This window comes from Flavobacterium hercynium (assembly GCF_002217285.1).
Lineage (GTDB): Bacteria > Bacteroidota > Bacteroidia > Flavobacteriales > Flavobacteriaceae > Flavobacterium > Flavobacterium hercynium.
In genome coordinates this window covers 230,687-288,357 of sequence record NZ_MUGW01000002.1, presented here as the reverse complement: position 1 = coordinate 288,357, position 57,671 = coordinate 230,687, and the positions used below count along the sequence as shown (strand labels likewise).

Genomic DNA, 57,671 nt, shown 5'->3' with positions numbered 1-57,671 from the left:
GCAGGCCAAGCCAAAAAAGTAAAGCGATTAATAAAGAAGCCATAGCGTAAACTTCCGCTTCAACAGCATTGAACCAAAAACTGTCTGAGAAAGTATAAGCAAGAGCTCCAACAAAAGAACTTCCTAAAATAACAATAGAGTTATTTTGATTAATTTCAGAAAAACGGGCAATCATCTTTTTCAAAATCATAGACGATGACCAGAACATAAATAAAATTGTAAATGCACTTGAAAACACAGACATCATATTTACCATTAAAGCGATATGCTCCTTGTCTATAGCGAACATTGCAAAGAAAGCACCCATCATTTGGTAAAGTGGTGCTCCAGGAGGGTGTCCAACTTCTAATTTAGCTGCTGTAGCGATGTATTCACCACAATCCCAAAAGCTCATTGTAGGTTCAACAGTTAGTGTATAAGTAGTTAAAGCGATTGCAAATGCAAACCAACCAATAATTGTATTCCATTTATTGAAATTGAATTGTGCCATATTTAGGTGTTAAAATTTTGTATGTTTTCTATTCTACAAAGAAAATGTTTTTTTGTGTAAAGAAACGACCATTAACAAAAAATTCTACAAAACTATTTGTATGGAGTAATGTATTGTTCTTGAATTGTTTGGAGTTTGATTGGTGGTTTTTAGGAAAAGAAATCAAAGAAAAATGAATTTTTTTTATCAAAAAGTTTGTGCGAACTAAAAAAAGTTTTAAATTTGCACTCGCTTAACAGCACTGCTGGTCTATGGTGTAATGGTAACACAACTGTTTTTGGTGCAGTCTTTCAAGGTTCGAGTCCTTGTAGACCAACATAAAGCCTCTCATTCGAGAGGCTTTTTTTATGCGGTAAAGTTAAAGAAGTTCTGGTCTATAAATTTAAGAAAATGAGATTTTTACAGGATCTTTTTTTTAGATGTAACCATCAAACTTTTTAATTGAAACCGCTTTTTCGTTGCGCTTTCAAAAAATTGACACTTATTATGGAACAAAAAATACATCAGGGAAGAAACGTAAAACGTTTTAGAGAAATGCTTGGCATCAAACAAGAGACATTGGCTTTTGATCTGGGAGAAGAATGGGATCAAAAGAAAATTTCTATGCTGGAGCAAAAAGATGTAATTGAGGATAATCTGCTTAAACAAATCTCAGATGTTTTAAAAATTCCTGTTCAAGCGTTTCAGAATTTTAATGAGGAACCAGTAGTGAATTTAATTTCTTGTAATTTCTCTGATAATGCAATGTTTAATAACAGAATTGAAGTTTTTAATAACAATCCGATTGAGGATATCAAAAAACTTCACGAAGAGAAAATTGCTTTATTCGAGCGCATGCTAAAAGAGAAAGATGAAATGATGGCAAGGCTTGAGAAATTAATTAATAAATAGATTCCGAGGTAATTTTTATTCATATCTAAGGCTCAACTGTTTGGTTGAGCTTTTTTTTTGAAATTCAAAGACTTTGTGTAGTTTCTATTCGTCAATTATTTTTATCGAAAATGGGGCAAAGTCAGAGAGATTTGCGCAGCGTAGGAAAGAACACATCGTTGAGCGGGGTATGGATTAGCGCAATCTGTAAAATAAATAATGATTTTTTTATTGTAAGGTTCAATCTGTTTTTAGATGTGTAAAAGGTTGACTCATTGAATTAAGTTAGGAACTAAAAGTCAGATATTGGGATTGAAACTTGAGCTAATTTTAGATGTAAAATATTTTTAAATGCATTTTAGAAATAAAAAATTTGCGTAAACTAAAAAAAGCTTTAAATTTGCACTCGCTTAACAGCACTGCTGGTCTATGGTGTAATGGTAACACAACTGTTTTTGGTGCAGTCTTTCAAGGTTCGAGTCCTTGTAGACCAACATAAAAGCCTCTCATTTGAGAGGCTTTTTTTATGCAATAAATTTAAGTTTTAGATCTGCTTAAATTTTGAAAGTAAGTACAGGTTTGATGGCGTGGTTTACTAAGCCTTCACTTATGCTTCCGTTGAAGAAGTGAGAGAAGCCTGTTCTTCCGTGTGTGCACATTCCAATGATGTCGCTATCGATACTATTTGAAAAGTTTGTAATTCCTTTTTCAATATTAATGTCGTTATAAATATGTGTTGCGTAATTTGTCAGGTTAAAATGAGAGACAAATTCCTTCATTGTTTTTTCAATAGCATGCGTAGGTTTGAAGCTATTTGGTGTGCAAATTGTTACTAAATGTATTTTTGAATTGTAAAGTTTGCTGAATTTTAAAAGCTGTTCGAATGGTTTTTTAGTTTCATCTGAAAAATCGGATGCAAAAACGATATTGGCGGCGCTAAAATCTCCAACGTCATTTTTGATTACTAAAACGGGAATGTCAGAATAACGAACTACTTTTTCGGTATTAGATCCAATTAGTAATTCTTCCATTCCTGAAGAACCATGAGAACCCATTACAATTAAATCTACATCGTAATCTTTACTTACTTGTACGATGCCGTGAATTGGTTTGTCTATTTTTGCTACTAATGTTATCTCGATACCGTCTAAAAATGGTTTTGATGAAACGGCGTCAAGTGTTTCGTTTGCTTTTTTCATAAAAAGCATGGTTTCCGGAATACTTGTTCCTCCTGTAACCGCATCGTTTGATTGATGTGGTAAATCAAGCATGTGTAAGATAATAATTTCGCAATTGTTCTTCTTCGCAATTTGTGCAGCCACTTTTAATGCGTCTTCTGCGTGGTCTGAGAAGTCGGTAGGTACTAAGATTCTTTTCATGTTTTTGGGATTTAATAATATAAATTTCTGTTGTTTTATAGTATTGATAAAGATAGAAAATATTTTTAGAGCAATGTATTTATTTTGATTTATAAAAAAAACACTATATTTGCACCGTTATTTATTAAAATCTAAATAATGAGGGGACTAAGTGTCCCCTCTTTTTATAAAATTATGACATTTAAAGAAAAAGTAAACGAATTAATTACGGAAGCTCTTTTAGAAAAGCCATCAATTTTCTTGATTGATCTGGCTATTTCTGATTCTTTCAAAATTAGTGTAGGTTTAGACGGAGATAATGGAGTAGCCTTGCAGGATTGTATCGATATTAGTCGTGCAATTGAGAATAATCTGGATCGTGAAGAGCAGGATTTTTCTCTTGAAGTGGCATCGGTTGGAGTAGGATCTCCTTTGAAAATGACAAGACAATACGTTAAAAATGTAGGTAGAACATTGATTGTTACTACAAAAACTGAAAAAATTGAAGCAGAATTAGTGGAAGCTAACGATGTTTTTATAATTTTGTCTTGGAAAGCACGAGAACCGAAAAAAGTAGGAAAAGGAAAAGAAACAGTTCAAAAAGAGCAACAAATACCTTATACAGAAATTAAAGAGGCAATTGTTACAGTAACATTTTAATTAAAGAATTCGCATGGAAAATTTAGCATTAATCGATTCATTCTCAGAGTTTAAAGATAATAAACTTATTGATCGTGTAACGCTTATGGCAATTTTAGAGGACGTTTTTAGAAATGCATTGAAGAAAAAATACGGTTCTGATGATAACTTTGACATTATTATAAATCCTGATAAAGGAGATATGGAGATATGGAGAAGAAGAGTAATCGTTGCTGATGAAGATCTGGATTTTGAAAACGAGGAAATTACCTTGACTGAAGCGAGAATGATTGAAGCGGATTTTGAAATTGGTGAAGAAGTTTCTGAAGAGGTAAAATTAATTGATTTAGGAAGAAGAGCTATTTTGGCTTTACGCCAAAACTTAATATCTAAAATTCACGAACACGATAATACAAATCTTTACAAGCAATTTAAAGATATTATTGGTGATATTTATACTGCAGAAGTGCATCACGTTCGTCCTAGAGTAGTTATCCTTGTGGATGATGAAGGAAATGAAATTGTACTTCCAAAAGAAAAACAAATTCCATCTGACTTTTTCCGTAAAGGAGATAACGTTCGTGGAATCATTGAAAGTGTTGAATTAAAAGGAAATAAACCTCAAATTATTATGTCTAGAACTTCTGAAAAGTTCTTAGAGAAATTGTTTGAGCAAGAAATTCCGGAAGTTTTTGACGGTTTAATTATGGTTAAAAACGTAGTACGTATTCCTGGTGAAAAAGCAAAAGTAGCTGTAGATTCATACGATGACAGAATTGATCCTGTTGGAGCATGTGTTGGTATGAAAGGATCTCGTATCCACGGAATCGTTCGTGAGTTAGGAAACGAGAATATTGATGTAATCAATTATACAAACAATATCCAATTGTTTATTACGAGAGCTTTAAGTCCTGCTAAAGTTTCTTCTATCAAAATTGATGAAGAAAACAAAAGAGCTGAAGTTTTCTTGAAATTAGAAGAAGTTTCTAAAGCAATTGGTAGAGGTGGGCATAATATAAAATTAGCGGGTCAGTTAACAGGTTACGAGTTAGATGTCATCAGAGAAGGTGATGTTGCTAGTGGTGAAGATGACGACGTTGAATTAACTGAGTTTTCAGATGAAATTGAAGGCTGGGTAATAGAAGAATTTGCAAAAATTGGTTTAGATACAGCTAGAAGTATCTTAAAGCAAGAAGTAGAAGATTTAGTAAGAAGAACAGATTTAGAAGAGGAAACTATTCTTGATGTTATGAAAATACTAAAAGAAGAGTTTGATAGCTAGTTATCTGCTCTAACAACACAACGAAAAAGGTAATAATAAAAAGGTTATATGTCTGAAGAGAGAGTAATAAGAATAAACAAGGTTTTAAGGGAATTAAATATTTCGTTAGAAAGAGCTGTTGATTATCTAAAAGATAAGGGAATTGCTATTGATGCAAATCCAAATGCGAAAATTTCTGATAGCGAATTTAATATCCTACAAAGCCAATTTGCGGGCGATAAGGGGAATAAGGAAGCTTCTAAAGAGGTAGGAGAAGAGAAAAGAAAAGAAAAAGAGGCATTACGTGTTGAACGTGAGAAAGAAATTGAAGACAAACGCAGACAAGAAGAGGAGCGCCAAAAACAACAAGAAATTATAAAAGCGAAAGCTGTTGTAACAGGTCCTGTTCAAGTAGGTAAAATTGATTTGAATCCTAAAAAGCCTGCAGTCGTTGCGCCTCCAGTTGAGGAGCCGGTTAAAGCGGAAGAACCTAAAGTTGTTGTTACTCCATCTCAAGAAGAAAAACCTGTCCAAAAAGAAGCAGTACAGCCTGAGCAAACAGCTCCTGTAGTTTCTGAGGAAAAAAAGGTTGAAAAACCTGTTGTTGCTGAGAAAAAAGAAGTAAAAGAAGTGAAAGTAGAAGCGCCTAAAACAGCACAGGAGCCAATTGTGTCAACTGATCCTACAACTGCTGAGGAAACGATCACTACACAATATCAAAAATTATCAGGAACTACACTTACTGGGCAAACAATTGATTTATCTCAATTTAATAAGCCTAAGAAAAAGAAAGAAGATCCTAAGATAACGCCAAATAAACCTGGAACTCCGGGTGCGGCAAATAACGCTAATAAAAATAAGCGTAAAAGAATTATTCCTAAACCAGGAACTCCGGGTGCACAAAAACCTGCTACAGGAAATGCTCCGGGAACTCCAAATCCTAATAAGATTACGCCAAATACTGGTGGTGGAGGTTTTAATGCTAATAGAAGTGCAAGACCTGGTTTTGTAAAAGGTAATCGTCCTGCGATTGTGGCTAAAGTTGAGCCTACAGAAGAGGAAGTAAAAAACCAAATTAGAGAAACTCTTGAAAAACTTCAAGGTAAAGGTGGTAAATCAAAAGCTGCTAAATACAGAAGAGATAAAAGAGATACGCACCGTCAGAAATCTGATGAAGAGCAAAGAGCACTTGACGAAGGAAGTAAAACAATTAAAGTTACTGAATTTGTTACTGTAGGTGAAATTGCAATTATGATGGATGTGCCGATTACTAAAGTAATTGGAACTTGTATGTCTCTTGGTATCATGGTTACCATGAACCAACGTTTAGATGCTGAAACATTAACTATTGTAGCTGATGAGTTTGGTTACGAAGTTGAGTTTATTACAGTAGATATCGAAGAGGCTATTGAAGTAGTAGAAGATAAAGAAGAAGATTTAGTTGTTAGAGCGCCGATTGTTACTGTAATGGGTCACGTCGATCACGGTAAAACATCTTTACTGGATTATATCCGTAAAGAAAATGTTATCGCTGGTGAGTCAGGAGGTATTACACAGCACATTGGAGCTTATGGAGTAACTTTAGATAATGGTCAAAAGATTGCTTTCTTAGATACACCGGGTCACGAGGCGTTTACCGCTATGCGTGCGCGTGGAGCTCAGGTAACCGATATTGCTATTATTGTTGTTGCTGCGGATGATGATATCATGCCACAAACAAAAGAGGCAATTTCACACGCACAAGCTGCGGGTGTGCCAATTATATTTGCTATCAATAAAATTGATAAACCAAATGCTAATGTTGAAAAAATCAAAGAGCGTTTGGCAAGTATGAATTTATTAGTTGAAGATTGGGGTGGAAAAATCCAATCACACGATATCTCTGCTAAAGTTGGTACAGGTGTAAAAGAATTATTAGAAAAAGTATTGTTAGAGGCTGAAATCTTAGATTTGAAATCTAATCCTAATAAAGCTGCTCAAGGAACTGTTGTTGAGGCATTTTTAGATAAAGGAAAAGGATACGTTTCTACAATATTAGTTCAACACGGAACTTTAAAAGTAGGAGATTATATGTTGGCTGGTAAGCATCATGGTAAAATTAAAGCTATGCATGATGAACGTGGACATATTGTAAAAGAAGCTGGACCTTCTACTCCGGTATCAGTTCTTGGTTTAGATGGAGCTGCAACTGCGGGTGATAAGTTCAATGTATTTGAAGACGAAAAAGAAGCGAAACAAATTGCATCTAAACGTTCTCAATTAATGCGTGAACAATCAGTACGTACACAAAGACACATTACACTTGATGAAATTGGTCGTCGTATTGCTCTTGGTCAGTTTAAAGAATTGAACGTGATCCTTAAAGGAGACGTTGATGGATCTGTTGAAGCATTATCAGATTCGTTCTCTAAACTTTCTACTGAAGAAATTCAAATTAATATTATCCATAAAGGTGTTGGAGCGATTACTGAAACTGACGTTATGTTGGCTTCTGCTTCTGATGCAATCATTATTGGATTTAACGTTCGTCCTGCTGGAAATGCGAGACAGCTTGCAGATAAAGAAGAAATCGATATCCGTTACTATTCTATTATCTACGCTGCTATCGATGACTTGAAAGATGCAATGGAAGGAATGTTAGCTCCTGAAATGAAAGAAGAAATTTTAGGAACTGCTGAAATTCGTGAGATATTCAAAATTTCTAAAGTGGGTTCAATCGCTGGTTGTATGGTGATGGATGGTAAAATTATGAGAACTTCTAAAATACGAGTTATCAGAGAAGGAGTAGTGGTGCATACAGGTGAGCTTGTGGCATTGAAACGTTTCAAAGATGATGTTAGAGAAGTTTCTAAAGGTTACGATTGTGGTATCCAGATTAAAGGATATAATGACATCGAAGAAAGAGATGTTATTGAAGCGTACCATGAAGTTGCTATTAAAAAGAAATTGAAATAAAATTTCGATATAAATTAAAAAAGTCCCAATGAAAATTGGGACTTTTTTGTTTGTACAATTTAGTTAATGTTTTATGGGGGATTGGTGTTGTTTTAAGCGATTATTTCTTATTTGTATGACTAATGCTAGATTTAGTTTTTTTGACGTTAAGGCATAAAAAAAGCCGCTAATAAAGCGGCTTATGTTTTTATTTACTTGGTTTGATCAAAAACACGCTAGTGTATCTTTTCTTGATGTCTGCTAAATTACGTTCGGCCTCTATTCTTGTTCTGAAATTTCCAACCCATACTTTGTAATTAGGAGTGTTGAAAATGATAGTGCCATCGATGTCAGTATATTCTCTTTTAAAGTCATTCAGCGTCTTTTTTGCTTCTTCGCTCTTTCCGCTGAATATTTGAATTTTATAAGTATCGTTTGTGCTTATCGACGTGTTAATTTTGCGTTTAGTGTTTAAAAGCTGTTCGAATTTAGGGTCTTGATTAACTGTTAAATTTTGATCTTGAGCATTAATGGTATTTGCTAAAGTGACAATGAATAAAGTTAATAAAACGCTCTTGGACGGGGTTAAAATTCTCATAATGTGATGGTTTTTATGCAAAAATAGTATTTAAAATTTATATCAAAAAATTCAATATTATTTAGAATTGATATAAATTGATATTTAAGAGTATTTTAAGGTTTTGAGAATAGTTCATAAGTCGTATTTTTGTGCAAGTTTTAAAAAAAGGTGTTAGGTTTTGCTGTGTTTATTACAGAAAAAATCATACCAAAAATTAGTAGATAATTTTATACTATATGAAAAAGGTGGGTAACCATAATTCGATCTCAAGAAAATTATTCCTTAGCTTATCGCTAACGATGATTTTCTCCCTAAGCTCATTTGCTCAAGAAGCTGCTGCTCCTGCAGCACCTGATGCTGCTGCTCCGGCTGCAACTGCAGGTGGTGATCCAGTAAAAGGGAAAGAACTTTTTAATGCAAATTGCGCTGCATGTCACAAACTAGATGCTAAATCAACAGGTCCTGCTTTAAGAGGAGTTGCTGCAAAGCACGAAATGGCTTGGCTTTACAAGTGGATTCACAATAGTTCTGAGATGATTAAAGCAGGAGATCCTGCTGCAGTTAAATTGTTTGAAGAAAATAATAAGTCAGTAATGACTTCATTTCCTCAATTATCAGAAGGTGATATTGATAATATTATCGCTTATACTTCTGAGCCAAAAGCAGAACCTGCTGCTGGTGCTCCTGGAGCATTGCCAACGGGTGGTGTTCAAGAGGGAAGCGGTATTTCTAATAACATTATATTAGGTGCTCTTGCTCTTGTTATGGCAATTTTAGTTGTTATGTTGTTTATGGTAAACAAAGTATTGACTAAAGTAGCAAGTAATAATGGTATTGTAGTTGCTCCTAAAGAAGCTAGAATTCCAATCTGGAAAGCTTTTGCAAGAAATCAATTCTTAGTACTGGTTACAGCTATATTTTTACTTTTAGCAAGTGGTTACTTTGTGTACGGATTCTTGATGCAAGTTGGTGTAGATCAGAACTATGAGCCAATTCAGCCAATTCACTACTCTCATAAAATACACGCTGGAGACAACGAGATCAATTGTAAATATTGTCACTCTGCTGCTCGTGTAAGTAAAAATGCTGGTATTCCGTCATTAAATGTTTGTATGAACTGTCATAAAAATATTTCTGAAGTTGCTGAAACTACAGCTACTCCAGAGTACAGCAAAGCATTTTACGATGCTCAAATCCAAAAGTTATATGATGCTGTTGGATGGGATAAAGCTAAGCAAGCTTATACAGGAAAAACACAACCTGTAAAATGGGTTCGTATTCATAATTTGCCTGACTTTGTTTATTTCAATCACTCACAACACGTTTCTGTTGCAGGTGTTGAATGTCAAACTTGTCACGGTCCAGTGCAGGAATTTGAAATCATGAAGCAATACTCTCAATTAACAATGGGATGGTGTATTGATTGCCATAGAAAAACTGATGTTAAGATGGAAGGAAATGCATACTATGATAAAATTCATGCTGAACTTTCTAAAAAATACGGTGTAGAAAAATTGACTGCAGCGCAAATGGGAGGTTTAGAATGCGGTAAATGCCACTATTAATCGAATTATTAAGATTTTAATATTTATATACACATGTCATCAAACAAAAAATACTGGAAAAGTGTTGAGGAACTAGAAAATAGTTCTATTGTTGAGGCGCTTAGAAATAACGAATTTGTTGAAGAAATTCCTACTGATGAATTCTTAGGAAATGCAGATGCATTAGCTTCATCTGGAACTTCACGTCGTGACTTTTTAAAGTACGTAGGGTTTAGTACTGCAGCGGTAACGCTTGCAGCATGCGAAGGCCCTGTTCACAAGTCTATACCTTATGTGTTACAACCAGAACAAATCATTCCTGGTGTTGCAGATTATTATGCAACAACTGTTTTTGATGGTTTTGATTTTGCTAACTTATTAGTAAAAACTCGTGAGGGTCGTCCAATTAAAATTGAAAACAATACCATTTCTGGTGCTAAGTTTTCAGCCAATGCTAGAATTCACGCTTCTATTTTATCATTATATGATAGTATGCGTTTGAAAGAACCTAAATTGGAAGGAAAAGATAGCAGCTGGTCAGCTGTTGATTTAAAAATTAAATCAAGTCTTGCTGATGCAAAAGCAAAAGGAGGACAAGTTGTATTATTAACTAATACATTAGCGAGTCCATCTACAGAAAAATTAATTGGCGAATTTATCGCTAAAAACCCAAATGCAAAACATGTTGTTTATGATGCAGTTTCTTCATCTGACGCATTAGATGCATTCCAAACAGTTTATGGTGAAAGAGCTTTAGTTGATTACGATTTTTCAAAAGCATCTTTAATTGTATCTGTTGGAGCTGATTTCTTAGGAGACTGGCAAGGTGGTGGATATGATGCTGGATATGCACAAGGACGTATTCCTCAAAACGGAAAAATGTCTCGTCATTTTCAGTTCGAATCAAATATGACATTATCAGGAGCTGCTGCTGACAGACGTGTCCCAATGACCGTTGATAATCAAAAGCAAGCACTGGTTCAAATATATAACATTGTTGTTGGAGCTTCTATTCCTGTTGTTTTAACAGGAGCTTACAAAGCTGAAGTAGTGAAAGCTGCTCAACAATTAAAAGCTGCAGGTTCTAAAGGAGTTTTAGTTTCTGGAATCGAAGATGTAAATGCTCAATTGTTAGTATTAGCTATCAACCAGGCACTAGCAAGTGAAGCTTTTAGTACTGCAGGAACAAGACAAATTAGAAAAGGTTCTAATACTGTTGTTGCTCAGTTAGTAAAAGATATGAATGCTGGAAGTGTTCATACTTTAATTATGAGTGGAGTTAATCCAGTTTATACTTTAGCAAATTCAGCTTCTTTTGTTGATGGATTGAAAAAAGTAAAAACTTCAGTTGCTTTCTCTTTAAAAGAAGATGAAACTGCTTCTATTACTACAATTGCTGCACCTGCACCTCACTATTTAGAATCATGGGGTGATGTAGAAATTACTAAAGGAACATACAGCTTAACACAGCCAACTATTCGTCCGATATTCAATACAAAACAATTTCAAGATGTTTTATTGTCATTAAACGGAGTTGCAGGAACTTTTTACGATTATTTAAAAGTTAATTCAGCTGCTGTTGCTGTTGGATCTTCTTGGAATAAAGTTTTACATGATGGTGTTTTAGTTGTTGGATCTACAGCATTAACTGCTGGAGCTTTTGATTCTGCTTCTGCTGCAAAAGCGGTTGCTAAATCTGCACCGACAGATAATTTAGAGTTAATCCTTTACACTAAAACAGGTATGGGAGATGGACAACAAGCAAACAACCCTTGGTTGCAAGAGTTTCCAGATCCAATTACTAGAGTTTCATGGGATAACTACGTTACAGTTTCTAACGAAGATGCTAAAAAATTCGGTTTAGTAAACGAAATTGTTGCAAACGGAGGTTTAAACGGAAGTTATGCTACAATTACTACTGCTGACGGTTTAAAATTAGAGAAAGTTCCAGTAATTGTTCAGCCAGGACAAGCTGTTGGAACAGTTGGTTTAGCTGTTGGTTATGGTCGTAAAGCGGCTTTAAAAGAAGAAATGCAAGTAGGTTTAAATGCTTACGCTTTATATAAAAACTTCAATAGTGTTCAATCTGTTACCATTGCAAAAGCAAGTGGAGAGCATGAGTTTGCTTGTGTTCAAGGACAGAAAACATTAATGGGTAGAGGAGATATCATTAAAGAAACTACTTTAGAGATCTTTAATACTCAAGATGCTAAACATTGGAACGAACAACCAATGGTATCATTAGATCACCAGGAAGTAGAAGCTACTACTGTAGATTTATGGGAATCATTTGATCGTTCTACTGGGCACCACTTTAACCTTTCAATTGACTTAAATGCTTGTACAGGATGTGGAGCATGTGTTATTGCTTGTCATGCTGAAAACAACGTTCCAGTTGTTGGTAAAGCTGAAGTTAGAAGAAGCCGTGATATGCACTGGTTGCGTATTGACAGATACTATTCTTCTGAAAGTACTTTTGAAGGAGATAACGAAAGAAAAGAAAATATTGCAGGTTTATCTAGTTCATTATCTACATTTAATGAAATGGAAAAACCAGGAGACAATCCTCAGGTTGCTTTCCAACCAGTAATGTGTCAACACTGTAACCACGCACCGTGTGAAACAGTTTGTCCTGTTGCTGCAACATCTCACGGTCGCCAAGGTCAAAACCACATGGCATACAACAGATGTGTTGGAACTCGTTATTGTGCAAACAACTGTCCGTATAAAGTTCGTCGTTTCAACTGGTTCTTGTACAACAAAAACAGTGAATTCGATTATCACATGAATGATGATTTAGGTCGTATGGTGTTAAACCCAGATGTAAACGTTCGTTCACGTGGAGTGATGGAAAAATGTTCATTCTGTATTCAAAGCACGCAAGCTGTTATTCTTGAGGCAAAACGTCAAGGTAGAGAGGTTGCAAAAGATGAATTCAATAATGCTTGTGCATGTTCAGCTGCTTGTTCTTCTGGAGCAATGGTATTTGGAGATGTTAATGATAAAGAAAGCCAGGTTGCTAAATTAGCAGAAAGCGAAAGAATGTATCATTTATTAGAGCATGTTGGTACTAAACCGAATGTTTTCTATCATGTAAAAGTTAGAAATACTTAGTATAATTATTAATAAGAAACAATATAAAGGATTATGTCGTCTCACTACGAAGCACCCATTAGAAAACCTTTAGTTATAGGTGATAAATCATATCACGATGTAACTGTAGATGTGGCAGCACCTGTTGAAGGTCCTGCAAATAAACATTGGTGGATTGTATTTTCAATCGCATTAATAGCCTTCCTTTGGGGGTTAGGTTGTATAATTTACACCGTATCTACCGGTATCGGAACATGGGGATTAAATAAAACAGTTGGTTGGGCTTGGGATATCACGAACTTCGTTTGGTGGGTTGGTATTGGTCACGCTGGAACATTAATTTCTGCGGTATTATTACTTTTCCGTCAACGTTGGAGAATGGCTATTAACCGTTCTGCAGAAGCAATGACTATCTTCTCAGTAGTTCAAGCAGGTTTATTTCCAATTATTCACATGGGACGTCCATGGTTAGCATATTGGGTTTTACCTATACCAAATCAATTTGGATCATTATGGGTAAACTTTAACTCGCCATTACTTTGGGACGTATTTGCAATTTCAACTTATCTTTCCGTTTCATTAGTTTTCTGGTGGACTGGTTTATTACCTGACTTTGCAATGCTACGTGATAGAGCAATTACACCTTTCAACAAGAGAGTTTACTCTATCTTGAGTTTTGGATGGAGTGGTAGAGCTAAAGATTGGCAACGTTTTGAAGAAGTATCTTTGGTATTAGCTGGTTTAGCTACTCCTCTTGTACTTTCTGTACACACAATTGTATCGATGGACTTTGCTACTTCTGTAATTCCAGGATGGCATACAACAATTTTCCCTCCATACTTCGTTGCTGGAGCGGTTTTCTCAGGATTTGCAATGGTAAATACATTGTTGATTGTTATGAGAAAAGTTTCTAACCTAGAAGCATACATCACATTACAACATATCGAATTAATGAACATCGTAATTATGATTACAGGTTCGATTGTAGGTGTAGCTTACATTACTGAGTTATTTGTAGCTTGGTATTCAGGTGTAGAATATGAGCAATATGCATTCTTAAACAGAGCTACTGGACCTTACTGGTGGGCATATTGGTCAATGATGACTTGTAACGTTTTCTCTCCACAATTTATGTGGTTCAAAAAATTAAGAACAAGTATCATGTTTTCATTTATTATTTCGATCGTTGTAAACATCGGAATGTGGTTTGAAAGATTCGTAATTATTGTTACTTCTTTACATAGAGATTACCTTCCATCTTCTTGGACAATGTTTTCACCAACATTTGTTGATATTGGAATTTTCATTGGAACAATTGGTTTCTTCTTCGTATTGTTTTTATTATACTCTAGAACATTCCCTGTAATTGCTCAGGCGGAGGTTAAGACAATTTTGAAAGGAACAGGAGATAATTACATTAGAGAAAGAGCAAATAAAGATTCACATCATGAGTAATAAAGTAATATACGCCATTTATAATGACGATGATATTTTGATGGATGCAGTAAAGAAAACCAGAGCTGCTCATCATCATATTGAAGAAGTTTTTACTCCATTCCCAGTTCACGGGTTGGATAAAGCTATGGGTTTAGCACCAACAAGATTAGCAATTTGTTCTTTCTTATACGGATGCGTTGGTATTTCTTTTGCGACATTCATGATGAGTTATATCATGATTCACGATTGGCCGCAAGATATTGGAGGTAAACCAAGTTTTAGTTTCATTCAGAATATGCCTTCATTTGTGCCTATTATGTTTGAGATGACAGTATTTTTTGCTGCGCACTTAATGGTTATTACTTTTTATATGAGAAGTAGATTATGGCCATTTAAGCAAGCTGAGAATCCTGATGTAAGAACGACAGATGACCACTTCTTAATGGAAGTTGCTGTAAATGATAATGAGGCAGAACTAGTTTCTTTTTTCGAAGGTACTGGAGCTGTTGAAGTTAAAGTAATTGAAAAGAATTAATTGTAGCTATGAAAAGGATATATAAAATAACACTTTTAGTTGGTATAACTATTTTAGTTTCATCTTGCCACAATAATTCGGCGCCAAACTATCAGTATTTTCCAAATATGTATGAGTCTGTAGGTTATGAAACTTATTCAGAAGCAAAAGTATTTAAAGGAGGAAAAGAAGGACAGCTTCCTGTAGATGGAACTATTAATAGAGGTTTTGAACCTTATGAATATGAAAATTCAACTGCTGGTTATGAATTAGCAAAAGCTAATTTAAAATCACCTTTGGATTCTGTAGAAAAGAATTCCGGAAAAGGAAAAGAACTTTTCGAAATTTACTGTATGAGCTGCCATGGTGCAACTGGAAACGGTAAAGGTAAATTGGTTGAAAGAGAAAAATTTCTTGGAGTACCTAGCTACAAAGACAGAGAAATCACTGAAGGAAGTATCTTTCATGTTGAGACTTATGGTTTAAATGCAATGGGTTCACATGCAAATCAATTAAGTGCCCACGAACGTTGGTTAGTTGCTGACTATGTTCTAAAACTAAAAAGCCAATTATAATTGTTGAACAAACTGATCGTAATAGATATGTATACATTTTCAAGTAAATTAAAAACTTTTTCTATCATCTTAATGGCCGTTGGTATATTAGGAATTGGATATGGTTTTTTAACTGCTCCTAAAGATATTCAAGAAGTTGAAAAAATTCTAGCTGCAGATGCACATGGCTCTCACGGAGCTGCTCATGAAGCAACAGCAGAGGCTTCTCATAAAGAAGCTGGACATCATGAAGCTGCAGAAGCTTCACATGATTCTCATAAAGGTGAGGGGCATGCAGAAGTTAGCGCTGCTGATGAGCATAAAGAACATTTAACACACGTATTGCACCAATTGCAAAATAAGCCTTGGTCTGCTTTATATGTAGCTTGTATTTTCTTTTTACTACTTTCTATGGGAGTTTTAGCATTTTATGCTATTCAACAAGTTGCTCAGGCAGGTTGGTCTCCGGTATTGTTTAGAGTTATGCAGGGAATTACTGGATATTTACCAGTAGGTTCTGTTGTTTTCTTTATCATTCTGGTTCTTTGCGGATTACATTTCAATCACATATTTGTATGGTTAGGAGAAGGTGTTACTGATCCTAATAGTGCTAATTATGATAAAATTATTGCAGGTAAAGCAGGTTATTTAAACTTTCCTTTTTGGATTATTAGAGCTACTATCTTTTTAATTGGTTGGAATTTATACCGTCATTTTTCAAGAAAAAACTGTTTAGCTCAAGATGAAGCTAATGATGATTTGTTCTACAAAAAGAACTTCAAATTATCTGCTGGATTCTTAGTGTTTTTTATAGTTTCTGAGTCTATTATGTCTTGGGATTGGATTATGTCATTTGATCCACACTGGTTTAGTACTTTATTTGGATGGTATGTTTTTGCATCTTTCTTCGTAAGTGGTATTACTACAATCGCATTAGTAACATTATATTTAAAATCTAAAGGATATTTAGAATATGTAAATACAAGCCATATTCATGATTTAGCTAAATTTATGTTCGGTATCAGTATTTTCTGGACATACTTATGGTTCTCTCAATTTATGTTGATTTGGTATGCAAATATCCCTGAAGAGGTTACTTACTTTATAACTAGAATACAGTTATATAATTTACCATTCTTTGGTGCTGTAGTTATGAACTTTGTTTTTCCATTATTAATATTAATTAATACTGATTTTAAACGTCTTAGCTGGGTTATCGTAATGGCAGGTACAATTATCTTATTAGGTCACTATCTTGATTTCTTTAATATGATTATGCCAGGTACAGTTGGAGATAAATGGTTTATTGGAGTTTCTGAAATTGCATCTATTCTTTTCTTCTTAGGGTTGTTTATCTTTGCAGTGTTTACTGCATTAACAAAAGCACCTCTGTTAGCAAAAAGAAATCCTTTCATTGAAGAAAGTAAACATTTTCATTATTAATATTTAAAGAAGTAAACAGATGACAAGTTTGTTGGTAATTGTAGTTTTAGTTTTATTAGCAGTTGCATTATGGCAATTGACCAGAATATTTGATCTTACTCAGGTAGGAGCATCTTCTGACGATTCTCAGGTTGCATCTGATAATGATAATAATGTTCAAGGATATGTTATGTTTGGCTTTTTAGCTTTCATTTACATATTTACGATTTACGGTTTACTAAAATGGGGTAATTTAGCACTTCATACTCCTGCTTCAGAGCACGGACTTTTAGTAGATAATTTGATGAATATTACTTGGGTATTAATCTTTGTTGTTCAATTTATTACTCAGGGATTATTATACTGGTTTTCTTTTAAAAACAGAGGAAACAAAGATAAAAAAGCATTGTTCTTTGCAGATAGTAACAAATTAGAAGCGCTTTGGAGTATTATTCCATCTGTAGTTTTAGCTTGTTTAATCCTTTACGGATTGTATGCTTGGAATAACATCATGTTCGTTGATAAAGACGAAGATGTAATTGAAATAGAATTATACGCACAGCAGTTTAAATGGACTGCAAGATATGCAGGTGAAGATAATGTATTAGGAAAAGCTAACGTACGTTTAATCGAAGGTATTAATACTTTAGGTGTTGATATGTCTGATAAAAATTCAGCTGATGATATCGTAGTTTCTGAATTGCATATTCCAAAAGGAAAAAAAGTGCATTTCAAAATGCGTTCACAAGACGTATTACACTCTGCTTACTTTCCTCACTTTAGAGCACAAATGAACTGTGTTCCTGGTATGGTTACTGAATTTGCTTTTGTACCAACTTATACAACTGCTGAATACAGAGAGTTACCATTTATGATTGAGAAAGTAGCTAACATCAACAAACTTAGAGCTGAAAACAGTGTTAAGTTGGTTGCTGAAGGTGGAACTGCTTTAGATCCTTACACATTTGATTATTTATTATTATGTAATAAAATCTGTGGAGCTTCTCACTACAACATGCAAATGAAAGTAGTTGTTGATACTCCTGAAGATTATAAAAAATGGTTAAGTGAAAAAACTACTTTAGCTCAGGATATAAAAGCAGCGAAAGCTTCTGAAAAACCTGCAGAAGCAGTTAAAGGAACTTCAGATAGCACAATTAAAGATACGGTTAATGCAGTAGTTGATACTGTAGCAGCAGCTATCGCTAAAGTTGCTATGAAATAATATTTATTAAGAAAATTTAAAGTATACATATATGTCAGCAGAAGCGCACGGTCACGATCACGGACACGATCACGAGCACGAACATCATCATAAAGACACGTTCATTACTAAATATATCTTTAGTATTGATCATAAAATGATTGCAAAGCAATACTTAGTTACCGGTATTTTCATGGGTATCATTGGTATTGCAATGTCCTTGCTTTTTAGAATGCAATTAGCATGGCCAGAGGAGTCTTTTAAAATCTTTAATGTTTTATTAGGAGACAAATTTGCACCAGATGGTGTAATGGCTAATGATATTTATTTAGCTTTAGTTACAATTCACGGTACCATCATGGTATTCTTTGTACTGACAGCCGGTTTGAGTGGAACTTTTAGTAACTTACTTATTCCGCTTCAAATTGGAGCAAGAGATATGGCTTCTGGATTTATGAATATGATTTCATACTGGTTGTTTTTTATATCTGCTGTGATCATGTTATGTTCTTTGTTTGTTGAAGCTGGACCAGCTTCTGCAGGTTGGACAATCTATCCTCCATTAAGTGCTTTACCACAAGCTATTCCAGGTTCTGGTACAGGTATGACTTTATGGTTAGTTTCAATGGCAATATTTATCGCATCTTCTTTAATGGGATCTTTAAATTACATTGTAACAGTTATCAACTTGAGAACTAAAGGAATGTCTATGACTAGACTTCCACTTACAATCTGGACGTTTTTCGTAACGGCTATTATTGGAGTTATTTCGTTCCCGGTTTTATTATCTGCAGCTTTATTGTTAATTTTTGATAGAAGTTTTGGAACTTCATTCTTCTTATCTGATATTTATATTGCAGGAGAGGTTTTACACTATCAAGGTGGTTCTCCAGTATTGTTTGAGCACTTATTTTGGTTCTTAGGACACCCTGAAGTATATATTGTAATCTTACCAGCAATGGGATTAGTTTCTGAAATTATGGCTACGAATGCTCGTAAACCAATTTTCGGATACAGAGCGATGATCATGTCAGTTCTTGCAATTGCATTTTTATCTACAATCGTTTGGGGTCACCACATGTTTATTTCAGGTATGAATCCTTTCTTAGGATCTGTATTTACTTTTACAACTTTATTGATTGCAATTCCTTCTGCTGTAAAAGCATTTAACTGGATTACAACTTTATGGAAAGGTAACTTACAATTTAACCCTGCTATGTTATTTTCTATTGGAATGGTTTCTACTTTCATCACTGGAGGTTTAACTGGAATCATTTTAGGAGATAGTACATTAGATATTAACGTTCACGATACTTACTTCGTAATTGCTCACTTTCACTTAGTAATGGGTATCTCTGCTCTTTATGGAATGTTTGCTGGTATTTACCACTGGTTCCCTAAAATGTACGGAAGAATGTTAAACAAAAACTTAGGTTATATTCACTTTTGGATTACAGCAGTTTGTGCTTATGGAGTTTTCTTCCCAATGCACTTTATCGGATTAGCTGGTTTACCAAGACGTTACTATACAAACACAAACTTTCCATTATTTGATGACTTGCAAAATGTGAATGTTTTAATTACAACATTTGCCCTTGTAGGAGGTGCTTTCCAATTAATATTCTTATACAACTTCTTTAGTAGTATTTTCTACGGTAAGAAAGCAGTTCAGAATCCATGGAAATCAACAACATTAGAATGGACTACACCAGTAGAACATATTCATGGTAACTGGCCAGGTGAAATTCCTCACGTATACCGTTGGCCGTATGACTACAGTAACCCAAATCATGATGTAGATTTTGTACCGCAAAATGTACCGATGAAAGAAGGTGAAGAAGTTTTACACCACTAAAAATATTTTAAAAGACTGTCAGTAATGACAGTCTTTTTTATTTTAGTTAATATTTCATCGTTGTGTTTTTACTGTTTTACAAAATGATTACTTTGTCTATCTTTGTACGATGAATGAGAACCTAGATCCCACAACAAACGGATATAACCCAGAAGAATTAGATCTTGAAAAAAGACTCCGTCCGCTGTCATTTGATGACTTTGCCGGACAAGATCAAGTTTTAGAAAATTTAAAAGTTTTTGTTGCCGCTGCTAATCAGCGAGGAGAGGCTCTTGATCATGCTTTGTTTCATGGACCTCCGGGTTTAGGAAAAACCACTTTAGCAAATATTTTAGCTAATGAACTTCAGGTTGGAATAAAAATTACTTCAGGTCCAGTTTTAGATAAACCAGGTGATTTAGCAGGTTTGCTTACCAATCTTGATGAAAGAGATGTTTTATTTATTGATGAAATACATCGTTTAAGTCCTATTGTAGAAGAGTATTTGTATTCGGCTATGGAGGATTTTAAGATTGATATTATGATTGAATCAGGTCCAAATGCACGTACGGTTCAAATCAATTTAAATCCATTTACTTTAATTGGTGCAACAACGCGTTCCGGATTATTGACCGCACCTATGCGTGCTCGTTTTGGTATTTCTTCTCGTTTACAATATTACAGTACAGAACTTTTGACTACAATCGTAGAACGTAGTGCTTCGATACTTAAAATGCCAATTTCATTAGATGCTGCCATCGAAATTGCAGGTCGTAGTCGTGGAACACCTCGTATCGCTAATGCATTATTGCGAAGAGTTCGTGATTTTGCTCAAATTAAAGGAAACGGAACTATAGACTTAGAAATCGCTCGTTATGCTTTGAAAGCACTTAATGTTGATGCACATGGTCTTGATGAAATGGATAATAAGATTTTACTAACAATTATTAATAAGTTTAAAGGTGGTCCTGTTGGTCTTTCTACTTTGGCAACTGCTGTTTCTGAGAGTAGTGAAACTATTGAAGAAGTATATGAACCTTTTTTAATTCAGGAAGGATTTATTATGCGTACTCCAAGAGGAAGAGAAGTTACTGATAAAGCATATAAACATTTAGGAAAAATAAACACCAACATTCAGGGAGGTTTATTTTAAGTTTTATTCCTGAACAAATGAGCATTAATTCTAAAGAGACATATTCGAAATTTATAAAAGAAGAAGCAAAACGACTTGGTTTTCTTTCTTGTGGAATATCGAAAGCGGGATTTTTAGAAGAAGAAGCGCCTCGACTTGAAAAATGGCTAAATAAAAACCATCATGGTCAGATGGCGTATATGGAAAACTATTTTGATAAGCGATTAGATCCCACATTGTTGGTAGATGATGCTAAAAGCGTTGTTTCACTTTTGTTAAATTACTATCCGGAAGAAACGCAAAGTCAGGAGAGTTTTAAAATATCAAAATATGCCTATGGTCAGGATTATCATTTTGTAATCAAGGAGCGTTTAAAAGAATTTTTACATTCTATTCAGGAAAATATTGGAGATGTCTCTGGGCGTGCCTTTGTAGATTCTGCTCCGGTTTTAGACCGTGCCTGGGCTGCTAAAAGTGGTTTAGGTTGGATAGGCAAAAGTGGCAATCTAATAACCCAAAAAGTAGGTTCTTTTTATTTTATTGCGGAGCTTATACTCGATTTAGATCTTGAGTATGACCACGCAACTACAGATCATTGCGGTTCTTGCACCGCTTGTATTGATGAATGTCCTACTCAGGCCATAGTAGCTCCCCATGTAGTTGATGGGAGTAAGTGTATTTCTTATTACACTATTGAGCTTAAAGAAAATATTCCTTATGAAATGAAAGGAAAATTTGATGAATGGATGTTTGGCTGCGATACCTGCCAGGATGTATGTCCGTGGAATAGATTCTCAAAATCACATTCCGAACCTTTATTCAATCCAAATCCGGAATTGCTTTCATTTACTAAAAAAGACTGGATGGAAATAACAGAAGAAACTTTTCGCGTGGTCTTTAAAAACTCTCCAATCAAACGTACAAAATTTGAGGGATTAAAGCGCAATCTTAAGTTTTTAGAGTAATACTATCTCAGCTTCCATATTCCAATTTTAAGATCGCTTCATTTTAACATTATCATATTGTTTGTAAATGAAGCAGAACTGATAATCAGTGTTTTACTGTTTTTTAATGTAAGATATTTTTGTGTTTTTATTATTGTTTTCTCTAAAAAATCACAAATCCGCAAAACGTTAAGAATTTTCTCTGTTTTTTTTATGGATTATTTGAGGTTTTAACTTTTGCTAAGTTTTTTTTGATAAATAAAAGTGTTGATTAACGTTTTTCCAAGCAGTTGATCGAATAAAGTAGCTAGTAATTAAGTCTTTATATACTTTCGCGGTATTAAATCTACTAACTAATTAATTTAATAAGACATTTTGTCTTGCACCTAAATAGCAATGGTTTTACCGCGGGTTTATTCTCATAAGGGTTTTGAAAAAAATATACTTCCTTTTTTGAAATCCAATTCATTCAAATTTTCGTATTTCTCTTATATCACGAAAATTGCGATTGATTATTCAGTTTCAATTATTTCTGTTTTTCAAATTACAATTGCGTATGCGTAACTTTACTTTTAGAAAATCTAATTTATCGAAGTTAGTTTCTTTTATTTTCCTTTTATTAATTAGCTATAATGCTTCAGCTCAGTTTTATAAAAAGCATTATATAGCTCCGGCACCTTGGCAGTATTTTAGTAAAGCAAATGAAATTGTTATTGCTACAAATTCAACTGCTACGGTAAGTATTACTATAGCAAAGAGTGATGGTAGTACAGTAGCAACAGTAACAGCTACAAAAGGAGCTCCTGCAATATATAGATTTGCAGGTAAACCAAGTGCTGCTCCTGCTTTTCCATTCAATACAGTATTAAATGCAGCAGGATTAATTGTTACAGGTACAGAACCGATATCTATAAATTTAAGAAATGTGGCATCTGATGCTCTTGGAGGGGATGGAACAGATCAGGATATCAAAGGAAATGCAGCATTAACCAGCTTTGGTGATGCCGGTATTGGTGTACGTTTTAGAGTAGGATACTATAGAGATGGTACATTAGGGAATTTTAATAATTATGGCGATCAACGCCCTATTTATAGTGTAATGGCTATAACAGCAGGAACTACTGTAAAAATAGGTGATGTGGTTACAGCTACTTTAAATGCAGGGCAAAGTTATTTGTTCAAAGCACCGATAGGAACTTTAGTTGAAACATCAAATCCATCTGTGATGAATACTTCGGCAGCGATTGACACTCCAGGAGGTTGTGGAGATGCGGCATATAATCAGATTCCACCGGAATCGGTTTTAGGTTCTGAATATTTTATTGAAAGAGGTAAAGGAAATGATACTGCAGAACAAACTACCGTTATTGCAACTAAACCAAATACAAAGGTAGTGGTAGAAAGTTATTCTGTTACAGGTGCATTAATATCGTCACAAACAACAACGCTTGCAAATGCAGGAAGCTTTTTTACATTTTTGAACGGTGTTAAAGCTACTAATTTTTCAGCTTCAAGAGTTCTTGCAGATAATAATGTTGTGGTGTACTCCGGAACAGCGCAGTCTTGTGAAGTAGATATTTCTACAATCGCTCCGGTTTCAGAATGTGGAGGATCTAAATTTATTGAAACAGCAAAATTTAGAAATTATGGTACAGGATCATTACCTTATTTTGGATATATACTTTTAAAAGATGCAACATCAACCGTTTATATTAATGGCGCTAATATTGAACAAAAAGCGGGTATAGCAGCACGTCATCAGTTAGGAACAACAGGTTGGTATTTAATAAATTTTGAAGATACTCAAATTGGGTCGCCAGATATTCTTTCGATATCTAGTGATGCTAAATTAACTGTTTCAATTGTACAACAAGGTGGTGGGTTTTCTATGGCAGGTTTCTTTTCAAATTTTGCTGCTCAGCCGGAAGATCCAACTTTAGCGTACGTTGCAGGAGGTGGATGTACAAACAGTACAGCTTCACTAACAACTCCATCTGGATTTGCTCCGTACCAATGGTATTTTAATGGTACAGCAATAAGCGGTGCAACTTCAAATACTTATTCGGCAACTAAAACGGGTTCTTATTCTGTAGCTTCAACTTTAGCTTGTGGAGCCCAAACGCAATCAAAACCGGTTACAGTTACATTATGTACAGATTTAGGCGTAACGAATACAGTTGATAATGCTACACCATGTGTGGGATCAAATGTTGAGTTTACCATAAAAATAAGCAATCTGGGTGTTAATAATGCTTCAGGAGTATCTGTAAATGATTTACTTCCTACTGGATATGCATTTGTAAGTTCAACACCATCAGTAGGAAATTACAATGGAGGAACAGGTGTTTGGAGTATTGGTGATTTAGATGGTGGAGTTTCGGCAACATTAAAAATTGTTGCGAAAGTAAACGCTAGTGGAGTTTATAATAACACAGCAACAATACCAGCTTCAGCAACAGATACAAATTCATCTAACAATTCGGCTAGTGTTTCAACTACGCCAAATCCATTGCCAGTTCTTGTTATCACGAATCCGACATCAGTTTGTTCGCCATCAAAAGTAGATATTACTGCTCCGGCTGTAACGGCAGGAAGTTCTTCAAATTTAACTTTTACATATTGGACAAACGCGACAGCAACAACAGCGTATGCAACACCAACACAAGCAACTGCTGGTACTTATTATATAAAAGCAACAACTGCTCAGGGTTGTACAGATGTGAAACCGGTAGTCGTAACAGTGGCAACACCACCAAATAGCGGAACGGTAGCAGGAAATCAAAATGTTTGCCTTGGAGGAACAACAACTTTTACTTCTAACGGAAGCACAGGAGGAACATGGTCAAGTGATAATACTAGTGTGGCTACAGTAAATGCAACAAGCGGAGCTATTACGACAGTAGCAGTTGGAACAGCAACAATTACGTATACTGTTAAAGGTTCCGGAGGTTGTGCTGATGCTAATTCGACAAGAGTCGTAACAGTTAATGCCATTCCTACTGCGACAATATCAGGAACTTTGACAGCTTGTTATACAACAACTTTAACAGCGGTTACAAATGCAGCATCTCCTGCTTATGTTTGGTATAAAGATAATGTAGTAATTAGTAACCAGACAAGTTCGACATTAGTCGTAACTGCGGATGGAGATTATAAAGTAAAAGTTACTAATACAACCACTACTTGTGAGCAGACTTCAGCAGCTTCGACTGTAAAAGTTAGTGATACACAAAAGCCAACGATAACATGCCCGGCAAATGTTACAACATCACCTGATACCAATTCATGTGTTGCAACAGGAGTAGTTTTGGGTACACCAACAACATCAGATAATTGTAGCGGAACTGTAACAGTAACGAATAATGCACCAACAAGTTTTCCTATCGGATTAACAACAGTAACCTGGACAGCAACAGATGCAGCAGGTAATACACAAACATGTACACAAACGGTTACTATCGTTAATCCAATAAAAGCAAATGATGATACAGTAACTTCATTTAATGGATATGTTGGTGGAGTAGCAGTGTCAAGTGTATTAAGTAATGATGTTTTAAGATGCGGTAATTCAATTCAAAATGATGTTACTATTACATTAGCCAGCACATTGCCTTCGGCTTTAAATTTTGATACAACAACAGGAGAAGTATCAGTTAAACCGCAGACTCCGGCAGGTACTTATACTTTTGATTATAAAATTTGTGAAAAAGCAGATGCAACCAATTGCAGTACAGCTACAGTTAAAATAACTGTTGTTGCGCCAGTAATCGACGCCGTAATCGAAACGACAACTTCTATTAATGGAGCAGTGGGTGGAACAACAGCATCATTAATTACTAATGATACATTAAACGGAAGCCCAGCGGTAATTGGAACAGCAAACGGACAAGTAACTTTAACTGGTGTTACAGTTCCGACAGGATTAACTTTAAACGCAAATGGAACTGTAACAATCGCTGCCAATACGCCAGCAGGAAATTACAATTTAGAATATAGTATTTGTGAAGTAACCAATCCAACCAACTGTGATACTGCAACATCAATAATCGTAGTAGGTAAACCAGTAATAGATGCCGTAACAGAAACTACAACCTCTATCAACGGAGCTGTGGGAGGTACAACAGCGTCAGTTATCTTGAACGATACATTAAACGGAAACTCAGCAGTTATTGGAACAGCAAACGGACAAGTAACCTTAACTGGTGTTACAGTACCGGCAGGCTTAACATTAAACGCAAACGGAACTGTAACAATCGCAGCGAATACGCCAGCAGGAAGTTACAATTTAGAATACAGCATTTGTGAAGTAACAAACCCAACCAACTGTGATACTGAAACATCAATAATTGTAGTAGGTAAACCAGTAATTGATGCTGTGACGGAAACTACAACTTCTATCAACGGAGCAGTGGGAGGAACAACAGCGTCAGTTATTTTGAATGATACATTAAACGGAAGCCCAGCGGTAATTGGAACAGCAAACGGACAAGTAACCTTAACAGGTGTAACTGTTCCAACAGGCCTAACCTTAAATGCAGATGGAACTGTAACAATCGCAGCGAATACGCCAGCAGGAAATTACAACCTAGAATACAGCATTTGTGAAGTAACGAACCCAACCAACTGCGATACTGCAACTTCAATAATTGTAGTAGGTAAACCAATAATCGATGCCGTAATAGAAACTACAACTTCTATCAACGGAGCAGTGGGAGGAACAACAGCGTCAGTTATTTTGAATGATACATTAAACGGAAGCCCAGCGGTAATTGGAACAGCAAAAGGACAAGTAACTTTAACAGGTGTAACTGTTCCAACAGGCTTAACATTAAATGCAGATGGAACTGTAACAATCGCTGCCAACACACCAGCAGGAAATTACAATTTAGAATATAGTATTTGTGAAATAACCAATCCAACAAACTGCGATACTGCAACATCAATAATCGTAGTAGGTAAACCAGTAATTGATGCTGTGACGGAAACTACAACTTCTATCAACGGAGCAGTGGGAGGAACAACAGCGTCAGTTATCTTGAACGACACATTAAACGGAAGTTCGGCAGTTATTGGAACAGCAAACGGACAAGTAACTTTAACAGGCGTTACAGTACCAGCAGGCTTGACATTAAATGCAAACGGAACCGTAACAATTGCAGCGAACACGCTAGCAGGAAATTACAATTTAGAATATAGTATTTGTGAAGTAACAAACCCAACCAACTGTGATACTGCAACATCAATAATCGTAGTAGGCAAACCAGTAATCGATGCGGTAACCGAAACTACAACTTCTATCAATGGAATGATTGGAGGAACAACAGCGTCAGTTATCTTGAACGATACATTAAACGGAAGCCCAGCAGTTATCGGAACAGCAAACGGAGAAGTAACTTTAACAGGCGTTACAGTACCAACAGGCTTGACATTAAATACAGACGGAACTGTAACAATCGCAGCTAACACGCCAGCAGGAAATTACAATTTAGAATATAGTATTTGTGAAGTAACGAACCCAACCAATTGTGATACTGCAACTTCAATAATTGTAGTCGGTAAACCAGTAATCGATGCAGTTACAGAAACTACAACTTCTATCAATGGAATGATTGGAGGAACGACAGCATCATTAATTACTAATGATACTTTAAACGGAAGCCCAGCGGTTATAGGAACAGCAAACGGACAAGTAACCTTAACAGCAATTTCAGTACCAGCGGGATTAACGTTAAATGCAGACGGAACAGTAACGATAGCTACAGGAACTACAATTGGTGACTATGAAGTTGAATATAATATTTGCGAAGTAACGAATCCAACAAATTGTGACGCTGTAAAAAGTATCATTTCAGTAACCGGATCAGTTTTAGTTGCTAATAATGACAAAGAGCGATCTGTAATTGCGACAAATAAACAAGAGATTATTTTAAATGCTCTTGATAATGATACAAAAGACGGACTTGCTGTTGTAGCTTCTGATGTAGAAATTACGATAATAACACCGGATCCAACAGGATTTATTACATTAAATAATAATGGAACGGTTACTTTAAATGGGAATGCTCCGGCAGGTACTTATGAAATAATATACCAGATTTGTGAGCATTTAAACAACACAAACTGTAGCGCAGCTGCTTCTATAAAAATAACCGTAACAGCGCCAGTAATTGATGCTGTAACAGAAACGACAACTTCTATAGATGGTAACGTTGGTGGAACGACAATTTCATTGCTGGATAATGATACCTTAAATGGTAATCCGGTATCAATAGGAATTCACCCTGGTGATGTAACTCTAACAGCAATTTCAGTTCCGGCAGGATTAACATTAAATGCAGATGGAACCGTAACAGTAAGTGCAGGAACTACGGCAGGAAATTATGAAGTAGAATACCGTATATGCGAAGTTAACAATCCAACAAATTGTGATGCTGTAAAAAGTATTGTTCCGGTAACACGTGCGATAATAAAAGCAAATAACGATGAATTTGGTCCGATAGACAGCAGCAAACCTGTTACTACGGCATACAATATATTTGATAATGACTTTTTAAACGGATTAAAAGTGAGCGCTCAGGATGTAGTTTTAAGAACGACAATTCCAAATGCTAACTTTTCATTAAATGCAGATGGTTCTATAAATGTTGTTCAAGACACACCAACAGGAACTTATCATTTAACGTATGAAATTTGCGAAAAAGCAAACCTGTCAAATTGCAGTACAGCAACGGTAGATCTAGTAGTGTTTATTCCTATAGTATTATTACCGCCATCCACTCAAATTGTTACCAATAATGATGCTTTGGTTTCAGTTGACGGAATAAACGGATCGCTTGATTTTATCAATGTTTTAGATAATGATTTACTAAACGGAGCACCAATTAATCCGTCAGATGTAATCATTACAAACACATCAGGTAATGCTAATTTTGAATTTAATGCAGACGGAACAGTAAGTGTGAAACCAAACACACCAGGAGGAAATTACACCCTGACGTATCAGGTTTGTGAAAAAGCAAATGCATCAAATTGTAGTTCAGCAACTCTAACTGTTTTTGTTGAATTCCCAAGTGTTGCGATAGTGAAAACAGCAACATTCAACGATGAAAATGCTAATGGACATGCTAATGCAGGTGAAACTATTACTTATAGATTCAAAGTAACGAATACAGGTAATGTAGCGTTGAAAAATGTAACAGTTGCAGATCCGCTAACAGGTGTTGTGCTTTCTGGACAAGCATTTGATTTAGGGATAAACGAAATTAACGATACGAATTATAGTGCTCAATACACAATCAAACAAAGCGATATCAATTTTGGAAGCGTAAGCAATCAGGCAACAGTTTCAGCAAATAGTGTAAGAGGTGTTGTTGTTGATGATAAGTCAGATGATTCTAGTGACTCAGAAGACAGGCCAACAATTGTAACATTAGGAGGCTGTGAGATAAATGTAATGACTGGTTTTTCTCCAAATGGAGATGGTAAAAATGCAAGATTTTACATTAAAGGATTAGAATGTTATCCTGATAATACCGTTGAAATTTATAATCGTTGGGGAGTTTTAGTATTTGACATTGATCATTATAACAATGAAGACAGAGTGTTTTTAGGATATTCTCAAGGACGCACAACAGTCAAACAATCAGACGGATTACCGGTAGGAACCTATTATTATATTTTAAAATATAAAGATAGTGATTCAAGACCTCATGAAAAATCGGGTTACTTATACCTTAATAAATAAAAAAATAAATAGATCAGTTTTTTAACAAAGCTTATTTTTTAAAACTTCAGAAATGAAAAAATTAATTTTAGTTTTTATGTTTTTTTCAGTTGTATGTTCTGCACAGCAAGATGCACAGTTCACACAATATATGTATAACACGATAGAGGTAAACCCGGCTTACGCTGGTTCACGTGGTGTACTGAGTGCTTTTGGGTTGTATCGTACCCAATGGATTGGACTTGACGGAGCTCCGGAAACGAGTACTTTTTCGGTGAATACACCTTTAAATAACAGTAATTTAGGATTGGGAGTTTCTTTGGTAAATGATAAAATTGGACCAACGAACGAAAACACGGTGTCTACAGATTTGTCATATACAGTTCCAACTTCAGAAACCTTCAAGCTTTCTTTTGGTATAAAAGGAACCGTAAATATTTTTAATCTGGATGTAAATAAATTGAGTTTTGAACATCAGGATGACGAACAGTTTCAAAATTTGAGAAATAAAATCACACCAAATGTTGGAGCAGGGATATATTATCATTCAGATAAAGCGTATTTCGGATTATCGATTCCAAACTTCATTCAGACCAATCGTTACAATGATAATGATGTAGCTATTTTTAAAGATAAAATAAACTACTATTTCATGGCAGGTTATGTAATGGATATTGATTACAATTTAAAGTTCAAACCAGCTTTGTTAACAAAAATGGTAGAAGGAGCACCTTTGCAAGTTGATGTTTCCGGTAATTTTATGTTCAATGATAAATTTGTTGTTGGAGTTGCTTACAGATGGAGTGCATCATTGAGTGCCGTTGCCGGTTTTCAGGTTACAGACGGTATGTACATAGGATACGGTTACGATCATGAAACAACAGCTTTAAGAAAATACAATTCAGGATCACATGAAATATTTCTACGTTTTGATTTCTTTAATAATTATAACAGAATGACATCTCCAAGATTCTTTTAATTAGTGTAAATATGAAAATAAAAAATCTAGCTTATACGTTTCTATTTTTGTGTTTTTATCTAAATCTAAATGCACAAAAAGCAAACCTAAAAGATGCCGATAAAAAGTATGATAATTATGCTTACGCAGATGCTATAAAATCTTATGAAAATCTTTTAAAGAAAGGTTATCAGGATGAAAAAGTACTTCAGCGATTAGGTAATTCGTATTATTTTACGGGAGACCTGACTCAGGCTTTGAGATGCTATGAGACATTATTTATATGGAATGAAAATCAGGAAGCGGATTATCTTTATAAATATGCAGAATGCTTAAAGGCAACAGGAAATTACGCCAAATCAGATGAAATTTTAGAGAAGTTTATTCAAAAAGTGCCATCAGATAACAGAGCAGTTTTAATCAAAAAAAACAGAAACTATCTGGAAGATATTAAAGCCAATTCAGGACGATACGAAATTGCAGATGCCGGAATCAATTCAGAAGGGTCAGAATACGGAAGCACTATTTTAGACAACAAATTGATTTTTGCATCCTCAAGAGATACTGGAAGCATTGTTAAAAAGAATTTTAAATGGACAAATAAATCTGTTTCAGCATTGTATTTTGTAGAACTAATGCCTGATGGAAGTATCGGTAAACAAAAGCTTTTTCGTAAAAAACAAAAAAGCAACAGTTTCAATGAGTCTACTCCCGTTTTTACAAAAGATGGTAAGACCATGTATTTTACCAGAAATAATTTTATAAACGGTAAAAAGGGACAAAGCGAAAATAAAATCACATTATTAAAATTGTACAAAGCAAGCTTAATTGGAGGTGAGTGGAAAGAAATTCAGGAACTTCCGTTTAACAGCGACCAATATAGTGCTGCACATCCGGCATTGAGTATAGATGAAAAAACATTATATTTTGCATCAGATATGCCCGGAACACTTGGGCAATCAGATTTGTTTAAAGTAAGTATCAATGCAGATGAAACTTTTGGTAAACCTGAGAATTTAGGAAGTGAAATTAATACAGAAGGAAGAGAGTCATTTCCTTTTATCTCAGAAGACAATGAACTTTATTTCGCCAGCGACGGACGCCCGGGATTAGGCGGATTAGATGTTTTTGTTTCAAAAATTAACAGTGAGCTTTCCTATGATGAAGTACAAAACCTTGGAGAACCAATAAACAGCCGTAAAGACGATTTTGCTTTCATAATAAACAGTAAAAACAGAAACGGTTTCTTTTCGTCTAACAGAGATAATGGTCACGGACTTGATGACGTTTATCGTTTTACGGAGCTTCGCAGATTAGTTTGCGAGCAAGAAGTATCTGGAACGATTACAGATGCTGAAACTGGCGAAGTGCTTTCAGATGTTAGAGTAATGTTGTTTGACGAAGCACGCCAGACTGCGGTAGAAGTACTATCCGATAAAAAAGGAAATTATGTTTTCTCGAAAGTAAAATGTGGTAAAAAATATTTTATAAAAACAGCAAAAGAAGAGTACGAAATAAAAGAAGCTACACTAACATTAAAAAAAGCATCAGGAAAAACAACTTCCTCTCTTGCCATAGAAAAGAAAGCAAAACCTATGCTTGCTAAAGCGATACAGGTTAAGACCATAAAAATTAATGCTGTAACCGTAAAACCAATAGCGGTTGGAACAGATTTAGCAAAATTATTGAAAATTCCAATGAACTTTTTTGATTTAGGTAAAGCGACAATCAAAAAAACGTCAGAGCCTCAATTGCAAAAAGTCGTTAAGATCTTAAAAGAATATCCAACGTTGCAATTAGACATTCGTTCTCATACAGACAGTAGACAATCGTCGGCAAGCAATATGATTCTGTCAGAGAAAAGAGCAGAGTCGACTAAAAACTGGTTAATAAAAAAAGGAATAGACGGAAGTAGATTAACCTCAAAAGGATTCGGCGAAACGCAACTAGTCAACAAATGCGCTGATGGTGTAAAATGTACAGAAAAACAACACCAGCAAAACAGACGCAGCGAATTTATCATTACAAGCCTATAATTATATATTTCGAGACCGTAGCCTCTTTTCTAAATTAGAAAAGGGGCTTTTTTATGTATCACCAACAAACAGTTGATTAATTTCAGCCAACAATTCAAATTCATTCAGAGGAAACATTTCAAGCACCATTTCTAAAACAAGAGCAACATCTACAGGTTTTTTGTTTGTACTAGACCAATTATGCCCGTCATTGTTCAGCGTCAAAATGCACATTTTTATTAGGTTAGTAATAACAAAACCAACTTCATAATAATTGATGTTAATTTTAGGGGTGTAGACATCTGATACAATATTTCCAGAGTTAAAATATCTTGTAATTAATTTATTCAGATTTTCTAATTTTTCAATTTCATTTAATTCCATTATCATAATATTTTGCGCAAATATAGTATTATTTTCACATGTGACATATATGTCGTATGATTTTTTTATTCAGTTTAATAGCTTTGATTTGTGAAAAAAAGCAAATACGAGTTAGAAATTGTCCGATTAGGTCTTTTAATCAAGGAACTCAGAGAAAAAGAAAAAATTACGCAGGAACAATTATCAAGATTATGTAATGTTGATATAAGAACCGTTCAACGAATTGAAAAAGGGAAACAGAATATTAGTATTAGTTTACTTTTTTCACTTGCTGACTCATTGAAAATAAAATCAAGTGTATTAGTAAGTCAAATGTTTTCTGAAAATATCTAGTTTAACGCTGAGATTAAATAATAAGATAAAAAAAATTAAAAGCCTTTTTTTACAATTATTTGAAGGTACAAAGCTTGCCCACACAATCCATTCCCACAATCTTGTCTTTTCGAGGTACGAGAAATCTTCACGAGTAGCTCCGTAAAGCATGGTCAATCTTTGTCGAGTTTCTTGCGAAGATTTCTCCTCCGTCGAAATGACAGAAAGAGGCGTATAAAAGAGGCGTGTTAACTTGTTGTCTAGAATGACCGTACGAAATAAGCCAACTACAAACAGCATAAAAAAATCCGCATCAATCCGTGTCTTCGCAAAGCGAATCAGTCTCATCCGCGTCACAAACAAGACAAAGTAGCCACAATCTTTGCCTATCTTAGGACTAAGTTGTCTTATCAATCAAAACCAACACAATAAAGATTTTTTTAGCTTTAAAATCTTAAAAACCTGTCTTTTATGTAAAAAAGTATTAAAATTCATTCATTTCATTAGAGTAAAATTTGCTTAATTCTAAATTTAACTTATTATGTTTAAAATGAAGTTGTTAGGTTTAAGAAAAATCGATTTCGTAGTTGTTTGTGTGCATTTTTTTTTAACTTTATAAAACTAAAATTTTCCAGATATGACTGTAAATCAAATACTAAGCGCAAAAGGTAAAAATGTTTATTCCGTACGTTCAACAACAACAGTTTATGAAGCTTTGAAAGTAATGGGAGAAAAAAACATTGGGGCAATTCTTATTATCGACGGAGATGACTTAAAGGGAATATTGTCTGAAAGAGATTACGCTCGAAAAATTGTATTAAAAGATAAATCTTCAAAAGAGACTTATGTTCATGAGATTATGGAAAGCAATATTTTTTCGGTGAGACTTTCAAATAATATTGAAGATTGCATGGAACTAATGAGTACAAAACGCATTAGACATTTACCGGTTTTAGAAGACGGAACTGTAGTAGGAATAATCTCAATTAGCGATGTTGTTAAAGCTATTATAGAAATTCAGAAGGATACTATAAATCATTTAAACTCTTATATTTCACAGTAAAATCAATTAAAAATATACTTTTGAAAATAGTCCGTATTCTTGCGGACTATTTTTTTTTGACATCACGATTTTGCATTTTTAACAAAAGAAACCTATAAAAACATGCCATTTTAAATGAAGACTTATATCTTTGTATGCTAGAATAAAAGCAAAAAAAAATGAACAAAGAGAGTAAAAAGAGAGAGGCGTTACTGTACCATTCAGAACCAACTCCAGGAAAAATTCAGGTAGTTCCAACAAAAAAATACGCAACCCAGAGAGATTTATCTTTGGCTTATTCGCCAGGTGTTGCAGAACCATGTTTAGAAATTGCAGCAAACGTAGAAGACGTTTACAAATATACAGCAAAAGGAAATTTAGTTGCCGTGATCTCAAACGGTACAGCGGTTTTAGGACTTGGAGACATTGGTCCCGAAGCTTCTAAACCAGTAATGGAAGGAAAAGGTTTATTGTTTAAAATATTCTCTGATATTGATGTTTTCGACATCGAAATTGGAACAAAAGATATTGAAGAATTTATTCAGACCGTAAAAAATATCGCTCCAACTTTTGGAGGAATCAATCTGGAAGATATTAAAGCGCCGGAATCTTTTGAAATCGAAAGAAGATTAGTAGAAGAATTAGATATTCCGGTAATGCACGATGATCAGCACGGAACCGCAATTATTTCTTCTGCAGCATTAATCAACGCTTTAGAATTAGCAGGAAAAAAAGCAGAAGATGTAAAAGTAGTAGTTTCCGGAGCAGGATCTGCAGCGATAGCTTGTACAGACTTATATGTTTTATTAGGTGTTAAACCATCGAACATTCAAATGTTTAATAGTAAAGGACTTTTAACAAAAGATAATCCTGCACTATCAGAATTACAATTAAAATACGCCGTTGACAAAGCTCCAATTGATTTAGCAGAAGCAGTAAAAGGTGCAGATGTTTTCATCGGATTGTCTTCAGGAAATATTATGTCTGCCGAAATGTTGTTGACAATGGCAGATAATCCAATTGTTTTTGCAATGGCAAATCCAACTCCGGAGATCGATTACAACTTGGCTACAGAAACTCGTAAGGATGTTATTATGGCTACAGGACGTTCAGATTTTCCTAATCAGGTAAACAACGTTTTAGGGTTTCCATACATCTTTAGAGGAGCATTAGACGTACGTGCTACAAAAATTAACGAAGCAATGAAAATGGCGGCTGTAAAAGCTTTAGCTATTTTGGCAAAAGAGCCGGTTCCGGAGCAAGTTAACGTAGCTTACGGAGCAATGAAATTAGGTTTCGGAAGAGAATATATTATTCCTAAACCATTTGACCCACGATTGATTACAGTTGTAGCGCCTGCAGTTGCAAAAGCAGCAATGGAATCAGGAGTAGCAAAAAATCCTATTACGGATTGGGTAGCTTATGAAGATGCACTTCGTGAGCGTATGGGGAACGATAATAAAATGGTGCGTTTGATTACAAACCGTGCTAAAATGGATCCTAAAAGAATTGTTTTTGCTGAAGCAGATCAATTAAATGTATTAAAAGCAGCTCAAATTGTTCATGAAGATGGTATTGGTCTTCCTATTTTATTAGGAGATAAAGATGTAATCTTAGAACTAAAAGCAGAATTAGGTTTTGATGCAGATCTTCAAATTATAGATCCTAAAACTCCGGAAGAAGAAGCAAGAAGAAACAGATTCGCCAATTCATATTGGTCAACAAGAGAGAGAAGAGGAGTTTCATTACTTGATTCTCAGAAATACATGCGCGAGAGAAATTATTTCGCAGCTATGATGGTAAATGAAGGTGAAGCAGATGCTTTGGTTACAGGACATACCAGAAGTTACCCAACAGTTGTAAAGCCAATGCTTCAGTTAATTGATAAAGCACCGGGAGCATCACTTGTTGCAACAGCAAACATGATGTTAACGTCTCGTGGACCAATGTTCTTATCAGATACAGCAATCAATATCGATCCATCAGCTCAGGATTTAGTTAATATTGCGATAATGACAGCAAAAACAGCCAAAATGTTTGGTGTTGAGCCTGTTATTGCAATGGTTTCTTTCTCAAACTTTGGATCATCTACAAGTGCCAGCGCATCAAAAGTTAGAGAAGCGGTGGCTTATTTACACAAAAATCATCCGGAATTAGTTGTTGATGGAGAAATTCAGGCAGATTTTGCTTTAAATCCAGAGTTACTTCAGGAGAAATTTCCGTTCTCTAAGTTAGCAGGTAAAAAAGTAAATACGTTGATTTTTCCTAATTTAGATTCTGCTAATATTACGTATAAGTTGTTGAAAGAGTTGTATAAAGTAAACTCAATTGGTCCAATTATGATGGGAATGGGTAAACCGGTTCACATTTTTCAATTAGGAGCAAGTGTAGAAGAAATGGTAAACATGGCAGCAATTGCTGTTATTGATGCTCAGGAAAAAGAAAATAAAAAGAACAAATTATCAAAATAGGGCATAAAATAAGGATTAAATAGAAATGTCTTATTTTTATTTCATTTTTATCTATATTTGACTATTAGAAAATAAAGTATGATAGCACATTTGCAGGGGAAGCTGGTGGAGAAAAACCCCACAGAAGTAGTAATTGATTGTGGCGGAGTGGGATATCAGGTAAATATATCTTTACATACGTTTTCATTACTTCCTAATGCTGATTTTATAAAATTGTATACGCATCTTCAAATTAAAGAAGATGCGCATACATTATTTGGCTTTGTAGAAAAATCAGAAAGAGAAATATTCAGGATGTTATTGTCAGTCTCAGGCATTGGTGCCAACATTGCAAGAACAATGTTATCATCGATAGAACCAAGACAAATTATAAATGCCATTGCTTCCGGAGATGTTGGTGTAATACAGTCTATAAAAGGAATTGGAAATAAAACAGCACAACGGGTTATACTTGATTTAAAAGAAAAAGTGTTAAAGTTGTATGATTTAGACGAAGTTTCGGTAGTTCAGAACAATACAAATCGAGATGAAGCGTTATCTGCTTTGGAGGTATTAGGTTTTGTTCGAAAAACCTCTGAAAAAGTTATTGAAAAAATCGTCAAGGAAGACCCGGACGCAACTGTAGAAACCATCATCAAAAAAGCATTAAAAAGCTTATAAACCAATTTAGATAAACGGAAAATTATATGCGTAAAATTTGTATTTTTTTACTTTTTTTATTTTGCGGTAACTTTTTGCGTGCGCAAGTAAATCCAACAGTTCAAGATACAACAAAAACGCAGTATTCAGTAGGTAAATTAGAGATCGAAGATCCGCCGAGTATTCTTTCGGCATACAAATACGATCCTATTACTGATCGTTACGTTTACACTAATTCCGTTGATGGATTCTCGATCAATTACCCTATAATTTTAACCCCTCAGGAATACGAAGCTTTGGTTTTGAAAGAATCCAGAAGAGATTATTTCAGACAAAAATCAAAGGCAATTGATGGTAAGAATGAAGAATCTAAAAAAGATTTATTACCGCGATATTACATTAATTCAAGTCTTTTCGAAAGCATCTTTGGTAGTAATACTATTGATGTAAAGCCCACAGGTTCAGTAGAAATGGACTTAGGTGTTCGTTATACCAAACAAGACAATCCTTCTTTTTCTAAACGAAACAGATCAAATCTAACTTTTGATTTTGATCAGCGTATTAGTATGAGTTTAATGGGGAAAGTGGGAACCCGATTAGAGGTTAATGCCAATTATGACACCCAATCGACTTTTGCCTTTCAGAATTTATTCAAACTGGCATATACACCTTCAGAAGATGACATCGTTCAAAAAGTAGAAGTTGGTAACGTAAGCATGCCTCTGAACAGTACATTGATTCGTGGTGCACAGAGTTTATTTGGGGTAAAAACCCAATTGCAGTTCGGAAAGACAACTGTTACCGGAGTTTTCTCAGAACAAAAATCACAAACAAAGAGTGTAGTCGCAGAAGGTGGCGGAACAGTTCAGAATTTTGACCTCTATGCTTTAGATTACGATAACGACAGACACTTCTTTCTTTCGCAATACTTCCGTAATAATTACGATGCCTCTTTAAAAAATTATCCTTTAATAAGCAGCCGTGTTCAGATTACACGAATTGAAGTTTGGGTAACCAACAAACAAAACAGAGTAACAACAACAGGCGGAGGAAACAATTTAAGAAATATTATAGCGCTTCAGGATTTAGGTGAAGCGCAAAAAACAGGGATCAATGATAATGAAATTGTTGTTGTAACGCCAACTACAGGATTTTTTAATACGGGGACTATAAATAGGCCGAGTGCCAACGACAACAATAAATATGATCCTAAATTTATTGGTAAACCCGGTTATTTTTTAAATCAGAATATTAGAGAAATTGTTACAGCACGATCCGGTTTTAATAATGCCAATACAAGCGAAGGAACAGATTACTCTGTTTTAGAAAACGCCAGAAAATTAACTTCTGCTGAATTTAGTTATAACCCACAGTTAGGATATATCTCTTTGCAACAACGTCTGGCTAATGACGAAATATTAGCCGTTGCGTATGAGTATACTATAGGTGATCAGGTGTATCAGGTAGGAGAATTTGGTAGTGATGGTGTTGATGGTACAGTTGTTACAGGAGATAACAGTTCCAATCAAACCATTATCACGCAGAGTTTGATTTTAAAAATGCTGAAAAGCAGTTTGACAAACGTTCAGAATCCGGTTTGGAACTTGATGATGAAAAACGTGTATCAGATTCCTCAGGCGTATCAATTAAAACAAGATGATTTTAGATTAAACATTCTTTATACAGATCCTTCTCCTATAAATTACATCAAACCAGTTCCCGGAACAACTTTTCCTGCCAACGCAAGTGCAGATAACAAAGTTGATGAAACGGTATTGTTAAATGTTTTTAATATGGATCGATTAAATTATAATAACGATCCGCAAGGTGGGGGAGATGGTTTCTTTGATTACATTCCCGGGATAACCGTAGATGCCCAAAACGGAAGAATTATTTTTACGAGCAAAGAACCTTTTGGAGAACTTTTGTTTAGAAAGTTACAAAATCAAGGTTCTCTGGAAGATTATAATAATCCGGATACTTATAATGCCAATCAAAAACAATACGTGTTTAGAAACATGTATCGAAATACACAATCCGGAGCTTTACAGGATAGTGATAAAAATAAATTTTTACTTCGCGGAAAATATAAGTCTTCAGGTGGGGGCGGAATCCCAATTGGGGCATTCAATGTACCGCAAGGTTCTGTTGTTGTAACAGCTGCCGGAAGAGTTTTAGTAGAAGGAGTAGATTACAGCGTAGATTATCAATTAGGAAGAGTTCAGATTTTAGATCCTTCCCTGCAAGCATCAAATACTCCAATTGAAGTATCGTTAGAAAACAATTCCATTTTCGGGCAACAAACCAGAAGATTTATGGGATTCAATATCGAACATAAAATTTCGGAGAATTTTGTAGTAGGCGGAACGTATTTAAAAATGACCGAAAGACCATTTACTCAAAAATCAAGTTACGGTCAGGAATCTGTAAATAATACGATTTTTGGTTTTAATGGAAATTTCTCAACAGAAGTTCCTTTCTTTACCAGATTGGTCAACAAATTACCAAATTTAGATACCGATGTTCCTTCGAATCTATCTATTCGTGGAGAAGTAGCATTCCTAAAACCTGATGCACCAAAAGCAAGTGAGTTCGAAGGGGAAGCAACTATTTATGTGGATGATTTTGAAGGTTCGCAATCTACTATCGATATGCGATCTGCATTTGCATGGAGTCTGGCATCAACACCATTTGTAAATTCTTTAACCGATAATACTTTTAATGCCAGTTCCAATACTATGGAGTATGGTTATAAAAGAGCGAAACTGGCTTGGTATACCATAGATCCGGTATTTTATGCGTCAAAACCTTCCGGTATTTCAAATGATGATTTGTCTTTAAATACAACACGAAGAGTTTACAGTAAAGAGCTGTATCCAAATACAGATATCGCACAAGGTCAGGTACAGGTTATAAACACATTAGACTTAACCTACTTTCCGTCAGAAAGAGGTCCGTACAATAACAATCCAAGTTTTAATACAGAAGTTAAAACAGGGAATTTTGGAGGGATAATGCGTGCCTTAAATTCGACAAACTTTGAACAGGGAAATGTTGAATATATTCAGTTTTGGGTACTCGATCCTTACGTAGGAAATGGACAGGCACAAGTAAGCAATGCAGGTAAAATATACTTTAATTTAGGTGAAGTTTCTGAAGACATATTAAAAGACGGAAGAAAACAATACGAAAATGGATTAGGTCCGGATCAGGTTTTAGTAAATCCACAACCACTTTGGGGAGACGTTCCAGCTTCGCAATCTTTGATTTATGCCTTTGATACCAATGCCGATAACCGTAAAAATCAAGATGTTGGTTTAGATGGTTTGCCGGATGCAAAAGAAGGTGCAGTTTATACTAATTATGCGTCAGAACCCGATCCTGCTGCGGATAATTATCAATATTATTTAAATGCAAATGGAGGTGTACAGGATCGATACAAACATTACAATGGATTAGAAGGTAACTCACCGGTTAGTATAGATGATCCAAATCGTGGATCTACAACATTGCCGGATGTTGAGGATATCAATCGTGATAATACAATGAATACCATAAATGCTTATTATGAGTATAGCATTGATATTAGACCGGGAATGCAGGTTGGACAAAATTATATTACAGATATTCGTGAAGTAACCAATGTCGAATTGCCAAACGGTAGTTCAACAACTGCCAGATGGATTCAGTTTAAAATACCAGTTTCACAACCTCAAAATACGATTGGTAATATTACAGATTTTAGATCGATTCGATTCATGCGTATGTTCATGACGGGTTTTAACGATCAGATGACAGTACGTTTTGGAGCATTGGATCTTGTAAGAGGAGAATGGAGAAGATATACCAGTACATTAGATGCTAATGATGTAAACCCAGACGATGACAATACAGATTTTAATGTTATAGCAGTTAACGTTCAGGAAAACGGTACAAAATGCCCTGTAAATTATGTGATTCCGCCAGGTGTACAAAGAGAGCAATTGTATAACAATAATACCATTATCAATCAAAACGAACAATCATTAGCATTGCAGGTTTCAGGTGGAGGATTACAAGCAGGAGATTCGCGAGGCGTTTTTAAGAATGTAAGCGTCGATATGCGTCAGTACAAAAAACTTAAGATGTTCTTGCATGCTGAGTCTTTGCCAAACGAAAACACCTTACTTGATGATGAAATGGTTGGTTTTATTCGTTTTGGAAATGACTTTACACAAAACTTCTATCAGGTCGAAATTCCGCTAAAGGTTACCAGAACAGGAGGCTCTTGTTCGATTACTCCGGATCAGGTCTGGATGGATCAGAATAATATTGATCTTGCACTTGATTTATTGACCAAGATGAAAATAAAGGCAATGAGTATTGACATCAATTCGGATAAGCGAGATATCAACGGGATCTATTACCCGGATGATGATTTGAGCTTAAACGGAGGTGACGGCGATAGCAAATTAAGATTAGGTATAAAAGGAAATCCTAATTTTGGTTTAGTTCGAAATTTAATGGTCGGAGTAAAAAGTGCTGCAGATCATAAAGACATAAAAGGTGAGGTTTGGTTTAACGAGCTTCGTATGTCGGATATGGAGAACAAAGGCGGAATGGCCGCTATATTAAACATAGATACCAACATGGCAGATTTTGCTACTGTTTCCGCAACAGGACGTAAAAGTACCATTGGTTTTGGATCTTTAGAACAAGGAGCTAATGAAAGAGATCGTGAAGATGTTCAGCAATATAATATCGTAACCAATTTAAATCTTGGGAAATTATTGCCACCAAAATGGGGCGTAAATCTGCCGTTTAATTACGCTGTTGGTGAAGAAACAATTACACCGGAATATGATCCTTTCAATCAGGATATCAAGTTGGATCAGTTGTTAAATGAAACAACAAATCAGGCAGAAAAAGATAACATTAGAAACCGTGCTATTGATTATACAAAACGAAGAAGTATCAATTTTATTGGTGTTAGAAAAGACAGACCGCAAGAGAAAAAACCACACATTTATGATGTAGAAAATTTAACATTTTCTCAATCTTACAATCAAGTAGAACGTCACGATTATGAAATTGAAAGCTATGTTGACGAGCAGTCTAATACTGCTGTGAATTATGCTTATACTTTTCAGAACAAAGAAGTAGTTCCTTTTAAAAAGACCAAATTCATGAAGAAAAGTGAATATTGGAAAATGTTAAGTGATTTCAATTTTAATTATTTGCCTTCGAATATTACCTTTAATACCAATATTTTAAGACAAAGCAACCGTCAGCAATACAGACAAGTCGATGTTGAAGGAATTGGATTGGACCCGCTTTACAGAAGAAATTTTGCATTTAATTACCAATATGGTTTTGGATATAATTTGACAAAATCATTGAAGCTAAACTATACAGCATCATCAAATAATATTGTGAGAAACTTTTTGAATGATGACAATTCGCCAAAAGAAGATTTTACTATCTGGGATGATTACTGGGACATCGGAACACCAAATAATCATACTCAGCAATTAATCGTGAATTATGATCTTCCGATAAATAAAATTCCTGTTTTTAGTTTTGTAAAAGCTACTTATTCTTATACCGCAGATTACAACTGGCAAAGATCATCTACAGCTTTATCTGAGTTTGTTGATGAAAATGGGACAGAATACAATTTAGGAAACGTAATTCAAAATGCCAATTCAAATACTTTGGCATCTACCTTTAACATGACGATGTTGTATAAATATTTAGGCTTAGTTCCGGGAGGTAAAAAACCGGCAAAACCTAAAACAACAGCTCCGCCAAAACCGGGAGAAAAAATCGTTAATACAGCTAAACCGGTAGTGAATAAAAATCCTTTTTATGACGGACTAATTGGTATTTTGACCAGTGTAAAAAATGTTCAGGTTAATTATACTACAACTAGCGGAACTGTTTTACCGGGTTATACACCAAGTGTTGGATTTTTAGGCAGTTCAAGACCTTCATTAGGATTTGTGTTCGGAAGCCAGGAAGACGTTCGTTATGAAGCTGCAAAAAGAGGATGGTTAACCAATTATGCAGACTTTAATCAAAATTTTGAACAAGTATCAACCAAACTTTTAAAAGTAACAGCAAATATTGATTTACTGCCGGACTTAAAGGTCGATTTAACAATGGACAGATCTTTTTCTGAAAATTCATCGGAACAATACAGCGTTAGAGAAGACGGAATGTATATGCCGCAATCACCTTATACGTACGGTATGTTTTCTATTTCAACAGTATTAATTAAAACCGCATTTTCTACCAGTAATGAAACAGAATCAGAAGCATTTGATGCTTTTAGAAATAATCGTTTAATTATAGCCAACCGTTTGGCAGAAGGAAGATATGGTGCTGTAGTTCCGAGATATGGAGACGCAAATAATCCTATTCCTGCGGAAACAGATCCTAATTATGCGTTGTATGTTTCAAATCAGGGCTATCCTATGGGGTATGGAAAAAGCAATCAGGCAGTTTTATTGCCAGCCTTTTTAGCCGCCTATTCAGGTGCTGATGCATCAAGTACTTCGACAGGGATTTTTAAAAATTTCCCTATTCCAAACTGGAGCGTAAAATATAATGGATTGATGCGTTACAAGTTTTTTAAAGATAAATTTAAACGTTTTTCGTTACAGCATAATTACAGAGCATCGTATACGATAAATCAGTTTAGATCTAATTTTGATTATAGTAAAGATCCAAACGGAGTAGATATCAATACCAACTTCTTTAATAAAACAATTATGTCCAATGTCAATTTGGTTGAGCAGTTTAGCCCACTTATTCGTATGGATTTTGAATTGAAGAGTTCTTTCAGATTATTGACAGAGGTTAAAAAAGACAGAGCATTATCGATGAGTTTTGATAATAATTTATTGACAGAAGTAAAAGGATTAGAATATATAGTAGGTGTAGGATATCGTTTTAAAGACGTTATATTTTCTTCGACGCTGGCAGACAATCCAACAGGAATTATAAAAAGTGACATCAATATTAAAGCTGATTTCTCACTAAGAAATAACGAAACATTGGTACGTTACTTAGATTATGATAACAATCAATTAGCAGCGGGACAAAATATCTGGTCAGTAAAACTTACAGCAGATTATTCGTTCAGTAAAAACTTAACGGCAATATTTTATTATGATCATTCGTTTTCAAAAGCAGTTATTTCGACGTCATTCCCGTTAACGAACATACGTTCAGGATTTACACTTCGATATAATTTTGGAAATTAATTATGAAATTCTAAACAAGATTTAATTAGAAGATTGTTACATTTGTTGCTTAAATATTAAATAATCAATTTTTCAAACATACTATTATGAGCATACCAGCAAATTTAAAGTACACAAAAGATCACGAATGGGTTAGCATCGAAGGAGATGTTGCAACTGTAGGAATTACTCATTTTGCACAAAAAGAGTTAGGAGATATCGTGTATGTTGAAGTAGAGACTTTAGATCAGACACTTGATAAAGATGAGGTTTTTGGAACAGTTGAAGCTGTAAAAACAGTGTCGGATTTGTTTTTACCTTTAACAGGAGAAATTATTGCCTTTAATGACAGTTTGGAGAGCGCACCGGAAACAGTGAACTCTGATCCTTACGGAGCAGGATGGATGATTAAAATAAAAATTGCTGATGCATCAGAAATAGATTCTTTACTTTCTGACGAAGCGTATAAACAATTAATAGGTGCCTAAACAATTCTTACTTCTTTGGGCAATTATTTGTTCGGGGATTATTACTTATTTTTGTTTAACAGATTCCAGTAATATTCCGGCAGTTAATTTTCCGAGTATTGATAAAATTGTACACTTTTGTTTTCACTTTGGATTTACAGTTTCCTGGATTTTATTTTTCAAGAAAGAACTAAAAGGTAAAGGTGCAGATGATTATAAAGCTTATCTAATCTCCTTTATATTTTCTGTTTTTTTTGGAATTACAATCGAAATACTTCAAAGTGTTTTTACGGTAACCCGGGCATCAGATGTAGCAGATATTTTAGCCAATACAATTGGAGCTACAATGGGTGTTTTTTCAGCCATAGCTTTTAAAAAACAAATCGATAAAATTTAAAAAATAAATTCCCACTTCGGTGGGTTTTTTTATGCCCAAAAAAGGCAACCTTAACAAAGAGTGTTTTTTTTCTGAATATTAAACGTATTTTTGTCGAAATTCCACCTAACGCCATAGCCATGAATGTAAAACAATATTTAGATTCAACTTATTTGAAAACTGCTGCTCAAGCCGGACTTTCGGAAGAAGAGAATAACAGTGTGGTCAAAAAAGAAATTGCAGAAGCAATAGAGGAAGGTTTTAAACTGATTATGATTCGTCCTGATCAGGTTGCTTTGGCAAAACAAATGATTCTAAAAGCAAATTCACCATTGCTTATCGGAACAGTTATAGACTTTCCTGAAGGAAAATCAAATATCGAAACAAAAATTAAAGAAGCCAATGAGGCAATCGAAAACGGAGCAGATGATCTGGATTTTGTTTGTAATTATGAAGCTTTCAAAAATGGAGATATAGCATTAGTAAAAGAAGAAATTCTTATTGGTACTCAAATTGGTCTCGCTAGCAATAAAACCGTAAAGTGGATTATTGAAGTTGCGGCTTTGAGTGAAAAAGAAATTATTCAGCTCTCGGCTTTGATAAAAAATGTTGTTATATCCAATTTTAAAGAAGAAGAGTACGCTTCTGTTTTTGTAAAATCATCAACAGGATTTTTTAAAACCGAAAATGATTTACCAAACGGAGCTACCGTTCCTGCCATTATCATGATGTTAGAAAACGCATCGCCTTTGTCTGTAAAAGCAGCTGGGGGAATCCGTTCCTTTGATGATGCTGTAGAAATGATCGAATTAGGAGTAAAAAGAATAGGAACTTCGGCAGCAAAAGCCATTGCAAACGGAGAAAATACCACAAATCAATATTAAATGAAAGCCCAAATTTACCTGAATAAGTTTTTTCTAACTTTTGCATTCGCTTTATCATCATTGTTTGCTTTTTCACAAGAAACAAACATAAAATCTGGTTTTACATCAGAGCAATTTCCTGTTTTTCCAAATTGTGAAAACCTGCAATCTAAAAAATTAGAAGATTGTTTTTATAAAGAAGTACAGGATTTTGTATACAATAACTTTGAAGTACCAGAGAATTTAAAGCAATCCAATTACAAAGGAGAAGTAAAAGTGCTTTTTGAGGTTGATGAAAAAGGAGAGTTTAAAGTGATTTATGTAAATACAGAAAACGAACAGCTTTCTACAGAAGCGACACGTGTGTTTGGTTTGTTTCCGAAAATAAAACCATCAACGTACAGCGGAAAACCTACGTATTCAAAATATACTATTTCTATCGCTATTCCTTTAAAAAGCGCAGATCAAATGGCCGCAGAAGCAGCGGCAGCAGCAGAAATTTTAAAGCCGGAACAAAAACCAATGACAGAACTGGATAGTATTGTCTATAAAAAATACAACAATCCGGAGTTTAACAGTCATTTAAATGTACCTTTTTCTCATAGCTATTATGCGCAGTTTGATGGTGCAATGAATCAGGTAGGAAGTAACAATCATACCGCTTCTAAGCCTTATACGTATGCAGAAGTTTCTAAATATTACAATCTAAAAGCAGTAAATGAATCACTTCAGAAAAATGTTTCAACCTGGTTAGGGCGAAAATTCTGGAATCAGAATATGGTGCAGATTCAGGGAGAAGATTATTGGCTGTCTTTAAATCCTATTCTTGATTTACAAGTTGGTAAAGCTTCAGACAGTGATGCATCTTATACGTATGTAAATACGCGTGCTTTGAACTTTCGTGGAGGTTTGGGAGAACAAATCAATTTTACAACAACCGTTTTTGAAAGCCAGGGACGTTTCGCGGGTTACTACAATGACTACGCAGAATCTATAAAACCATCAGGAGGTAATCCGGCAATTGTTCCAGGAATTGGAATCGCAAAACGTTTTAAAACGGATGCTTACGATTTTCCTTTGGCAGAAGCAAATATTACCTTTACACCAAACAAGTTTTTTGATTTACAATTAGGGTACGGAAGAAATTTTATTGGTGATGGATATCGTTCATTATTAGAAAGTGACGGACCTAGTCCATATCCGTATTTCAAAATTAATACGAAGTTCTGGAAAGTTAAATACACCAATACTTATATGTGGCTTAAAGATGTACGTAACGATGTAACAGCCGAACGTACGTATGCAACAAAATTCATGGCGAATCATTATTTAAGCTGGAATGTTTCAAATAAATTAAACTTTGGTTTTTTTGAATCTGTTGTTTGGACAGATACCAATAACAGAGGCTTCGATGTTAATTTTGTTAACCCAATTATTTTTTATCGTACCGTAGAATTTACATCGTCTTCCAAAACAGGAAATGCCCTTTTGGGAATAACGTCTAAATACAAATGGAATAACAATTTTAATTTATACGGACAGTTTTTACTCGATGAATTTTCGGTTTCAGATATGAAAGCAGGAGAACAAAGCTGGAAAAATAAATTTGGATACCAGATAGGAGCGAAGTACTACAATGCTTTTTCTGTAAAAGATTTATTGTTTCAGGTAGAATATAACCATGTTCGTCCTTACGTGTATTCTCATAGCGCTGTAATTACGAATTACGGTCATAACAATCAGAGCGTTGGGCATCAATGGGGTGGAAACTTCAAAGAACTTGTAACTATTGCCCGCTACCATAAAGGACGTTATTATGCCGATGCAAAAGTAACAGTTGGTACAAGAGGTTTAGATTTTAATACCGCAGAAGATAGTTTTAATTATGGAGGAAATATTTACATAAGTTATGATGATAAACGTCCGTTTGATAAAGGAGTAAAGCCGGGTCAGGGAAATAAAACAAGCGTTTTTATAGCGGATCTTCAAACCGGTTATGTGATTAATCCAATGACCAATTTAAAATTATTTGGAAGTTTTATTTATAGAAATTTTGACCCGACACAAGAAACAGCGGCTACTTTTAAACAAAGTACAACATGGTTTACGGTTGGTTTACGTTCTGATATCTTTAATATGTATTTTGATTACTAGGATTTAATAAGATTTTTCGAAATAATAGTGTTAAAAATGTACAAGTCCTTATTTTGTAAAGGTTTTATTGAAAAAAATCTAAATTTATAGGTCAGGATTCTACAATCTAATTTGTACATTTGCACCACTCAAAAAAAACATACAAACAATTACTGTATTGAACGCTATCAAAAATACAATTACACTAAAATCAATATTTCAGGATTTCAAAGAAATAACTAAGGCAGGTTTAGCTATTAGTGTTTTGTTTTCTTCTATTGCTGGATATTTGCTGGGTGTAAATGGTGACAATCCGTTTCAATGGAGTGTTTTAGTAGTTTTGGCAATAGGAGGTTATTGCATGGTAGGAGCATCAAATGCTTTTAATCAGGTAATTGAGAAAGATATAGATTCGTTGATGGATCGAACTAAAAATCGTCCTGTTTCCTCGGGGCGTATGTCACCAAAAGTGGCTTTGTTTGTAGCAAGTCTGCTAACAATTATTGGAATTACATTGTTGTATACAATAAATGCCAAATCAGCAATGTTTGCTGCCATTTCGATATTTTTATATACAAGTATTTATACGCCATTAAAAACGGTAACGTCATTATCGGTTTTTGTGGGTGCTTTTCCGGGAGCAATTCCATTTATGTTAGGATGGGTTGCCGCAACAGGAGATTTTGGAATAGAAGCAGGTACGTTATTCCTGATTCAGTTTTTTTGGCAGTTTCCGCATTTCTGGTCAATTGGCTGGTTTTTGTATGAAGACTACGAAAAAGCGGGTATCTTTATGTTGCCTACAGGTAAAAAAGATAAAGGAACTGCATTGCAGACTATTTTATACACAATTTGGTTAATAATTGCTTCATTGTTACCTGTTTTAGGATACACAGGACAATTATTCATTTCACCGATTGCTGCAGTTTTAGTGTTTTTATTAGGATTGTGGATGTTATTTTATGCCGTACGTTTGTATAAACTGAGAACGGCAAAGGCAGCACGAACACTAATGTTAGTAAGTGTTTCGTATATTTCATTGCTGCAAATTATATATATCGTAGATAAATTTTTAAGATAGTGTTATGGAAATGACAATGACAAGAAGTGAAGAGCAGGCACAGAAAGCGAAATCAGCAAAACTGATTTTGTTGTTTGCAATGGTTAGTATGACCATGATGTTTGCCGGCTTAACAAGTGCTTTTGTGGTGAGCAAGTCACGAGCAGATTGGTTGAAGAATTTTGAATTGCCTTCGGCTTTTTATTACAGTACAGCAGTTATTATCGCTTGTAGTGTTACTTTTTATCTGGCTAAGAAAGCAATTCAAAAAGACAACAGAAGTGCTACTACAGGATTGCTTTTTGCAACATTAGCGCTAAGTATATTGTTTGTAGTGCTGCAATTTGTTGGATTTGGACAAATCGTAAGCAGCGGTTATTATTTTACAGGAGAAGGTAGTTCTATTACTACAACTTTTCTTTATGTAGTAACGGTTACGCACTTATTACACTTGGCTGGAGGGCTAATTTCACTTTTAATTATAATTTATAATCATTTTAAACAAAAATACAATTCGACTCAAACTCTTGGTATAGAACTAGGTGCGATGTATTGGCACTTTTTGGATTTATTATGGGTATATTTATTTTTATTTTTATATTTCTTTAAATAAGAAAAAAACGTAAATTTGGGAACTTTTTAACGAATATCTTTTATGGAAACGACAGTTACAACTGCAAATAACGAAGAAAAAACTTGGGGAGGCGGCGATATCCAGCCATTAGGAGCAAGTTATGGTAAAATGATGATGTGGTTTTTCATCGTGTCAGATGCTTTAACATTCTCTGGATTCCTTGGGGCTTATGGCTTTTCAAGATTTAAATTTATTGAAACATGGCCTTTGGCTGATGAAGTGTTTACTCACTTCCCGTTTATGCATGGTGTTCCGGCTCCAATGTATTATGTAGCCTTAATGACTTTTATTTTGATCTTTTCATCTGTAACAATGGTTTTGGCTGTTGATGCAGGTCATCAGTTAAAGAAAACAAAAGTTGCGATCTACATGTTCTTAACTATTATTGGAGGTATCATTTTCGTTGGGTCTCAGGCTTGGGAATGGAAAAACTTCATCAAAGGAGAATATGGTGCGGTTGAAACAAAAGGAGGAAGCTTATTACAATTTGTTGATAAAGATGGTAAGAGAGTTGCTCTTGAAGAGTTTGCTGTAAAATTACCGGAACAAAGAGAAGCACTTAGCAGAGCTAAAGCAAAATGGTTTATGCAAGATGCTGAGTCATTGCCAACATACACTGTAGCTGAAGTACAAGCTGGTTTTAAAGCACATCCTGATTTATTAATCAGAACAGAGAAGCTTACAGAAACTAAGAAAAAAACAGTTTTATCGAGAGCTGAATCAGAAACTCGTTTAGCTGATGCAAAATATGTTGTTGAAGGAGCGAACTTAATTAGAAACGAGTACGGGAATAAATTATTCGCTGATTTCTTTTTCTTTATCACTGGATTCCACGGTTTCCATGTAATATCAGGTATTATCATTAATATCATTATTTTCTTTAATGTATTATTAGGAACTTACGAGAAAAGAAGAAGCTACGAAATGGTAGAGAAAGTTGGTTTATACTGGCACTTTGTCGATTTAGTTTGGGTATTTGTATTTACAGTTTTCTACTTAGTTTAATTTTAGATTTTAATTATTATGTCACACGAGCACGTATCAAATACAAAAAGAATCTGGTTTGTTTTCGGATTATTATCATTAGTAACTACAGTAGAAGTTATCCTTGGTATTATCAAACCAGCATCACTGGAGTTTAATCATTTTATTGGTTTGAATTTGTTAAACTGGATATTCTATATCTTGACAATTTTCAAAGCGTATTATATAGTATGGGCATTTATGCACATGGAAGGTGAAAAAAGCGCCCTTAGATGGTCTGTTGTTTCATCAGTTGTTTTCCTAGTTATATATTTATTGTTTATTCTTTTAGTAGAAGGACATTATATTTATGGGGTTTTTAAAGATTCTACTATTAAATGGAATTTTTAACATGATATTAATTCAAAAAGAAGCTCCGTTTAACGGAGCTTTTTTTATTTTTGTACCTCAATAACTACCTTCCAAATAATGAAAAAAAATATCGTCCTATTTGTACTTTTTGTTCTCCCAATCGTAGCGTATTTGTTTTTTGCTTCAGGGGTAAATAGTTTTTCTAAACTCCCAACAATTACACCTAAAATCGCTGATTTTGGTGATTGGAAATCATTAAAAGGCGAAAAGCTTACTCTGGATAATAAAATAACAGTTTTAGGTTTTGCAGGTTCTAAGATTTTAGATAACAGAGGGAACTACTTTAATCTAAATGAAAAAATATACAAACGTTACCACGGGTTCGAAGATCTTCAGTTTGTAATTATCTGTCCGCTTGGAACAGAACAGGAAGCTCAAAAAGTAGTAGATGCCCTTTCTCCTTTTACAGACGTTAGCGGATGGAATTTTATATTCGCTTCTCCTGAAGAAATAAAAACGTTTTATGATCAATTGCATTTAAAAGGCAAGTTAGATGCTAATCTTGGAAGTTCATATGTGTACATTGTAGACAAAGAAAGAAATTTAAGAGGTCGTAAAGGCGAAAATAAAGATAAAAAAGAAGAGTATAAAGAAGGATATGATACTTTTCATCCTTCTGAGTTAAGCAATGATATGCTTGATGATTTCAAAATTATACTTTATGAATATCGTGCTGCTCTTAAGAAGAACCACAACGCTACAAAACAACTTTAAATTGCAATTATAATGTTCAAAAATAAATCTTATATAGGAATTTCTTTTATCATTTTAATATTCGGGATTTATGCTATTCCTAAAATTGTGGATAGGGTAAAAAATGGAGATATTGTTAAAGGAAATCGTCTGGATAACGTAGGTTCTAAAAATTCAAAAGAAGATGCTAAGCTCTTAACTATTGGACCGGCACCAAAGTTTGAATTAACAAATCAGGATAATGCGACAATCTCTAATGAAAGTTATAAAGGGAAAGTATACATTCTGGAGTTTTTCTTCACAACTTGTCCTTCTATTTGCCCAAAAATGAATTTGAGTATGTTGGAGATCGAGAAGACTTTCTTTGGAAACCCTAACTTCGGAATTGTTTCCATAACAATTGATCCATCTCACGATACACCGCAGGTTTTAAAAGACCACATGAAGTTATTAGGAGTGAAATCTTCTAACTGGAATTTTCTGACTGGTGATAAAGCTACAATTATGAACTTGTCTAACAAAGGATTTAATTTGTACGCAGGAGAAAACGCCAAAGTAAACGGTGGTTTTGAGCATTCTGGTTTGTTTGCTTTGATAGACAAAGAAGGCAATATTCGTTGTAGAAAAGATGAATTTGGGAATCCAATTTTGTATTATGATGGATTAGAGAAAAAAGGAGTTAGAGATATTCAGGAAGACATTAAAATATTATTAGAAGAATAAAATGGAAGATCATTCATTAGAAAAAAAATATAGCAAATACATTATTGCAGTTTCAATTATAATTCCGGTTGTAGTAGCAATCTTATTCGGAATTAAGCTTAAAGATTTTGGTATTGATGTAGAGCCACTTTCATTTTTGCCTCCAATTTATGCTACCACAAATGGTATTACAGCAATTGTTTTGGTTTGGGCAGTATTGGCGATTAAAAAAGGAAATCAAAAACTTCATGAACGTTTAATGACTTTTGCTATTGCGCTTTCAGTTGCCTTTTTGGTGATGTATGTAGCCTATCACATGACTTCTGATTCTACGAAGTTTGGTGGAGAAGGAGCGATACGTTATGTGTACTTCATTATTTTGATTACACACATTTTATTGTCTATTGCAATTATTCCTTTAGTGCTAATTACCTATGTAAGAGCATTAGCAGAGCGTTTTGACAGACATAGAAAAATAGCGAAAATTACATTCCCGCTTTGGTTATATGTTGCTGTAACAGGTGTTATAGTATATTTAATGATATCTCCGTACTATGTTTACTAAGAATAAAATAACAAATAGCAAATTCCAAAAAATATTTTTTGGGATTTGTATTTTTTTAATTGGAATTTCTTCAAATGCACAATGCGCGATGTGTCGTGCAGCCCTTGCAGGAGATTCTAATACTAAAAAAGCAGAAGCTGTAAATGATGGAATTGTTTATTTAATGGTTATTCCCTATTTACTCGTTGCAGTAATTGGAGTCTTGATTTATAGAATGTACCAATCGAAAAAGAAAAAAGCAGAATAACTATTATTCTGCTTTTTTTTGCATTGTACTCAATTGTTATTTCAAACCGTCAATAGAAACATTAACCGTTCCGTTTATTTTTATAAAGGCGATAATAGCCTGATTGGTCAATTGAATTTTATCAAACTGAATATCTTCCATTTTTCCATTGATAAACACGCCTGACATTGGTGAATAATTTTTAAGGTAACCTGCCATACTTTTTTTACCTTCTTCTAAATTTGCTTGTATAGAATAACGACAGCTTTCTTCCATTTTTTTAAGAATATAACCTTGTGCCAGCCAATTTGCAGTTCTCATCAATTTGCTTTTGGTATCTAATACATAATCCAGCTTGTCAAAATAAATTTCTTTAGTTTGCGGATTGTATAGTGGGAATCCGGTTAAGTATAAAGTTCCGTTGATAGAACCTAATACATCAAGAGCAATGACCATTTTGTCGTTTTTATGCCAGATCGCAACATTTTTTACCGTAATTTTTTTATTTCCGGAGCCAAATTCCTGACCCGCAAAATTGGTAGTCATAATTTTTGATGCATCAGCATAGGTTGAAATCGCAGCAATATTTGCAGAGATTTGATTTGGAATCTTCGCAACAGGCTTCAAAGCGATTTTGCTCGCGCTGTACTTCGATTCCGGTTTTTTACCAATAATAGTTTCCATGTTACACTTCATTCCCATGTCTAATAAAAACTGATCGTTTTTAAGTTTTGCATTAGTTGAGTAAACTTCAACAGGAACAATTCTTAGCCATGTTTCATACGTATCGTTCATTTTCAAAGGAGTACATACTTTTTCTAAAGCCGCTAAAACATTTGGTTTGAAATCCATAGATTCTTCGATAGCAGTATCAATACTTTTTTCGATGTCAGACTTAAAGATAGAAATCGCCGGATTTACTAAGTACGTAATAGGCATGTTCTTTCCAAAAACATTCATAGTCGGACTTTCGTTCCAGTCAAGTGATTTGAATTCGGTTTTAGTGCTCATTTTCCAATTCGATAAAGTAACTTCACTTGAAAGTGTAATAACCCCATTCAGATTAAATTCTCTGGTATCATACAATTCTACTCCAAGTTTTTTTGTTCCAATTCTATATTTGATAGTTGCCTTTAGAGGTAAAATGGTTTTTAATTTTTTATTCGGATGAGCAGGATCATTTTGAATTTTGATAGGAGCTTGTTTCCATATTTTGATTTCGATATCATCGTCTTCAATATTATTGTCTTCAAAAATTAATCCGTTTAACAGTGTATTGGTCTGGTTTTCAATATCACGAAGTTTTACGGTAATTGGTAAGTTTATAAAAGATGGTGTGGCATCATAAACTAACGGACTCGCATCGTCCGGTTCCGGCTTTAACGTTTCTAATTTTTTAGAGGTTGAACAGCTAAAAAGCGCGGTAAGCACGATAACCAAAGAAAGTGTTGAAAAAAATTTCATGTTTAGGGGTTTAAAAGTGCTGCAAAATTAACAAAACAAATATATTATCTTAAAAAAGTGTAACAATTCATATTAAATTGAGTCTTATTGGAATAGTTAGGCAATTATATTGGCATTTTATTGCCATAATAGCGTAAAGAAAGAATTAGTATTGTCGTAAAAAGTAAACAATATCATGATCGAAATCAAAGATTTGCATAAATCCTACAAGATGGGAAGTTCAACATTGCACGTGTTAAAAGGAATAAATTTTAATATTGAAGAAGGAGAACTTGTCGCTATTATGGGATCATCAGGATCAGGAAAATCTACACTTCTTAATATTTTAGGAATTTTGGATGAAGCAGATTCCGGGAGCTATATTTTAGATAAAACACCTATTAAAAAACTGAATGAGACATTAGCGTCTAAATACAGAAATAAGTTTTTAGGATTTGTATTTCAATCTTTCAATCTGATAAATTATAAAACAGCACTTGATAACGTCGCTATGCCATTGTATTATCAGGGTATAAAACGAAAAGAACGTTACGAGATCGCTATGAAATATTTGGAAAAAGTAGGTTTGGGGACACACTCACACCACTTACCAAATGAACTTTCAGGAGGTCAGAAACAACGTGTGGCAATTGCAAGAGCTTTAGCATCTAATCCAAAAGTTTTACTGGCAGATGAGCCAACAGGAGCTTTGGATACTAAAACTTCTTATGAGGTAATGGAACTTATTCAGGGGATTAATGACGAAGGAAAAACCATTCTCATTGTTACCCACGAACCGGATATTGCTGCAATGTGCAAAAGAAACGTAGTCCTGAAAGACGGATTAATTATCGATGATAAAATGGTAGAACAAGTTAGAGCTTCATCTTATGTTTAATATCGAACGTTGGCAGGAAATTTTTGAAGCAATTGCAAAAAACAAATTAAGAACTTTTCTTACTGGAGTTTCTGTGGCTTCAGGGATTTTTATTTTGGTGATTTTGCTGGGTGCCGGTAAAGGACTTCAAAATGGAATTGAAAAACAATTCGAAAGAGATGCTGCCGGTATTATCGAAGTTTGGTCCGGAACGACTACAAAAGAATATAAAGGTCTTAATCCTGGAAGACAAATTCAGTTTCGTAATAGTGACTACACGCAGGCAGTTCAAAAATTTGATGATAAACTAGCCAGTAAAGCATCTACATATAATTTTTGGGGAGCTCAATTTTCTTATGGTAAAGAATCAGGAAGTTATCAATACAGAGGTGTTGATCCGGATTATTCGATCATAGAAAATGTAGCAGTCGTAAGCGGTCGTTTTGTGAATTATAAAGATTTAGAAAATAACGAAAAAGTGGCTACGATTGGGATGAAAATAAAAACGGATCTTTTTAAGGATAAAGATGCGATTGGACAAGAAATTCAAATCAGTAATATTAGTTTTAAGGTAATTGGTGTTTTTACTGATCCGGGAGGAGAAAGAGAAGAAGCCAGAGCGTATTTGCCAAGAACGACTGTTCAAAAGACGTTTGGAGGCGGAGATAAGATCAGTAATCTGTTTTTTACTTTAAATAAAACCGATGATTACGATGAAGCTTTGGCGCAATCCAGAAAATTCACGCAGGATTTAAAAGAATTATTGAAGAGTAAAAATATTGTAGCTCCCAATGACGATGGAGGTATTGGACTGTATAATTCAGTGGAAGATGCCAAGCAAGTTTACGATTTAAATCTATTCATCCGATTGTTTTTTTGGTGGGTAGGTATTTTTACGATTATCGCCGGAGTTGTTGGTGTAAGTAATATTATGCTCATCATTGTAAAAGAAAGAACCAAAGAAATCGGTATTCGTAAAGCATTAGGAGCTTCGCCTTTTTCTATAATTTCAATGATTCTTCATGAGTCTATATTTATTACCACTGTAGCAGGTTTTGTGGGCTTGCTCGGAAGTTTGTTGTTACTGGAATTTGTGGGCCCAATGGTTCAGAGTGAATTTTTTAGAAATCCCGAAGTCGATTTTAGTGTCGCTTTGACAACGCTGATTATATTGGTGTTTGCAGGTGCATTGGCAGGATTTTTTCCAGCATACAGAGCAGCCAAAATTAAACCTATTGTAGCACTTAGAGACGAATAATTATGTTTAGTAAAGATAATTGGGACGAAATTTTACAGGCGTTAACAGCCAACGTTTTCAGGACGGTTTTAACTGCATTTGGTGTATTTTGGGGAATATTCATTCTTGTAATTTTGCTTGCAGCCAGTAAAGGTTTAGAAAACGGAGTGAAAAAAGGCTTTGATGGTTTCGCTACAAACACCATGTTTATGTGGACGCAAACTACTTCTAAAGCGTATAAAGGTTTACCAAAAATTCGCAAATTTGATTTTAGAAATAGTGATGTAGCAGCTTTAAAACAAGCATTTCCGGATTTATTGTATGTTTCACCGCGTAATCAGCTGGGAGATTTTAACGGGACAAATAATGTTGTACGAGGAACAAAAACATCTTCGTTTAGTATCTACGGCGATTATCCGG

At 34.6% G+C, this 57,671-nt stretch carries 42 protein-coding genes and 2 tRNA genes (2 of these 44 running past the window's edge); 39 read left to right on the top strand and 5 right to left on the bottom strand.

All coding sequences use genetic code 11. The features are described 5' to 3' along the window. Window positions 1–490, bottom strand: partial view of a glycosyltransferase family 117 protein gene (locus B0A66_RS01585; RefSeq protein WP_089048087.1) — the beginning only. The gene continues 2,792 nt to the left of window position 1, outside the view; 490 of the gene's 3,282 nt are visible here — the first part of the coding sequence; its start codon is at window positions 488–490; the stop codon falls past the left edge of the window. A 245-nt stretch (window positions 491–735) separates the two neighbouring features. Between B0A66_RS01585 and B0A66_RS01580 the strand changes: the two genes are divergently transcribed. From B0A66_RS01580 to B0A66_RS01570, 3 genes are all read left to right on the top strand, one after another. Next, window positions 736–806 (top strand) — tRNA-Gln (locus tag B0A66_RS01580). A 170-nt stretch (window positions 807–976) separates the two neighbouring features. Further along, on the top strand, window positions 977–1,381 hold the full coding sequence (locus tag B0A66_RS01575) for a helix-turn-helix domain-containing protein (RefSeq protein WP_089048086.1): 405 nt from the start codon (window positions 977–979) through the stop codon (window positions 1,379–1,381). Window positions 1,382–1,783: 402 nt separating this feature from the next. Beyond that, window positions 1,784–1,854, top strand: a tRNA-Gln gene (locus tag B0A66_RS01570). A 60-nt stretch (window positions 1,855–1,914) separates the two neighbouring features. On the opposite strand, the gene B0A66_RS01565 is transcribed toward B0A66_RS01570, so the two are convergent. Further along, entirely contained in the window at window positions 1,915–2,739 is an 825-nt protein-coding gene (locus B0A66_RS01565) for a universal stress protein (protein ID WP_089048085.1), read from the bottom strand. Between the two features lie 174 nt (window positions 2,740–2,913). Between B0A66_RS01565 and rimP the strand changes: the two genes are divergently transcribed. From rimP to infB, 3 genes are read left to right on the top strand one after another with little or no spacing between them, the layout of a single operon-like run. Beyond that, window positions 2,914–3,378 (top strand): ribosome assembly cofactor RimP, encoded by a 465-nt coding sequence (gene rimP / locus B0A66_RS01560; protein WP_165766568.1) that lies wholly within the window; start codon window positions 2,914–2,916, stop codon window positions 3,376–3,378. A gap of 13 nt (window positions 3,379–3,391) precedes the next feature. Beyond that, the gene (gene nusA / locus B0A66_RS01555; protein ID WP_089048083.1) at window positions 3,392–4,639 is read left to right on the top strand and encodes a transcription termination factor NusA; all 1,248 of its coding nucleotides are present in this window, start codon (window positions 3,392–3,394) and stop codon (window positions 4,637–4,639) included. Window positions 4,640–4,687: 48 nt separating this feature from the next. Next, window positions 4,688–7,573 carry a translation initiation factor IF-2 gene (gene infB, locus B0A66_RS01550; RefSeq protein ID WP_089048082.1) on the top strand — a complete coding sequence of 962 codons (2,886 nt, stop codon included), beginning with the start codon at window positions 4,688–4,690 and terminating at the stop codon, window positions 7,571–7,573. Window positions 7,574–7,760: 187 nt separating this feature from the next. Here infB and B0A66_RS01545 read toward each other — a convergent pair whose 3' ends face one another. Then, a complete protein-coding gene (locus B0A66_RS01545; protein WP_089048081.1) occupies window positions 7,761–8,150 on the bottom strand; it encodes an SPOR domain-containing protein in 390 nt (129 codons plus the stop codon). A 218-nt stretch (window positions 8,151–8,368) separates the two neighbouring features. Here B0A66_RS01545 and B0A66_RS01540 point away from each other — a divergent pair, with 218 nt between their 5' ends. The 13 genes from B0A66_RS01540 to B0A66_RS01480 all read left to right on the top strand — a co-directional run bounded on the left by B0A66_RS01540 (window position 8,369) and on the right by B0A66_RS01480 (window position 32,527). Continuing rightward, window positions 8,369–9,697, top strand: coding sequence for a c-type cytochrome (locus tag B0A66_RS01540; RefSeq protein ID WP_089048080.1), 1,329 nt, complete (start codon window positions 8,369–8,371; stop codon window positions 9,695–9,697). Window positions 9,698–9,730: 33 nt separating this feature from the next. Then, entirely contained in the window at window positions 9,731–12,790 is a 3,060-nt protein-coding gene (locus B0A66_RS01535) for a TAT-variant-translocated molybdopterin oxidoreductase (RefSeq protein ID WP_089048079.1), read from the top strand. Between the two features lie 33 nt (window positions 12,791–12,823). Continuing rightward, window positions 12,824–14,224 (top strand): NrfD/PsrC family molybdoenzyme membrane anchor subunit, encoded by a 1,401-nt coding sequence (nrfD, locus tag B0A66_RS01530; RefSeq protein WP_089048078.1) that lies wholly within the window; start codon window positions 12,824–12,826, stop codon window positions 14,222–14,224. Then, on the top strand, window positions 14,217–14,741 hold the full coding sequence (locus tag B0A66_RS01525; protein ID WP_089048077.1) for a DUF3341 domain-containing protein: 525 nt from the start codon (window positions 14,217–14,219) through the stop codon (window positions 14,739–14,741). The genes nrfD and B0A66_RS01525 overlap by 8 nt, the downstream gene beginning before the upstream one ends. Before the next feature lie 8 nt (window positions 14,742–14,749). Next, window positions 14,750–15,295: a c-type cytochrome gene (locus B0A66_RS01520; protein WP_089048076.1), complete on the top strand. Its 546-nt coding sequence runs from the start codon at window positions 14,750–14,752 to the stop codon at window positions 15,293–15,295. Between the two features lie 27 nt (window positions 15,296–15,322). After that, on the top strand, window positions 15,323–16,717 hold the full coding sequence (locus B0A66_RS01515) for a cation-translocating P-type ATPase (protein WP_089048075.1): 1,395 nt from the start codon (window positions 15,323–15,325) through the stop codon (window positions 16,715–16,717). Window positions 16,718–16,736: 19 nt separating this feature from the next. Next, window positions 16,737–17,921 (top strand): cytochrome c oxidase subunit II, encoded by a 1,185-nt coding sequence (locus B0A66_RS01510; RefSeq protein ID WP_089048074.1) that lies wholly within the window; start codon window positions 16,737–16,739, stop codon window positions 17,919–17,921. Window positions 17,922–17,952: 31 nt separating this feature from the next. Continuing rightward, window positions 17,953–19,755 (top strand): cytochrome c oxidase subunit I, encoded by a 1,803-nt coding sequence (locus tag B0A66_RS01505; RefSeq protein WP_089048073.1) that lies wholly within the window; start codon window positions 17,953–17,955, stop codon window positions 19,753–19,755. 109 nt (window positions 19,756–19,864) lie between these two features. Continuing rightward, on the top strand, window positions 19,865–20,887 hold the full coding sequence (gene ruvB, locus B0A66_RS01500) for a Holliday junction branch migration DNA helicase RuvB (RefSeq protein WP_089048072.1): 1,023 nt from the start codon (window positions 19,865–19,867) through the stop codon (window positions 20,885–20,887). A gap of 17 nt (window positions 20,888–20,904) precedes the next feature. Then, window positions 20,905–21,831 carry a tRNA epoxyqueuosine(34) reductase QueG gene (gene queG, locus B0A66_RS01495; RefSeq protein ID WP_089048071.1) on the top strand — a complete coding sequence of 309 codons (927 nt, stop codon included), beginning with the start codon at window positions 20,905–20,907 and terminating at the stop codon, window positions 21,829–21,831. Between the two features lie 535 nt (window positions 21,832–22,366). Continuing rightward, window positions 22,367–29,554, top strand: coding sequence for a T9SS type B sorting domain-containing protein (locus B0A66_RS01490; protein WP_089048070.1), 7,188 nt, complete (start codon window positions 22,367–22,369; stop codon window positions 29,552–29,554). Window positions 29,555–29,606: 52 nt separating this feature from the next. Beyond that, window positions 29,607–30,512, top strand: coding sequence for a PorP/SprF family type IX secretion system membrane protein (locus tag B0A66_RS01485; RefSeq protein ID WP_089048069.1), 906 nt, complete (start codon window positions 29,607–29,609; stop codon window positions 30,510–30,512). 11 nt (window positions 30,513–30,523) lie between these two features. Beyond that, entirely contained in the window at window positions 30,524–32,527 is a 2,004-nt protein-coding gene (locus tag B0A66_RS01480) for an OmpA family protein (RefSeq protein WP_089048068.1), read from the top strand. Window positions 32,528–32,578: 51 nt separating this feature from the next. Here the strand turns inward: B0A66_RS01480 and B0A66_RS01475 are convergent, their stop codons facing one another. Next, complete coding sequence (locus B0A66_RS01475; RefSeq protein ID WP_089048067.1) at window positions 32,579–32,890, bottom strand: hypothetical protein; 312 nt, start codon at window positions 32,888–32,890, stop codon at window positions 32,579–32,581. Window positions 32,891–32,980: 90 nt separating this feature from the next. Between B0A66_RS01475 and B0A66_RS01470 the strand changes: the two genes are divergently transcribed. The 17 genes from B0A66_RS01470 (at window position 32,981) to B0A66_RS01385 (ending at window position 53,715) form a co-directional block, all read left to right on the top strand. Beyond that, window positions 32,981–33,223 carry a helix-turn-helix domain-containing protein gene (locus B0A66_RS01470; RefSeq protein ID WP_089048066.1) on the top strand — a complete coding sequence of 81 codons (243 nt, stop codon included), beginning with the start codon at window positions 32,981–32,983 and terminating at the stop codon, window positions 33,221–33,223. Between the two features lie 616 nt (window positions 33,224–33,839). After that, a complete protein-coding gene (locus B0A66_RS01460) occupies window positions 33,840–34,265 on the top strand; it encodes a CBS domain-containing protein (protein ID WP_089048064.1) in 426 nt (141 codons plus the stop codon). Window positions 34,266–34,423: 158 nt separating this feature from the next. Continuing rightward, a complete protein-coding gene (locus tag B0A66_RS01455) occupies window positions 34,424–36,715 on the top strand; it encodes an NADP-dependent malic enzyme (protein WP_089048063.1) in 2,292 nt (763 codons plus the stop codon). 78 nt (window positions 36,716–36,793) lie between these two features. Further along, on the top strand, window positions 36,794–37,375 hold the full coding sequence (gene ruvA, locus B0A66_RS01450; RefSeq protein WP_089048062.1) for a Holliday junction branch migration protein RuvA: 582 nt from the start codon (window positions 36,794–36,796) through the stop codon (window positions 37,373–37,375). A gap of 26 nt (window positions 37,376–37,401) precedes the next feature. Further along, window positions 37,402–44,601: a T9SS outer membrane translocon Sov/SprA gene (gene sov, locus B0A66_RS01445; RefSeq protein ID WP_089048061.1), complete on the top strand. Its 7,200-nt coding sequence runs from the start codon at window positions 37,402–37,404 to the stop codon at window positions 44,599–44,601. A gap of 86 nt (window positions 44,602–44,687) precedes the next feature. Further along, window positions 44,688–45,068 (top strand): glycine cleavage system protein GcvH, encoded by a 381-nt coding sequence (gene gcvH / locus B0A66_RS01440; RefSeq protein WP_056188370.1) that lies wholly within the window; start codon window positions 44,688–44,690, stop codon window positions 45,066–45,068. Further along, window positions 45,061–45,444, top strand: coding sequence for a VanZ family protein (locus B0A66_RS01435; protein ID WP_089048060.1), 384 nt, complete (start codon window positions 45,061–45,063; stop codon window positions 45,442–45,444). Before gcvH ends, B0A66_RS01435 begins: the two co-directional genes overlap by 8 nt. 119 nt (window positions 45,445–45,563) lie before the next feature. After that, on the top strand, window positions 45,564–46,307 hold the full coding sequence (gene deoC, locus B0A66_RS01430) for a deoxyribose-phosphate aldolase (RefSeq protein ID WP_089048059.1): 744 nt from the start codon (window positions 45,564–45,566) through the stop codon (window positions 46,305–46,307). Further along, a complete protein-coding gene (locus B0A66_RS01425; RefSeq protein WP_244283373.1) occupies window positions 46,308–48,440 on the top strand; it encodes a gliding motility protein RemB in 2,133 nt (710 codons plus the stop codon). 157 nt (window positions 48,441–48,597) lie between these two features. After that, window positions 48,598–49,500: a heme o synthase gene (gene cyoE, locus B0A66_RS01420; protein WP_089048058.1), complete on the top strand. Its 903-nt coding sequence runs from the start codon at window positions 48,598–48,600 to the stop codon at window positions 49,498–49,500. Between the two features lie 4 nt (window positions 49,501–49,504). Beyond that, a complete protein-coding gene (locus tag B0A66_RS01415) occupies window positions 49,505–50,092 on the top strand; it encodes a cytochrome c oxidase subunit 3 (protein ID WP_089048057.1) in 588 nt (195 codons plus the stop codon). A gap of 42 nt (window positions 50,093–50,134) precedes the next feature. Continuing rightward, window positions 50,135–51,118, top strand: coding sequence for a cytochrome c oxidase subunit 3 (locus tag B0A66_RS01410; protein ID WP_089048056.1), 984 nt, complete (start codon window positions 50,135–50,137; stop codon window positions 51,116–51,118). 18 nt (window positions 51,119–51,136) lie between these two features. After that, complete coding sequence (locus tag B0A66_RS01405) at window positions 51,137–51,487, top strand: cytochrome C oxidase subunit IV family protein (protein WP_089048055.1); 351 nt, start codon at window positions 51,137–51,139, stop codon at window positions 51,485–51,487. Window positions 51,488–51,565: 78 nt separating this feature from the next. Continuing rightward, window positions 51,566–52,222: a hypothetical protein gene (locus B0A66_RS01400; RefSeq protein WP_089048054.1), complete on the top strand. Its 657-nt coding sequence runs from the start codon at window positions 51,566–51,568 to the stop codon at window positions 52,220–52,222. 12 nt (window positions 52,223–52,234) lie between these two features. Next, on the top strand, window positions 52,235–52,924 hold the full coding sequence (locus tag B0A66_RS01395; protein WP_089048053.1) for an SCO family protein: 690 nt from the start codon (window positions 52,235–52,237) through the stop codon (window positions 52,922–52,924). A gap of 1 nt (window position 52,925) precedes the next feature. Continuing rightward, on the top strand, window positions 52,926–53,468 hold the full coding sequence (locus tag B0A66_RS01390) for a DUF420 domain-containing protein (RefSeq protein WP_089048052.1): 543 nt from the start codon (window positions 52,926–52,928) through the stop codon (window positions 53,466–53,468). Continuing rightward, on the top strand, window positions 53,458–53,715 hold the full coding sequence (locus tag B0A66_RS01385; protein ID WP_089048051.1) for a hypothetical protein: 258 nt from the start codon (window positions 53,458–53,460) through the stop codon (window positions 53,713–53,715). Before B0A66_RS01390 ends, B0A66_RS01385 begins: the two co-directional genes overlap by 11 nt. A 36-nt stretch (window positions 53,716–53,751) precedes the next feature. Here the strand turns inward: B0A66_RS01385 and B0A66_RS01380 are convergent, their stop codons facing one another. Beyond that, entirely contained in the window at window positions 53,752–55,158 is a 1,407-nt protein-coding gene (locus B0A66_RS01380; RefSeq protein ID WP_089048050.1) for a DUF4403 family protein, read from the bottom strand. Window positions 55,159–55,333: 175 nt separating this feature from the next. Here B0A66_RS01380 and B0A66_RS01375 point away from each other — a divergent pair, with 175 nt between their 5' ends. The 3 genes in view from B0A66_RS01375 to B0A66_RS01365 are tightly spaced (at most 2 nt apart) and all read left to right on the top strand, a layout consistent with a single transcriptional unit that may run on beyond the window. Next, window positions 55,334–56,035: an ABC transporter ATP-binding protein gene (locus tag B0A66_RS01375; protein ID WP_089048049.1), complete on the top strand. Its 702-nt coding sequence runs from the start codon at window positions 55,334–55,336 to the stop codon at window positions 56,033–56,035. After that, window positions 56,028–57,272, top strand: a complete 1,245-nt coding sequence (locus tag B0A66_RS01370) for an ABC transporter permease (protein ID WP_089048048.1) — start codon at window positions 56,028–56,030, stop codon at window positions 57,270–57,272. The genes B0A66_RS01375 and B0A66_RS01370 overlap by 8 nt, the downstream gene beginning before the upstream one ends. Before the next feature lie 2 nt (window positions 57,273–57,274). After that, a protein-coding gene (locus B0A66_RS01365) for an ABC transporter permease (RefSeq protein ID WP_089048047.1) crosses the window boundary here: on the top strand, window positions 57,275–57,671 show its start. It continues 869 nt past the right edge of the window; 397 of the gene's 1,266 nt are visible here — the first part of the coding sequence; the start codon lies at window positions 57,275–57,277; the stop codon falls past the right edge of the window.

Coding starts and splice junctions, on each gene's coding strand:
- B0A66_RS01375 (WP_089048049.1), top strand. CDS start 55,334: ATGATCGAAATCAAAGATTTGCATAAATCCTACAAGATGGGAAGTTCA.
- B0A66_RS01480 (WP_089048068.1), top strand. CDS start 30,524: ATGAAAATAAAAAATCTAGCTTATACGTTTCTATTTTTGTGTTTTTAT.
- B0A66_RS01385 (WP_089048051.1), top strand. CDS start 53,458: ATGTTTACTAAGAATAAAATAACAAATAGCAAATTCCAAAAAATATTT.
- nrfD (WP_089048078.1), top strand. CDS start 12,824: ATGTCGTCTCACTACGAAGCACCCATTAGAAAACCTTTAGTTATAGGT.
- sov (WP_089048061.1), top strand. CDS start 37,402: ATGCGTAAAATTTGTATTTTTTTACTTTTTTTATTTTGCGGTAACTTT.
- ruvB (WP_089048072.1), top strand. CDS start 19,865: ATGAATGAGAACCTAGATCCCACAACAAACGGATATAACCCAGAAGAA.
- B0A66_RS01395 (WP_089048053.1), top strand. CDS start 52,235: ATGTTCAAAAATAAATCTTATATAGGAATTTCTTTTATCATTTTAATA.
- B0A66_RS01425 (WP_244283373.1), top strand. CDS start 46,308: ATGAAAGCCCAAATTTACCTGAATAAGTTTTTTCTAACTTTTGCATTC.
- infB (WP_089048082.1), top strand. CDS start 4,688: ATGTCTGAAGAGAGAGTAATAAGAATAAACAAGGTTTTAAGGGAATTA.
- B0A66_RS01475 (WP_089048067.1), bottom strand. CDS start 32,890: ATGGAATTAAATGAAATTGAAAAATTAGAAAATCTGAATAAATTAATT.
- B0A66_RS01525 (WP_089048077.1), top strand. CDS start 14,217: ATGAGTAATAAAGTAATATACGCCATTTATAATGACGATGATATTTTG.
- queG (WP_089048071.1), top strand. CDS start 20,905: ATGAGCATTAATTCTAAAGAGACATATTCGAAATTTATAAAAGAAGAA.
- B0A66_RS01410 (WP_089048056.1), top strand. CDS start 50,135: ATGGAAACGACAGTTACAACTGCAAATAACGAAGAAAAAACTTGGGGA.
- B0A66_RS01510 (WP_089048074.1), top strand. CDS start 16,737: ATGACAAGTTTGTTGGTAATTGTAGTTTTAGTTTTATTAGCAGTTGCA.
- B0A66_RS01370 (WP_089048048.1), top strand. CDS start 56,028: ATGTTTAATATCGAACGTTGGCAGGAAATTTTTGAAGCAATTGCAAAA.
- B0A66_RS01405 (WP_089048055.1), top strand. CDS start 51,137: ATGTCACACGAGCACGTATCAAATACAAAAAGAATCTGGTTTGTTTTC.
- B0A66_RS01485 (WP_089048069.1), top strand. CDS start 29,607: ATGAAAAAATTAATTTTAGTTTTTATGTTTTTTTCAGTTGTATGTTCT.
- B0A66_RS01455 (WP_089048063.1), top strand. CDS start 34,424: ATGAACAAAGAGAGTAAAAAGAGAGAGGCGTTACTGTACCATTCAGAA.
- B0A66_RS01535 (WP_089048079.1), top strand. CDS start 9,731: ATGTCATCAAACAAAAAATACTGGAAAAGTGTTGAGGAACTAGAAAAT.
- rimP (WP_165766568.1), top strand. CDS start 2,914: ATGACATTTAAAGAAAAAGTAAACGAATTAATTACGGAAGCTCTTTTA.
- B0A66_RS01540 (WP_089048080.1), top strand. CDS start 8,369: ATGAAAAAGGTGGGTAACCATAATTCGATCTCAAGAAAATTATTCCTT.
- B0A66_RS01400 (WP_089048054.1), top strand. CDS start 51,566: ATGAAAAAAAATATCGTCCTATTTGTACTTTTTGTTCTCCCAATCGTA.
- B0A66_RS01505 (WP_089048073.1), top strand. CDS start 17,953: ATGTCAGCAGAAGCGCACGGTCACGATCACGGACACGATCACGAGCAC.
- B0A66_RS01545 (WP_089048081.1), bottom strand. CDS start 8,150: ATGAGAATTTTAACCCCGTCCAAGAGCGTTTTATTAACTTTATTCATT.
- nusA (WP_089048083.1), top strand. CDS start 3,392: ATGGAAAATTTAGCATTAATCGATTCATTCTCAGAGTTTAAAGATAAT.
- B0A66_RS01515 (WP_089048075.1), top strand. CDS start 15,323: ATGTATACATTTTCAAGTAAATTAAAAACTTTTTCTATCATCTTAATG.
- B0A66_RS01520 (WP_089048076.1), top strand. CDS start 14,750: ATGAAAAGGATATATAAAATAACACTTTTAGTTGGTATAACTATTTTA.
- B0A66_RS01460 (WP_089048064.1), top strand. CDS start 33,840: ATGACTGTAAATCAAATACTAAGCGCAAAAGGTAAAAATGTTTATTCC.
- B0A66_RS01415 (WP_089048057.1), top strand. CDS start 49,505: ATGGAAATGACAATGACAAGAAGTGAAGAGCAGGCACAGAAAGCGAAA.
- B0A66_RS01565 (WP_089048085.1), bottom strand. CDS start 2,739: ATGAAAAGAATCTTAGTACCTACCGACTTCTCAGACCACGCAGAAGAC.
- B0A66_RS01380 (WP_089048050.1), bottom strand. CDS start 55,158: ATGAAATTTTTTTCAACACTTTCTTTGGTTATCGTGCTTACCGCGCTT.
- B0A66_RS01490 (WP_089048070.1), top strand. CDS start 22,367: ATGCGTAACTTTACTTTTAGAAAATCTAATTTATCGAAGTTAGTTTCT.
- ruvA (WP_089048062.1), top strand. CDS start 36,794: ATGATAGCACATTTGCAGGGGAAGCTGGTGGAGAAAAACCCCACAGAA.
- B0A66_RS01575 (WP_089048086.1), top strand. CDS start 977: ATGGAACAAAAAATACATCAGGGAAGAAACGTAAAACGTTTTAGAGAA.
- gcvH (WP_056188370.1), top strand. CDS start 44,688: ATGAGCATACCAGCAAATTTAAAGTACACAAAAGATCACGAATGGGTT.
- B0A66_RS01390 (WP_089048052.1), top strand. CDS start 52,926: ATGGAAGATCATTCATTAGAAAAAAAATATAGCAAATACATTATTGCA.
- deoC (WP_089048059.1), top strand. CDS start 45,564: ATGAATGTAAAACAATATTTAGATTCAACTTATTTGAAAACTGCTGCT.